At 41.4% G+C, this 57671-nt stretch carries 47 protein-coding genes and 1 other RNA gene (2 of these 48 running past the window's edge); 38 read left to right on the forward strand and 10 right to left on the reverse strand.

The window, feature by feature from the left end; translation table 11 throughout:
- The 12 genes from T359_RS21455 to T359_RS19695 form a co-directional block, all read left to right on the forward strand.
- On the forward strand, positions 1 to 783 hold the 3' portion of the coding sequence (locus T359_RS21455) for a glycosyltransferase family 2 protein (protein WP_051545081.1). The gene continues 225 nt to the left of window position 1, outside the view; 783 of the gene's 1008 nt are visible here — the last part of the coding sequence; its start codon lies off the left edge, out of view; the stop codon is at positions 781 to 783.
- A gap of 22 nt (positions 784 to 805) precedes the next feature.
- On the forward strand, positions 806 to 1768 hold the full coding sequence (locus T359_RS19690; RefSeq protein WP_051545084.1) for a glycosyltransferase family 2 protein: 963 nt from the start codon (positions 806 to 808) through the stop codon (positions 1766 to 1768).
- Positions 1765 to 3006, forward strand: coding sequence for an O-antigen ligase family protein (locus tag T359_RS0107490; protein WP_026516934.1), 1242 nt, complete (start codon positions 1765 to 1767; stop codon positions 3004 to 3006). Before T359_RS19690 ends, T359_RS0107490 begins: the two co-directional genes overlap by 4 nt.
- Positions 3006 to 5153 carry a Coenzyme F420 hydrogenase/dehydrogenase, beta subunit C-terminal domain gene (locus T359_RS0107495; protein WP_026516935.1) on the forward strand — a complete coding sequence of 716 codons (2148 nt, stop codon included), beginning with the start codon at positions 3006 to 3008 and terminating at the stop codon, positions 5151 to 5153. The genes T359_RS0107490 and T359_RS0107495 overlap by 1 nt, the downstream gene beginning before the upstream one ends.
- Positions 5150 to 6568, forward strand: a complete 1419-nt coding sequence (locus tag T359_RS0107500) for a lipopolysaccharide biosynthesis protein (RefSeq protein WP_026516936.1) — start codon at positions 5150 to 5152, stop codon at positions 6566 to 6568. The genes T359_RS0107495 and T359_RS0107500 overlap by 4 nt, the downstream gene beginning before the upstream one ends.
- A 23-nt stretch (positions 6569 to 6591) precedes the next feature.
- Positions 6592 to 6798, forward strand: coding sequence for a 4Fe-4S dicluster-binding protein (locus tag T359_RS22120; RefSeq protein ID WP_081795479.1), 207 nt, complete (start codon positions 6592 to 6594; stop codon positions 6796 to 6798).
- A gap of 94 nt (positions 6799 to 6892) precedes the next feature.
- Complete coding sequence (locus T359_RS0107505) at positions 6893 to 7615, forward strand: acyltransferase (RefSeq protein WP_155840034.1); 723 nt, start codon at positions 6893 to 6895, stop codon at positions 7613 to 7615.
- A gap of 58 nt (positions 7616 to 7673) precedes the next feature.
- Entirely contained in the window at positions 7674 to 8327 is a 654-nt protein-coding gene (locus T359_RS0107510; RefSeq protein WP_026516938.1) for a DUF1919 domain-containing protein, read from the forward strand.
- A 434-nt stretch (positions 8328 to 8761) separates the two neighbouring features.
- The gene (locus T359_RS0107515; RefSeq protein ID WP_026516939.1) at positions 8762 to 11356 is read left to right on the forward strand and encodes a CotH kinase family protein; all 2595 of its coding nucleotides are present in this window, start codon (positions 8762 to 8764) and stop codon (positions 11354 to 11356) included.
- A gap of 43 nt (positions 11357 to 11399) precedes the next feature.
- The gene (locus tag T359_RS0107520; protein WP_026516940.1) at positions 11400 to 12278 is read left to right on the forward strand and encodes a carbohydrate-binding domain-containing protein; all 879 of its coding nucleotides are present in this window, start codon (positions 11400 to 11402) and stop codon (positions 12276 to 12278) included.
- Complete coding sequence (locus tag T359_RS0107525; RefSeq protein WP_051545087.1) at positions 12268 to 13017, forward strand: polyphosphate polymerase domain-containing protein; 750 nt, start codon at positions 12268 to 12270, stop codon at positions 13015 to 13017. Before T359_RS0107520 ends, T359_RS0107525 begins: the two co-directional genes overlap by 11 nt.
- 20 nt (positions 13018 to 13037) lie before the next feature.
- Positions 13038 to 13556: a DUF4956 domain-containing protein gene (locus tag T359_RS19695; RefSeq protein WP_051545090.1), complete on the forward strand. Its 519-nt coding sequence runs from the start codon at positions 13038 to 13040 to the stop codon at positions 13554 to 13556.
- 306 nt (positions 13557 to 13862) lie between these two features.
- On the opposite strand, the gene T359_RS0107535 is transcribed toward T359_RS19695, so the two are convergent.
- On the reverse strand, positions 13863 to 14108 hold the full coding sequence (locus T359_RS0107535) for a hypothetical protein (RefSeq protein WP_026516942.1): 246 nt from the start codon (positions 14106 to 14108) through the stop codon (positions 13863 to 13865).
- A gap of 307 nt (positions 14109 to 14415) precedes the next feature.
- Between T359_RS0107535 and T359_RS19700 the strand changes: the two genes are divergently transcribed.
- Positions 14416 to 15222 carry a hypothetical protein gene (locus T359_RS19700; protein ID WP_051545092.1) on the forward strand — a complete coding sequence of 269 codons (807 nt, stop codon included), beginning with the start codon at positions 14416 to 14418 and terminating at the stop codon, positions 15220 to 15222.
- 358 nt (positions 15223 to 15580) lie between these two features.
- Here T359_RS19700 and T359_RS0107545 read toward each other — a convergent pair whose 3' ends face one another.
- From T359_RS0107545 to T359_RS0107565, 5 genes are all read right to left on the reverse strand, one after another.
- Complete coding sequence (locus tag T359_RS0107545; protein ID WP_026516943.1) at positions 15581 to 15925, reverse strand: hypothetical protein; 345 nt, start codon at positions 15923 to 15925, stop codon at positions 15581 to 15583.
- Entirely contained in the window at positions 15918 to 16715 is a 798-nt protein-coding gene (locus T359_RS0107550) for an ATP-binding protein (RefSeq protein WP_026516944.1), read from the reverse strand. The genes T359_RS0107545 and T359_RS0107550 overlap by 8 nt, the downstream gene beginning before the upstream one ends.
- The gene (locus tag T359_RS22770; RefSeq protein ID WP_051545094.1) at positions 16712 to 17329 is read right to left on the reverse strand and encodes a Mu transposase domain-containing protein; all 618 of its coding nucleotides are present in this window, start codon (positions 17327 to 17329) and stop codon (positions 16712 to 16714) included. The genes T359_RS0107550 and T359_RS22770 overlap by 4 nt, the downstream gene beginning before the upstream one ends.
- Before the next feature lie 161 nt (positions 17330 to 17490).
- Positions 17491 to 18267 (reverse strand): IS21 family transposase, encoded by a 777-nt coding sequence (istA, locus tag T359_RS22775; protein ID WP_051545096.1) that lies wholly within the window; start codon positions 18265 to 18267, stop codon positions 17491 to 17493.
- A 336-nt stretch (positions 18268 to 18603) separates the two neighbouring features.
- Entirely contained in the window at positions 18604 to 23916 is a 5313-nt protein-coding gene (locus tag T359_RS0107565; protein WP_026516945.1) for a leucine-rich repeat protein, read from the reverse strand.
- Positions 23917 to 24146: 230 nt separating this feature from the next.
- On the opposite strand from T359_RS0107565, the gene T359_RS0107570 reads away from it, so the two are divergent.
- Both T359_RS0107570 and T359_RS0107575 read left to right on the forward strand, forming a co-directional pair.
- Positions 24147 to 28067: a leucine-rich repeat protein gene (locus tag T359_RS0107570; protein WP_026516946.1), complete on the forward strand. Its 3921-nt coding sequence runs from the start codon at positions 24147 to 24149 to the stop codon at positions 28065 to 28067.
- Between the two features lie 41 nt (positions 28068 to 28108).
- On the forward strand, positions 28109 to 29341 hold the full coding sequence (locus tag T359_RS0107575) for a nucleotide sugar dehydrogenase (protein WP_026516947.1): 1233 nt from the start codon (positions 28109 to 28111) through the stop codon (positions 29339 to 29341).
- A 75-nt stretch (positions 29342 to 29416) separates the two neighbouring features.
- Here the strand turns inward: T359_RS0107575 and T359_RS0107580 are convergent, their stop codons facing one another.
- Both T359_RS0107580 and T359_RS19710 read right to left on the reverse strand, forming a co-directional pair.
- Positions 29417 to 30298, reverse strand: coding sequence for a YitT family protein (locus tag T359_RS0107580; RefSeq protein WP_026516948.1), 882 nt, complete (start codon positions 30296 to 30298; stop codon positions 29417 to 29419).
- Between the two features lie 53 nt (positions 30299 to 30351).
- Positions 30352 to 31134: a PHP domain-containing protein gene (locus T359_RS19710; protein ID WP_051545099.1), complete on the reverse strand. Its 783-nt coding sequence runs from the start codon at positions 31132 to 31134 to the stop codon at positions 30352 to 30354.
- A 132-nt stretch (positions 31135 to 31266) separates the two neighbouring features.
- Between T359_RS19710 and T359_RS0107590 the strand changes: the two genes are divergently transcribed.
- On the forward strand, positions 31267 to 32394 hold the full coding sequence (locus T359_RS0107590) for an SGNH/GDSL hydrolase family protein (RefSeq protein WP_026516949.1): 1128 nt from the start codon (positions 31267 to 31269) through the stop codon (positions 32392 to 32394).
- 22 nt (positions 32395 to 32416) lie between these two features.
- On the forward strand, positions 32417 to 33781 hold the full coding sequence (locus tag T359_RS0107595) for an MATE family efflux transporter (RefSeq protein ID WP_035783932.1): 1365 nt from the start codon (positions 32417 to 32419) through the stop codon (positions 33779 to 33781).
- On the opposite strand, the gene T359_RS0107600 is transcribed toward T359_RS0107595, so the two are convergent.
- On the reverse strand, positions 33778 to 34572 hold the full coding sequence (locus T359_RS0107600; RefSeq protein ID WP_026516951.1) for a hypothetical protein: 795 nt from the start codon (positions 34570 to 34572) through the stop codon (positions 33778 to 33780). The genes T359_RS0107595 and T359_RS0107600 overlap by 4 nt on opposite strands.
- 186 nt (positions 34573 to 34758) lie before the next feature.
- Between T359_RS0107600 and thrC the strand changes: the two genes are divergently transcribed.
- The 19 genes from thrC to T359_RS0107690 all read left to right on the forward strand — a co-directional run bounded on the left by thrC (position 34759) and on the right by T359_RS0107690 (position 54298).
- On the forward strand, positions 34759 to 36252 hold the full coding sequence (gene thrC, locus T359_RS0107605) for a threonine synthase (RefSeq protein ID WP_026516952.1): 1494 nt from the start codon (positions 34759 to 34761) through the stop codon (positions 36250 to 36252).
- Between the two features lie 93 nt (positions 36253 to 36345).
- Entirely contained in the window at positions 36346 to 36639 is a 294-nt protein-coding gene (locus T359_RS0107610; RefSeq protein ID WP_155840036.1) for a hypothetical protein, read from the forward strand.
- Positions 36640 to 36661: 22 nt separating this feature from the next.
- Positions 36662 to 38038 (forward strand): citrate/2-methylcitrate synthase, encoded by a 1377-nt coding sequence (locus T359_RS0107615; RefSeq protein ID WP_026516954.1) that lies wholly within the window; start codon positions 36662 to 36664, stop codon positions 38036 to 38038.
- A gap of 189 nt (positions 38039 to 38227) precedes the next feature.
- Complete coding sequence (locus T359_RS0107620) at positions 38228 to 38614, forward strand: hypothetical protein (protein ID WP_026516955.1); 387 nt, start codon at positions 38228 to 38230, stop codon at positions 38612 to 38614.
- A gap of 108 nt (positions 38615 to 38722) precedes the next feature.
- Positions 38723 to 40996 (forward strand): DUF3160 domain-containing protein, encoded by a 2274-nt coding sequence (locus tag T359_RS19715; RefSeq protein WP_051545101.1) that lies wholly within the window; start codon positions 38723 to 38725, stop codon positions 40994 to 40996.
- Between the two features lie 461 nt (positions 40997 to 41457).
- A complete protein-coding gene (locus tag T359_RS0107630; protein WP_197027070.1) occupies positions 41458 to 42450 on the forward strand; it encodes a CapA family protein in 993 nt (330 codons plus the stop codon).
- A 120-nt stretch (positions 42451 to 42570) separates the two neighbouring features.
- On the forward strand, positions 42571 to 42849 hold the full coding sequence (locus T359_RS0107635; protein WP_026516957.1) for an HU family DNA-binding protein: 279 nt from the start codon (positions 42571 to 42573) through the stop codon (positions 42847 to 42849).
- A 148-nt stretch (positions 42850 to 42997) separates the two neighbouring features.
- Positions 42998 to 43657: a deoxyribose-phosphate aldolase gene (gene deoC, locus T359_RS0107640; protein ID WP_026516958.1), complete on the forward strand. Its 660-nt coding sequence runs from the start codon at positions 42998 to 43000 to the stop codon at positions 43655 to 43657.
- 15 nt (positions 43658 to 43672) lie between these two features.
- Positions 43673 to 45496 carry an aminopeptidase P family protein gene (locus T359_RS0107645; protein WP_026516959.1) on the forward strand — a complete coding sequence of 608 codons (1824 nt, stop codon included), beginning with the start codon at positions 43673 to 43675 and terminating at the stop codon, positions 45494 to 45496.
- A gap of 101 nt (positions 45497 to 45597) precedes the next feature.
- Positions 45598 to 45806: non-coding RNA, 6S RNA (gene ssrS, locus T359_RS22130), on the forward strand.
- Between the two features lie 43 nt (positions 45807 to 45849).
- Entirely contained in the window at positions 45850 to 46233 is a 384-nt protein-coding gene (locus tag T359_RS0107650) for a YihY/virulence factor BrkB family protein (protein ID WP_081795485.1), read from the forward strand.
- A complete protein-coding gene (locus T359_RS0107655; RefSeq protein ID WP_026516961.1) occupies positions 46230 to 47372 on the forward strand; it encodes an AI-2E family transporter in 1143 nt (380 codons plus the stop codon). Before T359_RS0107650 ends, T359_RS0107655 begins: the two co-directional genes overlap by 4 nt.
- Positions 47373 to 47407: 35 nt before the next feature.
- A complete protein-coding gene (locus T359_RS0107660; RefSeq protein ID WP_026516962.1) occupies positions 47408 to 47617 on the forward strand; it encodes a hypothetical protein in 210 nt (69 codons plus the stop codon).
- Positions 47618 to 47681: 64 nt separating this feature from the next.
- The gene (locus T359_RS19720; protein ID WP_051545106.1) at positions 47682 to 48788 is read left to right on the forward strand and encodes an endonuclease/exonuclease/phosphatase family protein; all 1107 of its coding nucleotides are present in this window, start codon (positions 47682 to 47684) and stop codon (positions 48786 to 48788) included.
- A gap of 70 nt (positions 48789 to 48858) precedes the next feature.
- Positions 48859 to 50118, forward strand: coding sequence for a 6-phosphofructokinase (locus T359_RS0107670; RefSeq protein ID WP_026516963.1), 1260 nt, complete (start codon positions 48859 to 48861; stop codon positions 50116 to 50118).
- Between the two features lie 182 nt (positions 50119 to 50300).
- Positions 50301 to 51689 carry a sensor domain-containing diguanylate cyclase gene (locus tag T359_RS0107675; protein ID WP_026516964.1) on the forward strand — a complete coding sequence of 463 codons (1389 nt, stop codon included), beginning with the start codon at positions 50301 to 50303 and terminating at the stop codon, positions 51687 to 51689.
- Between the two features lie 125 nt (positions 51690 to 51814).
- Positions 51815 to 52093 carry an HU family DNA-binding protein gene (locus T359_RS0107680; RefSeq protein ID WP_022777071.1) on the forward strand — a complete coding sequence of 93 codons (279 nt, stop codon included), beginning with the start codon at positions 51815 to 51817 and terminating at the stop codon, positions 52091 to 52093.
- A gap of 147 nt (positions 52094 to 52240) precedes the next feature.
- On the forward strand, positions 52241 to 53902 hold the full coding sequence (locus tag T359_RS0107685) for a GGDEF domain-containing phosphodiesterase (protein ID WP_026516965.1): 1662 nt from the start codon (positions 52241 to 52243) through the stop codon (positions 53900 to 53902).
- Positions 53903 to 54049: 147 nt separating this feature from the next.
- Entirely contained in the window at positions 54050 to 54298 is a 249-nt protein-coding gene (locus tag T359_RS0107690; protein ID WP_051545109.1) for an HPr family phosphocarrier protein, read from the forward strand.
- A 73-nt stretch (positions 54299 to 54371) separates the two neighbouring features.
- Here the strand turns inward: T359_RS0107690 and T359_RS0107695 are convergent, their stop codons facing one another.
- Positions 54372 to 55259 carry a DegV family protein gene (locus tag T359_RS0107695; RefSeq protein ID WP_026516967.1) on the reverse strand — a complete coding sequence of 296 codons (888 nt, stop codon included), beginning with the start codon at positions 55257 to 55259 and terminating at the stop codon, positions 54372 to 54374.
- 575 nt (positions 55260 to 55834) lie between these two features.
- Between T359_RS0107695 and T359_RS0107700 the strand changes: the two genes are divergently transcribed.
- Positions 55835 to 57580, forward strand: coding sequence for a GGDEF domain-containing protein (locus T359_RS0107700; RefSeq protein WP_026516968.1), 1746 nt, complete (start codon positions 55835 to 55837; stop codon positions 57578 to 57580).
- 62 nt (positions 57581 to 57642) lie between these two features.
- Positions 57643 to 57671, forward strand: partial view of a manganese efflux pump MntP gene (locus T359_RS0107705; RefSeq protein ID WP_026516969.1) — the 5' portion only. Its footprint extends 601 nt past the window's final position; only the first 29 of its 630 coding nucleotides appear in the window; its start codon is at positions 57643 to 57645; its stop codon lies off the right edge, out of view.

Below are 57671 nucleotides of genomic sequence, written 5' to 3' on the forward strand. Positions count from 1 at the left end.
GGACTTGAGGCTGCCAGTGGAAATTATGTATCGTTTGTTGATTCTGATGACTCAGTAGATAGTAATTTAATCGAATTATTGGTGGATGGATTAAAAGATGGTTCAGATGCATGCGTTGGTGGTTACAAACGTATCAATGAAAAAGGGGAGATTATAGGAGTCGAAAAGTATAAATGTCAGACATACACAGATAAAAATGTTTATATGGGGTTATTTGCAAGAATGCTTGGTAGTTCGCCAGACTCACATGATGCCATAAAAATGGCAGTATGGAATTCAATATTTTCATTGGACATTATAAAGAAACATAATATAAAATTTCCTTCTCAAGAGGAATACTTTTCCGAAGATTTATATTTCAATTATGAATATTTTAACTATTCATGTAAGGCAAGCCTTATTGACTCTACGGCATATGGATATAGAGTTACGCCAGAATCTCTGACACAAAAATATAAACCTCATATGTTAGATAGCATTAGTGATTTTTATATCAAGATGGAAAACAAAATTAGTGATAACGGAATGATAATGCGTATGCAAAGGCAGTTTTGTGTAAACATCCGTTGCTGTATGAGACAGGAGCATACCGATATTTCAGGAAAGAGTCCTAAAGAAATAAAAGATGCTATAAGAACTATAGTAAACCATCCTGTTGTAAGCAGAGTATCAAATTCTTATATAAAATGCATAAAACAGTTCAAACAAAAGATGTTTGTTTTTTTGGTAAAAAATAGAAGCGTAAATATATTGTATTTGTTTATCAAGTACAAGTTATTGTAACTTTGATTGGAGATAAATTATTGTGGTTAGTGTAATTGTTCCAGTTTATGGAGTTGAAGAATATTTGGATCGGTGTGTACAAAGTATTTGCAACCAAACATATTCTGATTTGGAAATAATATTAGTTGATGATGGCTCAAAAGATTCTTGCCCTGAGATGTGCGATGAGTGGTCTCGAAAGGACAAGCGTATAAAAGTGATTCACCAGGAAAATGGTGGTTTATCAAATGCTAGGAATACTGGTTTATATGCAAGTAATGGTGAGTTTATTTTATATGTAGACAGTGATGACTATATTAGGGAAGATATGGTAGAGGCATTATTGGATGCAATTAATTCATATAGTGCAGATGTTGCGGTTTCAACTTATTACTCTTTGAATGATGATTATTCTTTGAAGCGTTTGAGTGGAGAAACTGTAGTTGGTACTCCTGAAGAGATTCTGCCTATCGTATATAATAATTCAATATTTCATGCATGGGGGAAGCTGATTAAAAGAGAATATGCTTTGAAATGCCCATTTGTAGATAAACTTATATATGAGGATTATGAAAATACTCCTAGGTTATTTACTAAAGTTAACAAAATTGTAATTCTCATGGATGGCAGATATCAATATACTATACGAAGTAATAGTATTATGCAAAGTAGCATAAACGTTACAAAGGTAGATTTGGCAAGAATAATTGACTCAACTTTAGAATTATATGAAAATCAAAATTTTACTGTATATAGCAAAGCGGAATTATATGCATTATTGATAAAACTTCTTGTACATCATTATCATATAACTATTAGAAGCATTTCAAATGATAACGATGCATTTTTATTAGAATCAAGATCTGTACTAAAGAAGCATAAGAATAAATGGATTAGTTCTGACTTAATATCCAAAGGACGGAAAATTGCATATTTTAGTCTTTGCTTTTTTCCCCCGATATATAGGAAATTATATCTGCTAAGTCATAAGGAGAAGCAAGAGTGAAGTATTCATTTGGATTTAAAAAGTTAGAATGGTATATATATATTTTGACATTGGTTGTGATGCTATTTTCTACACAATATTATTTTGGTACAGATAGTTATTCAAGAGTATACAGACTGAATGCGGTATGTATTATTTTCTTCCTGTTTTTTTCATTACTGGCTAATAATTTTAAATTTAAATATCATCATTCTGAACTATTTGCATATGGTATTGCTCTGGCACCCTATATATATCAAGTAATATGCTCGTTGCTTTTTTTTGGATTATATAAAAAAATAACATTTCGAAATTTACTACATTATAATCTGCAACCTCTTTTAGTTTGTATTATGGCAATTGTCGCGTATATTACATTTTCCAAGAAAGCATTAAAAGGGATTCTTATAGCAGCGGTTCTTAACTATTTAGTTTATATTTTTGTTTGTATAGTGAAATTTGGTCCTTTATCATTACTTGAAGCAGGAACTAATACTAGTGCTTCTAGGTTATTGGAAGTTCATGAACTTACTTTTATTTTTGGACTTTCCATTGTTTACTTGATGGTCTTAGAATATTTTAAAGAGAAGAGTGTAAATCGTATTTGGTTAATATTACTGACCATATTTTGCTTGTTAGGCTTTAAGAGAATATTACTTTTTGCAATGATTATTTCAGCTGTTATATATTGGATCTTCAAAAGGTGTAAGAGACCAACTATTCTCATTTGTCTTTCATTATTTCTTATAGCGATAAGTTTGATTTGGGTATATGTATGTTCTTCATGGGATATCTTAACAGGTTTAAGCATAAAGTATAATGTGGATTTGTCCGGAAGAAACTGGATCTATAGTAATTTTTATCCGTATTATGAGTATTCTTTGTCTTATATTGGTGCAGGAATAGGTTATGTTCAGCAGTTGATTGGGCAGATGTCTACTATGGTATCAGGAGGTCATCAAATAGGTTTACATAATGAATATCTCAGGCTGTATATTGAGCTCGGCTTTTTACCATATATTGGTTACTTTGTGTTGTTGATACCATTAGTAATTTACGTGATTTACAAGAAGGTTGATATGCAAACTGCTGTATTATATTTTTCATTATGGTTAGTCACTTTGATATGTATAGCAACAGATAATTTGCTTGCATACCCTAATTACATGCTTACATCTAATATATTGATAATTACAAGTGTTTGTAATGGAAGAAAAAATAAGTTGTTGAATAATAGATTTGCTAGTGAGGATAATTGATGAAAATAGGTATTATTACCGTATATGATAGTATTACAAATTATGGATCGTTTTTACAGGCATATGCATTAAGCAGGGTCTTGGAACAAAAAGGACATTCTATTTATTTTATAAGAAGAATGAGTGATGATGATATACTGGAAAGATTTAATCAATTAGTTGTTGAACGGTGCACTGTTAAAAGCAATATACCGGTTAAAAGTATACTACTAAAGGCAAAGTACAAGATGATAATGAGGCGTGAGATAGCCAATAATATCAAAAGGTTTGAAACGCTTAAAAACGACTGGAATCATCTTAATATTATTAGCAAAGAGGATATAGAAAAAGTCGGATTAGATCTTATTATTTGTGGAAGTGATGAAATATGGAATATCCATAATAAAGATATAGATATAGATTTCTATGGATGTGGATGGATTAAGAATATTTCCAAGATAGCGTATGCTATTAGTTCAGGTGATACTAAAACAGATGAATTTCTTTCTGTAAAAAGTTGGAAAGAGCAGATAGGAGATTTTGATGTTATTCTTCCTAGAGATACAATGACTCAAAAAATGTCATTAGATTATACTGGGATAGAATCTCCTATAGTATGTGATCCTACTATTTTACGGGGATATGAGAATTATACAATCACAGATTGTGGAAAAGAATTTGGCAAGTACATGCTTGTATATTCTTATCAGCTTAGCAAAATTGAAAAAAAATACATAAAAAAATATGCCAAGGAAAATAATCTAAAAATTATATCACCGTGCGTATATTCAATAATAGCAGATGAAAATATATATACATCCGCTTTAGATTTTCCATCACTTATAGCGAATGCGGAATGCGTTTATACTACTACATTCCATGGCACTATTTTTTCACTTATGTTTGCCAAAAGGATGTGTTCTTCTCCTAGGTTCCCTAAGATATTGAATCTTTTGGAACAGGTTAATGGTGAAAACTATTTATTGCCTAATAATGCTTCCTATGAACAGTTTAAGGCTGTTCTTGATTCTAAAGCTGATAAAAATATAATATTCAGAGCACTAAAAAAAATGCAGGAAAATGGTGCTATGGGGCTTGATAATGCTTTGGAATGTGTAAAAAAAAACAGGCACAATCCGATAGGTGCCAGTTATAAGGATAACGTGAAATATTACTACGGATTTTCAAAAGACGAAGAAACAGTTAGATCAAAAAGTTCTTCAGGAGGCCTTTTTTATGAGCTTAGTAAGGCCATTCTCGATAAAGGTGGGGTGGTATTTGGTGCCAGATACAATAAAGAAAATAATACAGTAGAGCATGCTTCAACTGATGAAGTGCCTATTCATGAACTTATGAAAAGTAAGTATCTGGAATCTAAGATAGGAGATACGTTTCAGAAAATAGGAAAGAACTTGGAAGAAGGAAGATTTGTTCTGTTTTGTGGAACTCCATGCCAGGCTGCAGGTCTGAGTATGCTCAGAGAAAAAAAATATTATAAGCACAAGGATCATTTGTTTATAATAGATTTTTTATGTGAAGGAGTACCTTCATATAAGGTTTTTAATGAATATGTTGCATGTGAAGAAAAGAAAAGTGGAAAAAAGATTGATAATGTAGACTTTAGATCAAAGTTTTATGGATGGAATAACCATTGTATGAAGATTAATTATCTTGATAAATCTTCAAGGGTTAGACCGGCATTTGCTGACTCGTATATGCATACATTTATTATTGATTTGGTATTTAATCGGCCATCATGTTACGATTGTCCTTTTAGGACAGAAAAAAAATCGGATATTACCATTGGTGATTTTTGGAAAGTCGGTAAAGTAAATGATTCAATTAAGGATAACAGGGGTGTTTCTGCAATTTTTGTTAATTCCGATAATGGTGAAGCTTTATTAGATCAGGTTAAAAATCAGCTTGTTATAGAAGAATTGTCTACTGATAACATAAAGAATATGGTTCAACTATTGGATCTTCGAGGAGCAAAAGATAGACGAAATGCTTTTTATGATGAGTTTGCTGCTAATGGTTATGAGGCTGCGATAAAGAAATACAGTACATATTTTAATAACAGTAGTTTCATAAAAAAAGCAAAGTTTTTAAAAAGATGGATAAAAATGGAGAGAAGGAGAAAGTCATCTGAACAGATGTCAGTAAAATGAGTAGTAAGAGTAATGCTAAAGAATTAGCAAAAAATACAGCGATTATTTCAATAGGTAAGATTTGTACGCAACTTGTGAGTTTTCTGTTATTGCCTGTATATACAGGAATACTAAGTACAGAAGAATATGGTGCTGTTGATCTTATCATTACATATACATCTTTGTTATTGCCGATAGTAACACTGCAGTTAGAACAAGCAATATTCAGATTTGTTATTGAAAAGAGAGAGAACAAAAAAGCTATAAGTGATGTTATTTCTTCAATATATATCATTTCTTTTGCTACTATGTTTATATTTTCTATTATATTTTTGGGGGTATCACCATTAATTCATAGTCAATATAAATTCTACTTATTTGCTAACTTGGTAGCCAACTCATTTTCTTCACTTATGTTACAAACTGCTAGAGGACTAGGTAAAAATGGTATTTATGCATTTGGTAGTTTTTTAGGCACTACATTGATGGTAGCATTGAATATTTTATTTGTCGTAGTTTTTCATATGGGTGCAGACGGAATGATGTATGCTCATATAATTGGGGCTACCATTTGTGGAGTATATGTATTTTTCGCTTTACACATTTATGAATATATAATACTTAGGTTGCCAGAAATTGAAAACATTAAAAGGTTTTTGGGTTATTCTTTGCCACTAATACCTAATCAGATTTCGTGGTGGATACTTTCTGCATCAGACAGAAGTGTAATATTATGGAAAATGGGTGTGGCTTATAATGGTGTATATTCAATAGCTGGAAAGTTTTCTAATATGTACGGCATTATGTATAACATTTTTAACTTATCATGGACAGAACTAATATCTGTTCATTTTCATGATGATGATAGAGAAAAAGCATTTTCTGAATTACAAGATATGGTTGTAAGGTTACTTATGTGCATATATTTGGGTATTGTATCGATCATGCCATTTGTATTTCCGGTAATGATTAATGCGAAATACGAAGACGCATATTACCAGATTCCTATTTTAATGTTAGGGATATTTTTTAGCGCTATGATAGGTGTTATGAGTGCGTATTATATAGCAGATAAGAATACAAAAGTGATAGCAAAGACCTCGATGGCGTGCGCAATAATAAATCTTGTATTGGATATTACACTTATGCCATTCATAGGATTATTTGCCGCATCTATTGCTAGTGCAATAGCTTATTTTGTTATGTATATAGTTAGATACATAGATATTAACAAAAGATATGGAGTTAAAAACTCGCCCAAGTTACTTTCGATTTTAGGGGGAGCTACTGTTTTGGTATTTGTGGTTTATTACTATAGAAATATGGTTCTTTGTGGAATTTGCTTTTTATTGGTTTGTGCAATGTCACTAATAATGAATAAAAAAGTTATATTTGGTGCCTTACAGATTGTCAAAAACAAGATCATGAGAAATTAAAGATAATTTATTGGAGTTTATTTATGTCAGAAAGAATAATACCGGTTTTGTATGATAAAAAGGAAGAATGCAGTGGTTGCTCTGCATGCTATACTGGTTGTCCCCAAAATGCCATTTCTATGGTAGAGGATACAGAAGGATTTTCTTATCCGAAAATTGATGAAACTAAATGTATTAGCTGCAATACTTGTATAAGAATATGTCCGATTAAAAATGCTCTTTTTTCCTAAACTATTTCAAATAAAAAATTAGTTCTAATCATTATATTGAGATTAATTGGTTTATGAGAACAAAAACACAATTATTTTTTTGAAAGGAGTTACAGTGAATTTTTTAAAAAGAATAAAAAAGGTTGTGCAATGGTTCGTATATGGGCATAGAGCAACTTCCGAGCGCTATAAGGATTTTTTAATTAAGAGAGGTGCGGAGATAGGTGATAATTTTATTATTTTTTGTCCGAACCTTACAATTATAGACACGCAAAATGCGTATATGCTTAAAATTGGTAATAATGTTTCTCTTACAGGTCCAGTTACTATTCTGACGCATGATTATAGTTGGAAAGTTTATAAGGACATGGATGGTAGGATCCTTGGTAATCAGCAGCCAGTAATTATCGGAAATAATGTTTTTATTGGTTGGGGAGCTACAATACTTGCTGGTACTGTTATTGAAGACAATGTGATTATTGGAGCCGGGAGTGTGGTCTCAGGGCATTGTGAAGCAAATTCTGTTTATGCTGGGGTTCCGGCAAAGAGAATTATGTCTATAGAAGAGTTGATTGAAAGAAGGGAAAAGAGACAGTTAACAGAAGCTAAGCAAATGCAGAGATTTTATCTGGAGAAATATGGAAAGCAACCGGATATTAGGCTTTTTGAATCATATTTTCCGTTGTTTACATCTTCAAAGAATTTCGAGGAAATGATTTCAATATTTGATGATAGATTATCATTAGAAAACAATAAGGACGTTTCTATACATTATTTGAAAGAAAATAATAAAAATATCTTTAACACTTTTGAAGAATTTTTGAATTCCAATCCATGAAGATTAAGAAAAAAGTATAAGAATTGTAATTATGAAGAACAATTAAGGAGACTATATCGTGGCAACTTATGAAGGTTTTAGATTAAAAATCAATAAATTGATGCGGCAAATAAATCATGATAAATGGAAGAGCGAATTATTCAACAATGATTTTACGATTATATCAAATAATTGTTGGGGAGGGATGGTTTATGAAAGTTATGGAATGAAAAAACTATCTCCTACAGTTGGCTTATACTTTATGGCAAGTGATTATGTGAAATTTGTCTATAATATTAAAAATTATATAAATGAGCCTTTAGTCATGATTAGTCCGGAAGAGTCAAAATACAAAGATAATTTCATGGCTCCTGGAAGTAAACGGTGTCCAATAGGATTACTGAATGATATTGAAATTATGTTTTTGCACTATAAAGACAATGATGATGCAATTGATAAATGGAATAGAAGGATTGATAGGATTAATTGGGATAATCTTTTATTTAAATTCAATGATCAAAATGGTTGCACTGAAGATGATTTAAAAAAGTTTTTGGAGTTAGATTCACATAATAAATTATTTTTTACTTGTAAGGAATGGGGGGTTAAAGACAAATCAATTATTAAGGTTAAGCAACCTTTTAATGATGATCATATTATGGCTTCGTATGAACCATTTGCTCATAATAGATACCTCGATGTAACTAAATATTTAAATGAGATGATTAGATAAAACATAAAATTATTAGCAGATGGTGTTACCATTCCAACTGATAGGGCTTCAGCAAATGAAGAAACTGATTATGTTTATATTGTAGCTCCAACAAATTGATCCAACGAAGAACGGTTTTTGATGATGTTTAGGACAGTATATACAAGAGATATCTTTAAGAGAAAATAATTCAGACATATATTTGAAGGCCACTACTGTTTATGCGCAGTGGTGGCCTATATAATGGTTTATTGTTTGTAATGCATAGAAATTTAGCAAAATCTTTTGGTAAAGACAATGCTCAAGCTTGTATTGAAGAAATAATAACAAGCTTTTTGTATTTAGGCTCAACATCAAGGGAATAAAATATCAAAGTAAATCATGTTTCAAGTGAAGAGTATAAAATGATGATTTATAGAAGATATTAGAAATAAAAAGAAAGTATGAAAAGATAAATGAACACAATTATTTTATTGCTGCTACTAGCTCACCTCTTATCCATAATAATTATGGAACTAGTTATTTATAGTTTTCCATTTGAATACCAAAGAGATTGGAAACGTACTATCCTCATTGGCACTCCTATCAATATTTTTTTCAATGTTTTGGTGTACTTTGGAACAGCGAAAGTGTTTTTTTCAAATAGTATTATTTATACTGTCAAAAATCTGCTTATTATGAACTGTTCCTTTCAGGATATTGAAAAACTAGCATCATCATGTCTTGTTTCTATAGTCATTTCATTGGCTGTTTCAGGACTAGTATATAAATATGTCAGAAAGCAATGCTACACAGTCAAAAAATTTCGTTTTGCTTCACCATTACTTATTTTGGTTTTTATAGCTGCTGTTCCTATAATGGTCGGGTATCAAATTGCGAGGACAGGCGATGACCATATTTCAATAAATGAGGTGTGCAGAAAGACTACTACCAATGCTTTTTGTGATGATCCATATGCTGATGACGATGATTTAAGCTTCGTAGTTATTAAAAATGATGGGGAGATTGCATTTGATGCTGATAAATTGTTTCTATCAGATAATGAGGAGGATTTACAGTATTTCAATGTTAATGGAGGCAGAATAAATCCCGGAGAAACATATACATGTTTGATTTCCGGTGACGAAGAGATGAACATCAAAAAAAAGGGTGGCTCTATTGTATATCTCTCAAATGTAGAAGGGAAAATCCTAGACAATGTTGTTGTTCCGGCGTTGGCTCGTAATGAAAGCTATCAGAAGAATGGCGAAGACTGGGAGATTGTGAGCTACGTTGATGGAAATATTGAGATTGATGAAATTGCAGCGCCTGTCTTTTCGTCTGACAGCGGGTTTTATGAAGATGATTTTTTTCTTTCACTCAGCACAGAGGATGATTCAACTATTTACTATACATTGGACTGTTCTGATCCTACGATAGAATCTGAGTGCTATAACAAACCAATTCATGTATATGATAAAAGCGCTGAACCAAATAAGTACCGTTCGGTACAGAATGTTCAGCAAGATTACAAAAGCAAGGAAGTAATTGGTACTGAGCCTGTAGATAAGGCTTTTGTTGTTCGCGCAATGGCTGTAGACCGGGAGGGGCATCAGAGCAAAACCATCACTAAGACATACTGGATAAATTTAGAAAAGTATAGAAATAAAAATGTTATATCATTGGTGACAGATCCCAAGAATCTATTCGATGAACAAACAGGAATATATGTAAATGGCCAGGATTATGAAGAATGGTACCAGGAATTTCTTGAGGATAATAGTACGCTTGAAGAAGGAAATACTAGTTCAAGTGCTCCTACTCCGAACTTTAAACAAAGAGGCGAGGAATGGGAAAGAGAAGCTAACTGTGAAATAATTAGTGGGACTAGAACTATTATTGATCAACCAGTTGGAATAAGAATACAAGGCGCTACTAGCAGAGCTTATGCTTTAAAGCGATTTTCTGTTTATTCCAGGAAGCAGTATAGTGGTAGTAAATGGTTTGAGGCACCTATCATTAACGATAATCGGCTTCATTCATTCGTACTAAGAAGTGGTTTATTGAATGCGTTTATTCCCGCTCTTGTAGAGGATAGGGATATTGGAATACAACATGTAACACCAGTAGATGTTTTCTTGGATGGCGAGTATTGGTATTCCGTTTATTTGCAGGAAAAATACAGTAATTCATATTTTAATGAACATTTTCAGGTAAATACTGATAATATTCAGCTTGTTAAAAATAAGACCGATCAAAATTTGCTTCATATCATTGAAAAAGAGTACTCAAGTGATGAAGAAGCTTATTCTCAGATTAACTCTGTTATGGACATTCAGAGTTATATTGACTTTATATGCGTTAACACATATGTAGACAATGAAGATATGTATGAGGAAAAAAATTGCTTAAGTTGGAAAAGTTACTTGAAGGAAGATAGTGAATTTGGAGATACGCGGTGGCGCTGGCTCTTATACGATATGGATTTGGCGTGGAATTTTGAATTAAGAAATCATGATCCAAAAGAAATACCGTATCAAGTCAATTCGTTTTCGCTTGGTATGGCACCTAAATATTTAAGTAGGTATGATTTTACATTGAGTAACCAACCGCTATATAAAGGCTTGCGAAAAAATTCAATCTTTTGTCGCAATTTTGTTCTCAGCTTTATGGATATAGCTAATACTGATTTTAGGAAAGAGACTGTGCTAAAAAAACTTGAAGAATGGGGGAATACAAATCCTAAGGTTACAGATTTTTTTACTTATCGTGCGGATTATATTATTCCATATATGGCAGAGGAGTTTGAGTTAAAAGGAACTCAGGAAATCGTTACTCTTGCTTCAAACCGTTCTGGCAGTCCTATTACGTTAAACACTATTCAGCCAACTATTCAGGGGGAATGGTCAGGGACATATTTCACTGATTATCCGGTTACAGTATCTGTCTACGATGAAGGATTTGATCATTGGGAGATTACCGCTAATGGAATAACTAAAAAGTACTATGAGACAACGGTAGAAGTACCTGTTGTGAAGGGAGGTATAAAGATTAATGCGATATTCAAGTAGTCCACTTGAACCAATATATTATTATTTTAGGAAGCATCGTATTATGAGACGTATCGCTATATTATTGTTGATGTTTCTCGCTTTGGTTATCTGCTGGAGAATCGGTGCTTCGCATGAATCTCATAAAAACGAATACCAATATGTTTCTGTTCCTTTGAGTGAAACAGATTTACAGAACCAGTTATCATATCTTCAAATTACCGATTTGGATCAGGTAATCGAAGGCACAGATATGAAGTCATTGTGTTTTGACAATAGCTCCGAAATTGTGGAAATTACTGAAGGTGGAGATTATTTGCTTAGTGGGAAGCTCTCCGGAATGATTCACATAGATGCAAAGGAGCAAAATGTCCATCTGTTTTTAAATAATCTTGAGGTGATATCCAAGTCCGGACCGGCAATCTATTGTGAAAATGCCGATAAGCTTGTTATAACTCTGGTTGATGGTACACAAAATACTGTTTCAGATTCCGGAGATTACAGGAAATATGATGACTTGGAAGCATGTATCTATTCCGATTGCGACATGACATTCAATGGAACAGGGACGGTGAAAGTAAACGGGTACTATAAGGATGCGATTCGATCAAAGGACATGGTTAAGATATTGAACGGCACTTATACAATTAAGTGCAAGCGTACAGCTGTTCATGGAAATGACGGTGTTTTTGTGAAGGATGGAGTGTTCATGATTTCATCTGAAAAGAATGGTTTTAAAACAACAAAGAGCGGAGCAGATGGCCGAGGAAGTCTGATTATTAGTGGTGGAGAAATGGATATTGTTGCCGGGCAGTACGCGTTTGTTACTACAAAAGCCAATCTTTATCTCTATGATTGTACAATTCGTAGTCGAAGCATTGTTGATACCTATAGTATAGGTGGGGCAAAAAAAGTCCAAGTGGGGTGTGTAGATGAGCGTTGAAACAATCACCGAGAAAAAAACACAACCCAAAGTTTCTTCTAGCCGCTACGGAAATGTTAAGAGATGGCGCCATGAATATAAGTACATGATAGATGCAAAGCAGGAAAGCATTTTACTTATTAAGGCACAATGCGTTTTAAAAAGAGATCCACATGTCAGGCAGGATGGTACATATTTAATTCGTTCTTTATATTTCGACGACATGAATGATACATGCCTTGCAGAGAACTTATCTGGTTCTGATCCGAGATCGAAATTTCGGATTAGATACTATAATTTTGACACTAACCGTATTGTATTGGAAAAGAAAAGTAAAAGCCACGGAATGTGCTTGAAGGATTCTTGTAATATAACAGAAGATGAGTGCAAGATTTTAATGCGTGGATACTTTCCGATAATTACAGAAGAAATGCCCGATATAAAGAAAAAGCTATTATCTGAGTTGGAAATCAGAGGGCTATTTCCGAAGACAATTGTTACATATGAAAGAGTACCATTTGTTTATAGTGGTGGTAATGTCAGAGTGACATTTGACAGAAAGATCACTTCCTCAGAGGATATCGAGCAATTTTTAACTGGTACCTACAAACAACGTCCGGTTCTTCCATGTGGCCATTGTATTTTGGAAGTGAAATGGGACGAGGTTATGCCACTACATATTAAGAATACCTTAAGAATTGATAGGCTAGAGTGGATAGCTTTCAGCAAGTATTTTATGTGCAGGAAATTTCATCAATAAAATAGAAAGGATTTTAGATTATGAATTTCATGGAAACAATTGAAAAAGCATTTATGGAAGGGTATGCAACAAGTGATCTTAACATTACAACAATGTTCTTATGTGCTGGATTTACAGCGCTGATTTCTTTATATATTTGTCTAATCTATAAGAGGTATAATAAGAATTCTTTTTTTGACAGAAGCTTTCATTTGGCATTATTCGGATTATCAATCATCACAGCAATGGTAATCTTAACAATTCAATCAAACATCGTTGTTTCCCTTGGTATGGTAGGTGCTTTGTCTATCGTACGTTTTAGAACAGCTATAAAGAATCCTATGGATCTGGTGTTCCTGTTCTGGAGTATTTCTGTTGGTATTGTTTGCGGAGCAGGCTATGCTATGATTGCAGTCATTGGATCAATTATTATGACTATAGGAATTGTTGTTTTTTCTATCATGCCAGGCGAGAAAGAAAGCATGATTTTAGTAGTTAATAGTAGCGAATTTAATGAAGAGGCAATAATTAAAATAGTAAAAAATTATTGTAGAAGCTAGAAAGTCAGAGCTAGAAATATTGGAAATAGCAACGTCAATTTAGCAATTGAAGTGAAAACAAATCATCCTCATTCACTGGTTAAGGATATTTCTGCCTTGGAAGCAGTTTCCTCTACTAGCCTTCTTGAGCATGATGGAGATGTAACAGCATAATTTATGTTGATTACTTGGCAGAACTCTCTCAATAAGAGAAATGGGCGAAAATAAAAATGCCTCTCCTGTCTGTAGCAGGAGAGGCGACTCTGTATAGAGGCTAAATTCCAAATCCGAAAGCATCCACTTTTTAGTGGGGGCTTTTTCTATGCATTATACCTTAATTCCATTTTCTTCCAATAATTTTCGGAGACGTGTGATTTCATCAGAAAGATTGGCATTCTCGGTAGTAAGATTAGCATTCTCAGCGGTGAGATTTGCAATCTGCTCTCTCTGATATTTTTCATGAGCGAGCTGTTCTTCACGTCTGAGACAAGCTTCGATGACATATTCGTCTGCATTGGATTTGTATATTGATTCGGCTGCGGAATTCAGTGATGGATTTTCTTTTGTAATCATCTTGATTTCCTCCCATGTGGTGGCCTTGAAAAGCTTGGCCCATTTATCTATACCGTAAAGTTTATCCTCGTTTGTTGCGATTTCTGTGTGTTTTTATTCTATCACAAAATTTGTAAACCGCTCGCTATTTCGTTAAATCCTTAAGACGACCTTAAGAATTTCGACACACAATGTTCATTTGCTATAGCAAATATGCGGTGATATACTCTTTTATGCGATCAGTAATTCTAACTGATCATTTTTTCAGGATTCACAGGCTATTCTGCCAACCGATTCCACAAGAAAAATAACAGCATGGAGGAGTAAATTGAATAAGAAAAAGAACAAGATTGACAACAAGAACTACAAGGATACTGTATTTAGGCTGATTTTCAAGGACAGGCAGAGACTCCTGGAATTGTATAATGCCATGAACGGTACAAACTACACAAATGCAGAGGACCTGACTATCACAACCATTGAGGGGGAGACATACCTTAAGATGAAAAATGATGTGTCATTTGTATTTTATTATGATCTGAGCCTTTTTGAGCATCAGTCAAGTCCCTGTCCGAATATACCACTCAGGGATCTTTTCTATGTGGCTGAGATATTTAGAGAGATAGTTGATATTTCGTTGACATATAAGGCTCAATTATTGAAAATTCCTACACCAAGATTTGTAGTATTTTATAATGGAACTATTCCGATGGAAGACGAGAAGGTTCACAGGCTTTCAGATATGTATGAAAATAAGACCGAAAATCCGGAACTGGAACTTGTGGTTAAGGTTTTGAACATTAATGAGGGACATAATAAAGCGCTTCTGGATGCGTGCAAATCTTTGAGAGACTATTCCATTTTCGTGGGTAAAGTGCGAAAATATATAAGTGAAGAGATATTTAACTCGGACAATGATAAGCGCAAGGAAATCATTAGATTGTCAGTTGCACAGGCTATCGATGAATGTATCAATGAAAATGTACTTAAGAATTTCTTTTTGCAATACCGTAAGGAGGTCGTTGAAGTGAGTGTATTGGAATATAGTGCAGAACGACATATTCAGGTAATTGGGGATGAGCGGTATGAAGAAGGCCGGGATGACACTTTAATTGCTCTTGTATATTCTGTCTGAATAGACCACTTTGCACGGCCGATTAGATCACCCATCACGGAGGTTTAGATCAATTGTCACGGAGTGCTGATCAGTGTCCCCCGGACGCCAACCTTGACAGCTAACATATGAGCGATGTCGCGTACACGGCGACGGGAACTCAGGGATATCAGATCATTCATCATCTTCCCGTCGAACTGCCGATTGTTTCGCACATATGTTAGCTGTCAAGGCCAAGCCACTAAAGTGGGGGCTGGTTTTCTCCCACTCTTAGTGATAATAGCTTGGGAGAATCTTGGGATATCAGTTGCGGCTGCGCCGCCTGGGCAGGTCATAAACCTTACCCAGACAATGCAGCTTATTCACTTGTTATCATAAATCAATGCCAGCAGGGCCAATTACCCTTGCGGGCTTCCTGTACTTTGACAAGATAATCGCGGAACTCCATTGGATCTCCGCCACTGTACATGAGAGTTTTATACAGCTCATAGGCTGAATCTCCAGAGTATCTGGGGGCAAGATGGGACAAGATATCCATGCGTAGCAGTTCACCTTCTTCATTCATGTACTGACTAAGAAGATGCCTTGTGCTTATGCACTCAAGTTCAAGGAACTGAACATCTGTTACGAGCTTGTCTACCAACTCACACAGTGCAATAACAGCCTCACATCTGTCGGCACAGTCTACTTCATCCAAAAGATCAACGAAAGTGTTATCAGCCATTTGCACTCACCTCACTTTTCTCTGATCCTGCAAAGGCATGACGTTTTCGCATGGAGATGCGCCCCTTGACATCTATGGAATACTTGTTGTTTATGATCCTATCAAGGATGGCTTCAGCAACTGCACTGTCATCACCATCTGCGCGGTCACTATCGATGCGGTAGTACCATTCATCTGTATCGTACTGTGTGCAGAGAATCAAAGCGCCCTTACTTGCACAGACCTCAATGATCTCCAAAAGGTTGTAGGACTCTTCTTCAGAAAGAGGCCGCAGGAGCCATTCATCAATGATAAGAAGGTCGAACTTCGCATACGCCATCTTGACTTTGCCTTGCGTATTCAATGCTTTTGCAACAGCAAACTCATTTAGAAGATCTGGGAGTCTTACATAACGGACTTTATAGAGCTTGCGGCATGCTGCAATTCCAAGCGCGTTTGCAATATATGACTTTCCAGCTCCGGTAGCACCTTTGAGTACGACGTGATGGTTTTCCTGAATATAGGAACAGGTTGCAAGCTTTGTGATCAGACCCTTGTTAAGCTCACGATCTTCGTGGTACTCAATTGCTTCTATGCTTGCGGTAGATTCGCTAAGCTTTGCGGCTCGTATACGCCTGTTGATAGTATTCTGATGCCGTGATGAACTTTCTGCATCTACAAGGAGGGCAAGACGGTCTTCAAAGGACAATGCCTTGTAGCGCTGAGGTTCTTCAAGCTGGGACTCTAATTCTCTGGCCATTCCAGGTAAGCGGAGAGCACGCAGTGTTTTTACTGTTTCAAGATTTATCACTGCTCATCACCTCCCCTCCGGAACTGATCCGCACCACGCGTAATACCACGGCTGCGGCGGACAGGCTGGGAAGCTGATGTAGAACTGTCAAGCCTCTGCTTTGAAACTGGATTTTTAAGCAGGATACCTATTCCCCGTATTGATGGTTCTCCGCTGAACAGGAGTATCTGACGGCAGGCCTCTTCAATGCATTCGTTATTGTAACGCTCTGAATATTTTCTGAGGCTGACACATGATTTAAAACCCTGTTCAGGAGCTCTTCCGGACTCCAGAAAGAACTGTACTACCTTTTCTGTATTGGGGCCAATAGTATTAGCCCAGGACTTGAAGTCATCTGGTGTATATGTAAGGTACTGCCGATGGTTTTCCGGCATGTGAGATAGAATCGTAATCGGATCACGTAAGCGCTTGTGATCTCTGATGTGTGCCGCAACACGATTTCCATGGAAGAAGACCTCCACGCTGTCCCTGGTTATGCGGACGCTGACCATTTCGCCAATCAGATCATACGGGACGGAGTATTTGTTTAATCCGTCAGTAACTGTATAATCAAGAAGGACTGTCTGTTCTGACCAGATAGACGGTTCATATGCATTGGCGGGAAGGGGTTGCATGAATTCTTTCTCTTCCAGGAGATAGGCCTCACGACGGTTTCCTTCCCGCTTTTTGAAAGGATAGCCGTTCAGCAGTTCCAGTTTCTCCGCTACAGCAGTTTTTGCATCAGCGAGGGAAAAGAAAGTATCATTTCGCAGTGCCGCCAGAATCCAGGTGGATGCTATGATACGGTGCCTTCAGCATGGCTCTTGTCTTTCGGGGCTTTCACTCTGGTAGGAACAATCGCAGTGCCATAGTGGTCAGCCAACTCGGTATAGCTTCTGTTTATGATGGTATCAAATCTGGTATTCTTTGTAACACCAGTCTTAAGGTTATCCGGGATCAGGAGCCTTGGAACACCATCAAAGTATTCGTAGGCACGTACGTGGCATAAAAGCCAGTTCTCAGATTGCATATCTCCGCAAAGCTCTGCATAAGCATAGCAACTGCAGGGAAGTACTGCGACAAACAGATATGCAGGCGTGGTTTCACCGGTAACAGGATCTGTGATTGGAAGCGTTCCACCAGCCCAGTCGACCTCCATGGCGTCTCCGGGTTTGTGGTGAATACGCATAGTTGCTTTGGACTTTTGAGCCCAACTGCGATAAATATCACAGAATTGTGAGTACTGATAGGGCACGCGTCCCGCACAAGCACACTTGGCCTTGTATTCCGTGTGGAGAAGCGTAAGGTTTACGCCTTTTTGAGCTAACTCCTTATGGATGTAGGCGCAGTCAGGTTCCATGAATACATTTGCTTTTTCCAGCCTTTCAGGATATAGCAGAGCATAGAGCCTTTGGTTTGTAAATTCCTCGTCAAGCGGCCAACTGATACCTTTTTCCTTGGCCAGCTTTTCGACTTCCCGGATTGTGTTCCTTGAGCTGTGTATAGCTTTTGCAATCTGGGTTTGGTTGTGGTTGAGGCTGCTAAGCCTCAGGATTTCGCGATAATTAACCATGATTATCGTCCTCCTTAATAGTAGTCACACTTATGTGTGCCTCCACTATTATATAGAGAACGATTGGTTGTTTATCCCTCCGTGATCACTGATCTATTCATCCGTGAAGGGTGATCAATTTGAGCGTGAAGGGTGGTCTAATCGTCCGTGAAGGGTGATCTTTTCGGATGGAATATATAGCTCTAGTCAGGGATGGGCTTCTTGATGTGAGGGAAGCTGCCAAGCGTGCCGGCAAGACTGTTAAGGCCTTTGAACAGGCAATGAAGGAAAGTGAATCAAAAGCATAAGTATATTAAAAGGGCCTCTCCTGTTTGAAGCGGGAGAGGCCTTTCTAATTTATTTAAGGGTCATATTCTTTGAAATAATTTTAAAGGATATCATTTTTGTACCGCTATATTCGCGTATTCCTTCAATCAGAATGTAGGCTGTTCCTGTATTCTGATTGTTGTAGTATTTTACGATACGGTAGTCTTTATTAACAATAAGCGGACTTGCTTGTTTCTTATAAGTAATAGTAAGTTCAGGCTTAATTACAGCTCCTGTATACTCGCAATTGGATACCTTTACTTTGGTATCTTTGAGATTCTTAAGCGGACTGTTTACTACCTGATAGGATATATCCAGTGGATTTTTGTCTGCTGAATAGCCACCGATTCCGATAACCTTTAAAGTAATATTGGCAGGTGAATCAAGTACTGCATTAGCATCCATCCTATATCCAGCCTCATTGTAATAGCCTAAAACTAAATAGTCCTTACCTTTTGCAAGCTTTTTCCCATCAAGATCATAGATTTCAGGAAGTAACATGTAATAGCTTGTTCTTTTGTTTTGAACAAATTGCTTGTTTGTAACAAACCCATTTAGATTGGACACACTTTGAGCTGTTACTGTAAATGGTATTACAACGCTGCCGCTATAGTTACCGATTCCGTTAATGGTCATGGTAGCCTTGTTGTTTTGTCCAATGAGCTTAACATTGGCATTATTCTTGTATTTAACAGTGTAATCAACACCTTCGCGAAGCTTCCATGTAATATCTGCGTGGCTGAAGGATACAAGTGCATTAAGTTTTGCACCACCTTTTGCATATGAGGCTGTTGAATCTGCACAGATATTTGCTGCAACTAAACCGGCAGGAACAATCTTAAAGTTCTTTTTGGCTGCTCCGGAATAACCGTTTCTTTCGATTCCGATTATTGTTACAGAAGCTGTACCGGCTTGAACATTGTTTTCATAAGTGCATTTGTAATGAATGCCTTCTAAAAGAGTGTTTCCTCCATCTGTGACGATAACTTCCGGATACTGCGCTGATCCGGTAAATACGAGCTCTTTTTGAACAGATAAGTTTACTTTCTTTATGGGCTTTAGGGTTATTGACTCTGAATATATGGTTCGTTCGCCATAGAAGTTCTTGTCTTTTCCTACCAAAGTTGCGCTACCGTCTGCGTTATAGCCAACAGTGTATTCTTTTGGTGATACCTTTATTCCGTTCCAATAAACATTTACAGCCTTTTTATTCTTGGCAGTTGTGAGGATGGCAGCTAAATCAATGTTTGTTTCTGCGAGGTTTATTTTATTTATGGTAAAAGTCTTGGAACGCTTTCCTGCATATGTACCTTTACCGTTGACGATGATGGTTGCCTTACCGGCTTTGGTGTTGTTCTTATAGGTTACTGTATAGTCTTTTTTATATCTTAAAAGAGTCGTTCCATTATATACGCGAACTTCAGGCTTTATAGCATTTCCACTGTAATCGTATGATGCTTTAAGGCCTGCAATCCATAGACCTTCAGGAGTAGTGGTTCCAAGGGTTTCCTTGGCTTCTTCTAGATCTTCACTGTTATTATCAAGATCAGAATAATCCGGTTCAACTACCGGATCATCGGGCCCATCAGGAATTTCGGGATTATCCGGAGTATCAGGTTTATCGGGATCCTCCGGAGTGTCAGGATTATCTGGGGTATCAGGCTCATCAGGGGCGTCCGGTGCCTGTTCAACAAATGTCATACCCTGTTCATTTGCATAGGTTTCTGCGTAGCTTCCCTTTATTCCATATACAGTCACTTTGCCCGGGTATGAGAATGCATCAGAGCTGATTGAAGTAGTAGCCTCAGGGATATGTATTTCAGTCAATGAATAATCATTTTCAAAGGCAGTAGCGCCGATCTTCTTAACATTTTTGGGAATAGTAACTTTTTTTAGCTCATCGCAATTTGCAAAAGCACATTTCGGAATTTCAGTTAAGCCTGTTCCAAGCTGCAGATCTGTAAGGGAAGAACAACCGGAAAATGCGTATTGCCCAAGAGTTACAACAGAAGAAGGAATTACAGCCTTTTTTAGTGAGGAACAGCCATAAAAAGCATCGTCTTCTATTGTTGTACAGTTATCATTCACAATAATCTCGGTCAAAGCTTTACAATCATAAAATGCGCCACTGCGAATATATGTCGTGGTTTCAGGCAGGCGGATGGACTTAAGACTTGTACAGCCTCTGAACATGCCACGGGTGATATTTTTTCTTACATTTGGCAATGTGATATCTGTTAATGCAGTACAGAAAACAAATGAGTATTCTCCCATGCTGGTAACTGTGTTAGGAATGGTCAGGCTGGTTATTGCAGAGCAGTTTCCAAACAGAAAATCGCCAAGGTCTGTAACCCCTTCAGGGATAGTAAGTGACTTAAGGGCAGTAAGATTTGCAAAAGCGGCATCATCAATAGTATTCAGATTCTTTCCTAAAGTAAGAGAACTAAGGTTGACGCATTGGTCGAAACTCTGAATACCGATTGACTTAACGGTATCCGGTACTGTTATTGTTTCCAATCCTCCGCAATGGGAGAATAAGTAATTGGGAATAGCAGTGATGCCATTTTCAAAATTAACAGTTTTAAGCGCATTACAGCCTGCAAATGGGCCTGCGTCATTAAGTGGACCTTCTGCAGTGACATAAGGACCTACCTGAACGCTGTATCCACCTACATAAGATTTACCAACCTTTGTAAGTGTCTTTGGAATATTGATGGAGGTAATGCTAGTGCAATCTGTAAATGCTGATGCTCCCAAGGATGATAATCTTGAAGGAAGGACAACATTTGAGAGTTTGCCGCAGCCTCTGAATGCATCATCACCAATTGTTGAAACATACTGTGGAATAGCAGCTGACTCAAGGTTTCCGCAAGACATAAATGCCCTTTTTTCAATAGTGGTTACCGAATCAGGAATAGTAACAGTTTTTAGTCCGGAGCAGGATCTGAACAGCTCTGCGCAAACTGCTTTAGCACCTTCGGAAATCACTGCTTTTTCCAGGCTGCTGCAATTCGAGAATGGACCATCATAATCAAAGGCATACTGATTTCCGGTGACTTTTTCCAGAGTCTTAGGAATATCTATAGCCGCAAGTTCATAACATTTATCAAATGCTCTATAACCAATTGTTTTAAGATTTGAAGGCAGCTTAACTGATTTAAGATTAATGCATTTGCAGAAAGCGGTAATTCCTATTTCTGTTACAGAGTCCGGTATGCTGATATAAACAATTTCACTTCTTTCAGCAAAGGCATTTTTTGCGATACCAACTATTTTATATCCGTCAAGCTCCTGAGGAATAATAACCATTGAAGCATTTCCGCGATAGTTTGATATTGTGGCTTCTTTTGCGCCTTCATTTTTGGTCAACTCATATAGTGTATACGGTTCTCCGTCAGAGCCGATGCCGGTGGAGCGACCGTTAGAGCCATACCTTGAATTGATAGGGGTATAGAATTTGCCATTACGGACGTTGGGGTTGACACTGTATTTCTTTTTATCTGCGTCTGTAGCATATGAGCAAGTTTCTACTGCTACTCCGTTTTCGAAATGCCAGGAGATAGGTGGGCTGTTTTTATCTGTTAAAATGTAAAAACGATCGCCCCAGTTTTTATGCCATGCTCCAAAGTCAATTTTGACATAGCCGCCAACCTCAAGATATTTGTAAAGATTTACATCTGTACATCTATGGCCGTCGCGTGTTATTGAGTCAGCACGGCCTTTGATTCCCATTTCAAAAAATACAGAACCCTTAAGTGCAAAAATGCCAATAGAGTATTCTGCTTTTATACCTAAAGTGACATTTATTGTACTGCATGCAAAAAAGTCCTTTTTAGAGTGAGATATGATTAATCTTGGAGCTTTAAATATTTCACTGGAGAAACCAAGTTTAAAATGCTCCTGATAGTGAACGTGAGCATTTCCTGTAATGGATACTACGGGTGAAATGTTAAGGCCACCTACAAGTGGTACACCGATATTAAAGGACAACAGCTTTTTGACAGCATCCCATGAAGGTGAAGCGCTGGAATTATCCTGAAAATTGGCATTAAAGATGAAATCCATATCTCCGCTGATAGTAGCAAGAGTATGGGTTAAGCTTCCGGAATATTCATATTCAAGTTTGCTGAATGTAATCGTAAAATCAGCAGTGTGTCCTCCGCCGAGATGTACTACCTCAGGGCCAATCTTTTTATCCTTTAATTTGCCTGTGGCCTTAACTGCTGAGATTTCCCGGCCATAGGTTTCCTCAAGAGAGGAGTACTCAATTCCGTCTACAATATAGGAAAGAGCATAGTCTACATTATCATTTTGAATGCTTACTTTTGAAAGATCTATTTCATTAACTGTTTCTATGTCAAGCTCTTCAAAAGCTTCCGACGGAGAAACACTTTCATATGCAACAATTGTGTTATTGCCTGCATATGCTATGGATGATGCCTTGAATGCAAAAGGATTATTATCGTTGAAAATAACGAAAATATCTCCGGAGGAAAGATTGGTTACCTTTTTATCAAATATGGTAAGTTCATCTTCTCCGGTAATATCTGCTGTAACTTCACCGAGGTTAACTACGCCGGCTTTCAGCTTATATGAATTTTTATGGTTATCAGACAGCTGGATGCTGTTGTAAGCAGTTGTTGCTATTGAACTTAAGTTGGTAAATTCAGTATTGCTGACAGCTTGAGCAGGGGCGAACTTTTTGCCGTTTAGGCTAAACCAGCCATTGTCGATAGCAACCTGAATGTCATCAGGATAGGTGACTTCCCCGGATTCAGAGAAGGTGTAACCTTCAGCCTGGTTGACATAGCCGATGCAAAGATTCAGTGTATGTGCGGCAAGTTCTCTGGTGATAGGATCATTTGCCAGAACGTTTTCACCGGGAGCTACATCTATGAGGCCGTATTCTGCGGCTACCATGATTTCCCTATAATAATCAAAAGAAGAGTTTATATCTGCGAAATAATTATCGGGGTAATTGTTTTCTTCTACAGTTAAGTTGAAAGCACTGATGAGCATACGCCACCAGGCAAGTCTTGTTACTTCAGAACCTGCCAGAACCTCTGGAATGGGATTCTCCGGTATGACTGAGTGTTCGTCTTCAAGTGTTGTTTCAGTGGTAGAGATTTCATCATCAAGACTGACAATATCTTCCTCTGATTGGGAGATACCATCGGTATCGGATTCTTCCTCTAAAAGAATGGAATCCTTTTCTGAAACTTCGAGTAATGACGTATCCGGATAAGATTCGTCAGATGCTGCATAAGCGATATTAATATTGGATAGCATTAATGCCGTTAGCAGAAGAAGAGAGATAAGGCTTTTAAAGATTTTCTTTTTCATGTCTTTGTTCCTCTGTGAATATAGTATTTTGGTGTGTTTGCGAGATTATTATACCAACATGGGAAGCGAAGAATATCGGAAAATATTGTCAGGAAAATGTTTGAAGATGTAATGTTTTACATGCTTTTATAATAATCAAGATTTCCCTACAAAAATATAGAAGATTATGATAGAATATCCCGGGCTGACTTAAGGTCAGTCTAGGATATTTTTATTGGGAGAAAATGAGTATGAAAAAAGTAGTAAAAAGCATGGCTATGTGCTTACTTGGCGCCATGCTGGTATTTAACGCTTCTGTTTCTTCATTGGCATATTCGGAGGAATATGTAAATGAAGTGTCTGATGAAGCATCTGTGCTTTTGTCTGAAGAAGACATGAGTTCTGAAGAAAGTTCTGAAGAAATCTCAGAAGAAATTCTGGAAGACAGTGAAGAAGATATTTCAGAAGAAATTATAATTGAAAGCTCTGAAGAATTATCAATTGAAGATATTGATGAAGAAATTGAGGATCCTTCTACAGCTGCAGAAGATGAAGAGGAATTCACTGCAACTGCCGGTGGAAGCTGCGGAGAAAATGCCACCTGGAGTTTTAACGGCAGCACTCTGACTATTTCCGGAAGCGGCGCAATGACTGATTATACCCTGAGCACCGGCCGTTATACTATTTATCCTGAGTATGATGCTCCGTGGTTTGAATACAGGGATAAGGTTAAAAAGATTGTTATTTCTGACAAGATTACCCATATCGGTGCTGCAAGCTTTTGCGGAATGATATTAACATCCGAGGTAAAGCTCCCCTCTAAACTGGAATCTTTGGGAGAGTATGCTTTTTTTCGCGTTAGGTTGAAATGCTCAAAAGCAAACCTTGTAATTCCCGGAACCGTAAAATTCATCGAAGCAAATGCCTTTAGCAGAATGAGCCTTCCCAGAAGCTCAGGATCCACATTGAAATTGTCAGAGGGCATCACTGAGATCGGAGAATATGCCTTTGAAGGCTTTACCTGCGATAAGATAACCTGGCCAAGCACACTGGAGAGAATTGATGATCATGCCTTTGACTTCAGCTCATACATCCATGATTTTACAATTCCTGCTGTTAAATATATAGGAAAGTGCGCATTTTATCAGTTACAGGGCACTAAGACAATTACCTTTTTGGGTGAGCTTCCCGAGATTGACGATGATGCATTTATAAAGACCAGAGTAATAGCGTACTATGACCCTAAGTATAAATCCTTTACCAAAGAAGCAATGGATAAGGTTTCAGAAGAGTTTACAGCAGTTGAATGGCTTCCTGTAGGAACCAAACCCTCCAATAAAGCCGGTGATAACATTACCTGGAGCTTTAATTCTTCAAATGAAACCCTTACCTTTAAGGGCAGCGGTGATATGTATGACTATGACAGGACGAACCTTCCGGATTGGTACATTCATGCAGGCAATATAACCTATGTCAAGATGGATAGCAAGATTACATCTATCGGTGATTACGCTTTTTATAATATGGGAACTTTACAAAGCACGAATCCGGATACCAATCCCCTTGTGCTTCCGACAAATGTCAAGAAGATCGGAGCTCATGCATTTGAAGAAACCTTTGTTTGCAATATTACCATGCCTAAGACCTGTGAAAGAGTTGAAGAATATGCATTTTACAGGAGTGATATTAAAGGTAAGAATAATCAGATGCCTTCAGGGGTAAAATATATTGGCGATTATGCTTATGCCAGCCTTGCCTATACCAAAGACATGAAGGTTAATCTGTCTGAGGTAGAAGAGATAGGTGATTATGCTTTTTATGCCAGTTCTATTGCGTGGGATAATGCTTTTTCCTTCCCCAGTACCATTAAAAGAATTGGCGATAATGCATTCGATTCTTGCTCCAAACTCACCGGAGAATTATCCGTTCCGGAGGGCTGCAAGATTGGCAATAAGGCGTTTTACTATTGTAAAGGCCTTTCCGGTACTTTTAAATTTACCGCTGAGAATGCGAATTATTACGACACAATTTATGCTACATCCATCAGCAAGATTATTTATGATAAAAGTGTTACAAAGCTAAGCGGCAATACCTACAGGTCGCTGAATTCTCTTACAGATGTTGTATTTGAAGGAGATTGCCCTGAAGTAAAAAATGACTTCTTTTATTTCGGTTCGGAACATGTAACAATTTCATATCCTTATGATACGGAATCCTGGCACAGCAGAATTCCCAATTTCAGCTACAATAAGGACAAAGTCACATTTAAGCCTGTTGGTGAATCAGCAACAGTTACCTTTTATGATCCCTATGGCAATAAGATCACTTCTACCAAAGTGAAGATGGGAGAAAAGGCAGTTGCTCCAAAGGTAACTCTGAAAAACGGAGATAAATTGGGATTCTGGTACACTGAAAAGGATCCTGACAGACAATTCGATAAAAATGTTTGGGATTTTTCCAACGAAGTGCCGGGCAGAATGAATCTTTATGCCGGACTTAAGTATGATGGCTGCAAGATCATTTTTAACACAAATGGCGGCGAGCCGGTTAAACCCGTAGTTGTGGAAAAGGGCAGCAAAATCGGTGAACATTTACCTACCGATGTAAAGAAAACCGGATATATATTGTATGATTGGTATTATGACAGCAAATGTACAAATAAGGTCTATCGCAATGATACCATTGAGGCGGACACTGAGCTCTTTGCCAAATGGTATGAAGCTTATCTGACATATGTTTTTAATGACCATTACAATGGACATGATGACCTGCCTTACACTTATTACAGGGTGGGCCAGTACAGAAAAGTCTTCACTCCGGATGATAAAGAAATAACCGAAAGAATAGCTGAGTATGAAGCAACCGGACATTACAAATTCCTGGGATGGTATCTGGACGAGCAATGCACCAAAAAGGTTCCCGATGATTACACCATAATTGATCAGACCTATATTTATGCTAAATGGAACCGCCTTACCAAATGCACGATCAGTATTGATTATGACGGCGGAAAATATAACGGTAAATCCAAGAGAACTATTACAGCAGACTATGATGCTTATGTACCGGAGATTACTGAAAAGCCCACCAGAGACGGTTACCGCTTTAAAACCTGGCAGGTAAACTATGATGGAATGGAATATGAAGATTATTTTCCCGGCCAAAGGTATATCTATGGAGACGTAAGTATGAAGGCGCTTTGGACAGAAACTAAACCTGCGCCAACGCCAACTCCTGAGCCTGAACCGGATCCAACTCCTGAGCCTGAGCCAACCCCGGACCCTGAGCCAACCCCGGATCCTTCGGATGATCCACAGACTGATGGCCCTGTTATTACAGTGGATGGCAAGAACATTTCCAACAGTGAGATCACAAGAACTTACACCGGAAAAGCTATTAAGCTGGACAGTCTTAAGATTGTATGTGATGGTACTGAACTTGTTTTAGGCAAAGACTATAAGGTAACTTATTCCAATAACAAAAATGCCTCAACTGATAAAAAGAAGGCTAAGGCAAAAATTAAATTTAAGGGCAGCTACAAAGGAACAAAAACTATCAGCTACACTATTTTGCCTTTGAGCATTGAAAATTTGGACCTTAACTGTTTCGATAATACCGGTACTACCTGGACCATAAAAGTTAACGGCAAGGTTCAAAAGCCTAAGGTTGTTTTCCGCCACGTCATTGACGGCAAGAAAAAGAAGCTTGTAAAGAACAAAGATTATAAACTGCTGTATAATGACACAACTCCCGGAGCATATAAAGAAGCCGGTGTGTATTACTATGTTATGAGCGGCATAGGAAATTATACAGGTTCTATACGCTTCAATGTAATGTACACCGAAGCTAAGCCTATTAAGAAGCTGAAGGTCTCCGGACTGAAAAAGAGTTATGCCTTTAATGATCAGCCTGTTTGTCCTTCCTTTAAGCTGATGGACGGAAAAAAGACAGTGGCAGAATTTGACGGAAGTAAGGCAAGACTTGAACAAAATTACTATACAGTTGAGGACAGCACCGGAAATTATGAGTGCTATTATCTGGACTGTGATAAACCCGGACAGGCTACAATTTACATAATAGCTGATTCTTTAGAGGGTTATAAGGCAAAAGAAGATACTGGAAAACTTTACTCCGGAGAAAAAGTGGTGCATTTTAAAATTAAAGTGCGATAATATCATAATAGAGGTTAAATTAGTTGAAGGAGTTATGAAAAATGAAAATCGCAGTAGCAGGAACAGGATACGTAGGATTGTCTTTAGCAGTCCTTCTCTCACAGCACAATGAAGTAACAGCTGTGGATATTGTAGAAGAAAAAGTTGAGAAGCTGAACAATTGGATCTCACCTATTCAGGATGACTATATTGAGAAGTTTCTCGCAGAGCATGAGGAGAGAAAATTAAACCTCAGGGCAACAACTGACGGAGCATCAGCTTATGCGGATGCGGATTTTGTAATCATCGCAGCGCCTACCAACTATGATCCCAAGCAGAACTTTTTTGACTGTTCAGCTGTAGAGGCAGTTATCGACCTGGTGCTTAAGTCCAGCAAGACTGCTACCATGATCATTAAGTCCACTATTCCCGTAGGCTATACCAAGAAGGTGAGAGAGAAGTTCGGAACCGACAGAATTCTGTTTTCTCCTGAGTTCCTTCGTGAGTCCAAGGCTCTTTACGACAATCTTTATCCCAGCAGAATCATTGTTGGATGTGACGATGCCAGCAGAGAGAAGGCGGAAGTATTTGCTAACCTTCTGGTAGAAGGCGCAGAAAAAGAGAATATCGATACCCTGTTCATGGGATTTACAGAGGCTGAGGCGGTTAAGCTTTTTGCCAATACATACCTTGCCCTTCGTGTAAGCTATTTCAACGAGCTTGACACCTATGCAGAGCTCAAGGGCCTTGACACCAAGAAGATTATCGAGGGTGTCTGCCTTGATCCCAGAATCGGAACCCACTACAATAATCCTTCCTTCGGATACGGCGGATATTGCTTGCCTAAGGATACCAAGCAGCTCCTTGCTAACTTCCAGGATGTTCCGGAGGATCTTATCAGAGCTATCGTTGATTCTAACCGTACCCGCAAGGACCATATCGCCAACAGAGTTCTTGAGAAGGCTGGCTACTACACAGAGTCTTCCATGTGGAATGCTGAGAAGGAGAGGCCTATAACTGTTGGTGTTTACAGACTGACCATGAAGTCCAACTCCGATAACTTCAGACAGAGCAGTATTCAGGGCGTTATGAAGAGACTTAAGGCCAAGGGCGCCACAGTAATTATTTACGAGCCCACACTTCCCGACGGAACCACATTCTTCGGTTCACTGGTTGTGAATGACCTTGAGAAGTTCAAGAACGGTTCAGACAGCATCATCGCCAACAGATTTGATCCTGTTCTCGATGATGTTGAGGACAAGGTTTATACAAGAGATTTGTTCAGAAGAGATTGATAGAGAAAATTAAAAATCACATTTTTTGTCGGTTAAATTGCATTGATTTGCCGACAAAAATGTGATTTTTTGATTTTAATCTCTTGGCTTCATATAGAAGTTACCCATGATCTCTTCGGTTTTAACGGAATTGATGAAGGCATTCTTATCGATTTCCTTGATCTTGGGAATAAGCTTTCTTGTATCGGACGCGCTTACGATGGAGTAAACGATCTTCTTGTTCTTGTGGGCAAAAGAGCCCTCGCCGTCGATAAGGGTGGCACCGTGTCCGCAGGTCGAGTAGATCAGGGAGCAGACTCTGTCGGGCATGTCTGTGATGATAAACAGGGTCCTCTGCTGGTAGGTCTTGTACAGCACGTGCAGGGCCTGAGTGGATACATACTGGAATATCATGGAGTAGAGAGCCTTGTCCCAACCAAAGAAGATACCTGCAACCGCCAGGATCACGATGTTGGCTCCCAGGATATAGGGGAAGGCGTCAACTCCCTTTTTCTGGGATAAAAAGATTGAGATGAAATCAGTTCCTCCGGTGGTGGCATCCACCTTGAGACACATGGTAATTCCCACGGCATTGACGATTCCGCCGAATACCGCCACCAGAAGTGGATCGCTGGTAACCTGGAATGAAGGAAGGATATCGACGAACACACCGTTGAAGAAAACCATGATCATGGAAAAAAGGGTGAATTTCTTGCCGATATATCTGTATCCGATGTAGACAGGGATCGCGTTCAGTACCACGTTGATAGGCGTGTACAGAAGATTGATCCCAAAATACTTGCTGAAAATACGCTGGGTGATAATGGTAATACCCTGAGCACCGCCGGGATAGAGACCTCCGGCGTTGATGAAGGTATTGATATTAAATGCCATCAAAAGAGCAGACAGAAGGACCACAACAAGTCGCTCAAAGTCCTTTCTTACTGTTGCTCTTAAATCTTTTTCTGAAAAACCCATAAGTTCCCTCGATAATTAAGTATTGATATAACTAAGTATACAATAAAAACTGCTTAATCACAAAGCAGGTCGTGGTTTATTACCTGCAAAAAGGGCTGTTTGGTCACAGTGGTAAGAGAAGGTGTATCCACAACAGGCACGAACTGCGCGGCATTGGCCGCATCCTTTTTCTGCACGGGCACGCCGTCTCCGGCCTTGAAGGCTGCCACGAACTCCTCTATGGAATTGATCTTATAAGGAAAACTCATGCCTCCCATATCCTTCTGGGTAAAGGCGTGGATATCGGAGCCTCCGGTCATCAAAAAGCCGTGTTCCAAGCCGTATTCATAGCCCAAAGCATTCTGATAATCCGGATTGGCGGCATTGTAGCACTCGATGCCGTCGCAGACAGAGGGCATAAGGTGGATGGTGGACAGGTAGTCCCTCTCCCTGAAGGGGTGGGCCTGTATCATAACGCCTCCGGCTTCGTGAACCAGGTCCCTGACCGCAGGTCTGTCCTTGGACATGATATCAGGATTGTCCAGAAGCCATTTCTTGTCCACTCCGTAAAGGAGATATTCATCCCCCTGGAAATTGTATTCTATGCCGAACATAACGTTGAAATCCCCGCCCTTGGCGGCTGCGAGAGCATTTTCATAACCTCTGCAGTATCTCTCGATCCGTTCAGTCCAGGGAAGGTCCCTGGGAACACAGCTGTTTCCGTTAAAAAAGTGATCCGTTACAATGATCCCGCTGTAGCCAAGGCCTGACATGTAGTCAATGTAATCCTCTGCGTTGGTCTTTGAGCAGGCACTTCCTTCTATTGTATGTAAATGAGTTTCGTATACGTAATTCATAGTTACCTTTTTACCTTGTGAATTATTTGCCAAAAGGAATTATAACATAAGAAAAAGGTTGAATATGCTATTTTATTTAAGAAAAAAATCCTTATAATATAAAAGAATATGTAAGAAGGAAAGGGGAGTACCATGGGAGAGCTTAGATATATCGCAGTAAACGAGATAGAAGACAAGAAGATCAATATATTCGGACGCCTGGGAAAGGTGAGACAGCCACTGCCTCTTTTGTTCAACGGCAGCGCTGTGGAGGTAAGGATAAACGGTTCGGAGCTTTGGATAGATGTGGAGACCGATTCCGATTTCCATGAGCCCTGGGTGGCCTATGAGCTCAACGGAGCCATGATGGGACGTCAGATGCTGCTTCCCGGAAGGCACAGGATCTGTCTTTTCAGAAATATGGATCCCGGCACCTGCAAGACTGTAAGGTTCTTTAGGGAGCTTCAGGCCATGAGCGAGGATGACAGATGTAAGGTTCTGGTCCACGGCTTTGAGCTTAACGGGGATTTCCAGGAAGTAACCAAGCTTTCAAGAAGAATAGAATTCATCGGCGACAGCATCACCTCCGGAGAGGGCAGCTACGGCGCCGTTACCGATACGGACTGGCTTGCAATGTACATGAGCGCCTCCGTTAACTACGCTACCATGACAGCAAAAGAGCTTCAGGCGGATTATCACATTTTATCCCAGGGAGGCTGGGGCGTGTACTGCGGCTGGGACAATGACCCAAGACACAATATTCCCAAGGTATATGAGAAGGTCTGCGGCCTTGTTACAGGGCCTTTGGCAACGGAGCTTGGCATGGATGAGCCCTATGACTTTTCATCCTGGCAGCCGGATGCTATAGTAGTTAATCTCGGCACCAATGACATCACTGCTTTTTCACAGCCACCCATCGTGAATCCCGAGGACGGCCTTACCTACAAGCAGAGAGTAAATGCCGACGGCTCCCTTAACAGAGAGGATGAGCTCAAGGTGGAAAATGCCATTGTTGCATTCCTTAAGATGCTCAGAAAGAACAGCCCCAAGGCACATATTGCCTGGTGCTACGGCATGCTGGGAAGCTACCTCAACCTTACCATAACAGAGGCTATTGCAGAGTACAGAAAAGAAACAGGGGATAACAACGTATCCTTTTTCCAGCTGCCAAATACCACCATGGAGACCTTCGGAGCCCATATGCATCCCGGAAAGAAATCCCATGAAAATTGCACGGCGGCGCTGGTTCATTATCTCAGGGAGAAGATGAACTGGTTTTAAGATTTACAGAGGTTTTTGTTAAATGGCACAGACAAGTACTAAGAAATACTCCAAGGACATGACAGTGGGAGTTCCCTACAAATTGATCCTGTCCTTCATGCTTCCCATGATGATGGGAAACATTTTTCAGCAGTTTTACAATATCGTGGACACCATCATCGCCGGCCGTTTTATCGACGCCAAGGCCCTGGCGGCTGTAGGTTCCACCGGGTCGATCACCAATCTGTTTTTCGCCCTTGGCAACGGCCTTGCCACGGGAATAGGAATCCTCGTATCCCACAGCTTTGGAAGGGGGGATATGAAGAACGTCAGGAAGATCATAACCAATGCTTTTGTGATGGTCAGCGTTACGGCGCTGTTCGTGGGAGGCCTGGGCTTTGTCTGTTCGGGCTTTGTCCTCAGGAACTTCCTGCACACTCCTGCAGATATTGTAGATGATGCCACGGCTTATATGGCTATCACCTGCATAGGCTTTATAGGAACGGCTCTTTACAACACCATTTCTTATATCATGAGAGGTGTGGGAGATTCCAGAACGCCACTGTATTTCCTGATGATCTCAAGCTTCATCAATGTGGCCATGGATCTTTTGTTTGTAATTGTCTTCGGCATGGGAGTTGTGGGCCTTGCGGTGGCTACCATCACAGCTCAGGCCCTGTCTGCGGCAGGCTCCATTACATATGCTTTCCTCAAAAATCCTGTGTTCAAGATAGGAAAGTGCGACTGGGGACTGGATTTTGATGTGATAAAAAAGTGTTACACTCTGGGAGGCTCCATGGCTCTTCAGAGTGGACTTATCGCTTTGTCCTTCGTAATACTTCAGAGAGTCATTAACTCCTTTGATTACATCGTGGTTGCGGCCTTCACCACCACCAGCAAGATCGAGAATCTGGTTAATATGCAGTTCAAGGCTCTTCAGGATTCTCTTTCCACCTACACCGGCCAGAACATCGGCGCCAAAAAGGGTGAAAGGGTTAAGCAGGGCTTTAGAAGCGGCATGATCATGATGGTCATCTATGCTGCGGTTATGATCGTAGTCATGATGCTCTTTAGCGATGTATTTGTTAAGATATTCATCGACAGCTCTGAGACTGAGATAGTGAGATTCGGCTCCACAGCCATGAAGATCCTGTCGGCTTTTTATCTGCCTCTTGGGGCTATCTATGTGGGCCGCGGCATTCTTAACGGCGCGGGAGATGCCAAGTTCCCGCTTATTTCCGGCATTGCAGAGATGACCGGAAGAGTAGTATTCCCTGCATTTCTTTGCTCATTGCCATTTCTGGGAGCCTGGGGACTGTGGGTTGCTACGGGAGTTACATGGACAATAGTGGGAGTTACCGCTATCGTCAGATTTAATATGAAAGATTGGAGAAAAGGATTGTTTTAATGAACTTCATATAATTTTTTGGATATTTTCAATCCGGTATAAATATCGGCATATTGGGATGGAGTAAGATCTTCCACATAGTTTTGTGAGAAGTTTTTCTCTATCCCATTTTTCTTGAGGATGTCCGCCGCCTTGTTGTAGGCGATGGCGGCTTCTGCTTCTGTATTGTATTTCCCCACAACATAATTGCTTTTAATATGGATGATGGTCTTATATCTCACAAAGCCCTTGTGAACGAACTGGCGAACCCCTCTGTATCTGTTGAGGATGATGATGTTTTCGTAGCGAAGGTCCGTGGGATCGTCGTTGGCAAAATGGTAGTCACGTCCCTCCACGGCGTAGCTCTTGATGCCATAGCGGGCAAGGACGGAGAGCTGGCTTCCGTAGTCTGCCACGAAGAGATGATTTCCTCTTTTCATTATCTTATGGGAGGAATAATAAAAAAGGTCATCGATGTCAAACTTATAGATAAGAGTAGGAGACAGGTAGTACAGGAAGTATTTCTTTTCCAGATAAATGGGATTGGCGATGTACATGCCCTTGTCCCGGTAGTTGATGAGGCAGACGCATTTTTCAAAGGGCAGGTACATGGAACTGTTATAGGAAGAAATGGAAAAATCATTGTCTGACAGGATGTGGCGGGCTTCCTTGTAGACCACCGCGGCGGTGTTTGCATCAGAAAAAGACCCAAGGGATATGTGTCTGCCCCGGTGGGTTATGGATGCTCTATAGGACGGAGTGCCATTTTTCAGCCTGGTCTCATAGACTCCGATGCTCCTTATTTTGCCCATTGATTCTCCCATCTTTACAATCTGAGTATTTAGTGCTTTAATAGTTCAAAGTATTAAAATGAATGGTAGATATTTTCAAGGGTATTATGGTATACTGAATACTCAAAGGGTAAATTCTTACCTGTAAAAATCAGCAATTATCGTTATTTCAATTATTATTTTACCAATAAATGAGGAGTGAAAGCAATGGCAAAGGAAGTTTTGTACAGTAGTACCAGAGGAGCACAGGGACAGATCAAGGCGTCAGAGGCGATTTTACGCGGATTGGCACCGGACGGAGGATTGTATGTACCGGATCATATCCCTCATCTTGAGAAGACACTGCGAGAGATCGCGGAGCTTGATTATCAGGGAACAGCTTATGAGGTAATGAGACTTCTTTTGACGGACTATACAGAGGAAGAGCTGAAATACTGCATCTCTCATGCCTATGATTCCAAGTTTGATACAGAGGAGATTGCACCTTTGGCAGAGGCCGGCGGCGCATACTACTTAGAGCTATATCACGGCGCAACCATCGCCTTCAAGGATATGGCACTTTCTATTCTTCCATATCTTATGACCACAGCAGCCAAGAAGAACAATGCCAAGAACGAGATCGTTATCCTTACCGCAACTTCAGGAGACACAGGTAAGGCAGCTCTTGCAGGCTTTGCAGATGTTCCCGGCACAAGGATTATCGTTTTTTATCCCAAGCATGGCGTAAGCCCTATCCAGGAGCAGCAGATGGTTACCCAGAAGGGTGACAACACCTGCGTTATCGGTATCGAAGGCAACTTTGATGATGCCCAGACAGGAGTTAAGAAGCTCTTTACAGATCCTGCACTGGCCAAGGAGATGGATGCCAAGGGATTCCAGTTCTCATCAGCCAACTCCATCAATATCGGAAGACTTGTTCCTCAGATCGTTTACTATGTTTACTCATATGCCAAACTCCTTAAGGAGGGCAGAATAGCAGACGGAGAGGCCATCAACGTGGTAGTTCCCACCGGTAACTTCGGAAATATTCTGGCAGCATATTATGCAAAAAATATGGGTGTGCCCATTGCAAAGCTTATCTGCGCATCCAATTCCAATAAGGTTCTCTTTGACTTCTTCATGTCAGGAGAATATGACAGAAACCGTGACTTTGTGCTCACATCATCACCTTCAATGGATATCCTCATCTCATCCAATCTTGAGAGACTTATCTATCACATCGCAGGGGATGATTCAGTGGCAGATGCAGCATACATGAAGGATCTTTCCGAGAACGGCAAGTACGTTATCACCGACGAGATGAGAGCCAAGCTCACAGACTTCTACGGCAACTTCGCAACAGAGGAGGAGACCTGGAGCACCATCGGCAAGCTCTTTAATGAGTCCAGCTACCTCATCGATACTCACACAGCCGTTGCGGCAGCAGTGTATGATAAGTATGTAAAGGATACAGGGGACAAGGCTGTGACAGTCATTGCTTCCACCGCAAGCCCTTACAAGTTCACAAGAAGCGTTATGAACGCCCTTGGAAAAGGGGATGAGAGCAAGGACGATTTCGCTCTGGCGGATGAGCTTTCAGCTCTTTCAGGAATCGAGATCCCTGAGGCTGTACAGTCCATCAGAACCGCAGAAGTAAGACACAAGACTGTTGTCGACAAGACTGAGATGGAGAGCGCTGTTAAGAGCTTCCTTGGACTTTGATAGGGGATATATTTTTAAATGGATACTTATAGCAATATTTTTGACATAATTATTGTCGTGTTCGGCTTTTATATGATTTATGCCGTCTTTCAGATGAAGTTTAATGATATAATAAGAGTAGGTGTCATCCTGCCGCCTTCGGTTAACGAAAAGATGCTGTTAGACAGGGAGGGCTTCAAAAAATACGCATTTCCGAGACACCTGGCTGAGGGAGTCATAATGGTATTTCTGGGAATGGCAGGGATTCTCCTTGATCTTAACGGTCTTGGCCTTTATCACGCTTTTGTTTATCTGGTGGTTCTGGCGGTATGGCTGATATTTTATCTTTCGGTGGAAAGGGGCAAAAAGAAGTTTTACAAGCAGTTTGACAATAAAAAGAAGAAATGATCATTTCTGACAGGAGGTGCGTATGGATTTAGGTAAAGGTTATTACTCGGAAAACACACCGGAAATTGTTGAATTATCGAATCTTTCTAAGGAAGCGAATTTAATAGAGAACGAGCTTTTTTACAAATATGATGTAAAAAGAGGCCTTCGTGACCTCAACGGTAAGGGCGTACTTACAGGCCTTACCCGTATTTCTGAGATTGTTGCCAAAAAGGTTGTTGACGGCGTGGAGGTTCCTGCCGACGGTGAGATATATTTCAGAGGCTATGATGTTCACCAGCTTATTGATACTGCTGTTGCGGAGAACAGATTTGCCTTTGAGGAGTGTGCGTATCTCCTTTTGTTCGACAAGCTCCCCACGGGAAAAGAGCTCTTTGAGTTCGAGAAGCTCCTTGGTATCTACAAGGGCCTTCCCCCCAGCTTTGTTCGTGATGTTATCATGAAGGCTCCCAGCCGTGACATGATGAATTCGCTGGCTAGGAGCGTACTTACTCTGTATTCCTATGACGATTATGCAGATGATGTATCCCTGCCCAATGTTCTCAGGCAGTCACTGCAGCTTATTAGCATGTTCCCGCTTCTTGCGATTTACGGCTATCATGCCTATAACCATTACCACGAGGGCAATTCGCTGATCATCCATCCACCTATGGAGGAGCTTGGAACAGCGGAGACTATTCTGTACCTCCTTAGACCTGATAGTAAGTATACTGAGCTTGAGGCCAAGCTTCTTGATATCTGCCTGGTGCTTCATATGGAGCATGGCGGCGGTAACAATTCATCCTTCACAACCCACGTTGTGAGCTCCAGTATGACGGATACATATTCCGTTATCGCTGCGGCCATCGGATCCCTGAAGGGACCTCGCCACGGCGGAGCCAACATCAAGGTGGTTCACATGTTTGATGACATTGAGGCCAATGTCAAGAACTGGAAGGATGAGGACGAGGTAGCGGCTTACCTGGACAAGATCCTTAACAAAGAGGCCTTTGACAAGGCAGGCCTTATCTACGGTATCGGCCATGCTATTTACTCCAAGTCTGACCCCAGAGCTGTTATTCTCAAGAGCTTTGTGGAGAAGCTTGCTGTGGAGAAGGGCAGAGAGGATGAGCTGGCACTTTATGAGATGGTGGAGCGCCTTGCACCCAAGATCATCAGCGGCGAGCGCACCATGTATAAGGGCGTCAGCGCCAACGTGGACTTCTACTCAGGCTTTGTTTACAGGATGCTGGATCTTCCGGAGGAGCTTTATCCTACAATCTTTGCCATGGCAAGAATCGTAGGCTGGAGTGCTCACCGTATGGAAGAGCTTGCCAATAACGGCAAGATCATTCGTCCTGCTTACATGGCAATTGAGCCCCGCAAGGAGTACAAACCCATGAAAGACAGGGGAAAGTGATCGTTTGAGATGATATTTATAGCGCACAGACTGTCCGACATTACTCGGAACGGTCTGTGCGTTTTTTTGTATTGCCCTAAGCCCTCGGAGAGCCTTTAGGTAGCACAGGCTATAATGGTAATGAGAAAACTATGGCTATATGCTACAATGAAGATACGAGTATTCATGGGGAATATATAGGGAGGCAAAATGGAAGAATATTTAAGCTTAGCGATTTATCTTGTTTTTCTATTTGGAGTTATCAAGTTCTTGAGGAAGAATGTATGGAAGACCTCCGGTACCAAGCCAGGCGGAAGTACTCCCGGGAATGGAAGTGTTCCGGCAAGGAATGTTCAGAACCAGGGCACATTCCAAATGACGAGACCTTCCCAGAGTTCTGCCATGCCACACCAGCACAAGCCTGCGGGAAAGTATGAGAGCTACAGTAAGAAGACTCACAACAGGCAGTCCGGAGCTATGCCTCATAAGCACGAGAAGGACCACTACACTTCCATGCCTGATGTTTCCACGCTCCCTCCCGGATATATCCTTCTTAACGGCGAGCCTGTGAGGGTTGCTGACCTTGAAGACAAGTGATTCTATAGTAAACGCCGGATAAATCTGCCGGTTACCATAGAGTCTCCTGCGGATAATTTGTAAAGCTTCATCGACATTTGATCAGACACAGAAAAAGGAGAAGAAATTATGAAAAAAAGAATTGTATCTGTTTTGCTTCTTACAGCAATTGTAACAGCGGGCTGCGCCAAGAATGATGTGAAGCCCCTTACACCTACGGATGAGCCCACCCAGGAGGCTTCTGTGGGAAATGATAATGCTTCGAAGGAGGCCACCACTGCTTCAGAAACAGCAGCTATGAATCCCGGCAGGAACGCAACACTTATCAATGCTTCCTTCTTGGGAGATGCCGAGGATGTCTATTATGACAAGAACCTGGTTCCTTCAGTGGCACCCTACAGCGTAGCGGCTGACTTTTCAAATGTGGTTTATGACAAGGAATTTGCATATCTGTTTGACCTTACTCAGCAGTCAGAATATAACAATGTCAAAGCCAGAAGAGATGCCCTTATAAAGAACAGCTTTTTCCTGGAGGGCACCAAGATGTCAGAGTTTTTTGATGTTTATGAAGACAACAGCTATGTCATGTTCCCGAATTTTGTAACAGTGGATTCTCTGATGCACACCTATCATCTATACTTTGCGCATCTTATGAAGACCACGGAAAAAGAGTATCTGGCAGCAGATCTGCAGAGCCTTACAGAGACCATGCTCTCTGCCGCAGAAGCTCAGTCCAAGGTTTTTGAGGGAACAGAGTGGGAGACCTCAGCCCGCAGGAATCTGGCTTTTTTTGCAGTGGCACAGATGCTTGATAAGGACAGCTCCGATATCACCCTTGAGGACAGCGAGGTTCTCGATGCTGCGAAGCAGGAGTATGACAAGATCATGGCCGCCCAGGGAATCGATGACTGTATTCTTACGGGGCTTATGGAGGATTATTCCCAGTACAAGCCCAGGGGCTATTATGATGAGAGTGATGACCTGAAGAGATATTTCAGGACCATGATGTGGTATGGCAGGATTCCCTTTGCCCTTGATAACGCTGAGGGTGTAAGAAGCGCTGTGCTTATGTGCGCAGCTTTGTCCGAGGATCCTTCCAAGTACGGCAACATCTACTCCGTTACCGCATTTTTTGCAGGAAATTCAGATGATCCGGGATATAACGAGCTTATTCCCATAATTGACAAGGCCTACGGCAAGATCCCTTCAGATCAGGAGCTGGCTGACAATGAGGATGCTTTTGATGTTGTGCTGGAGGAGGTAAAGAACCTTCCACTGCCTCAGATCAATTCCATTCCAGTCATGGAGGGGGATGATCCGGTGATTCCTTCCTTCAGATTCATGGGCCAGAGATTTACCATTGATGCGGCTATTATGCAGCGCCTTATTTATGAGGCTGTAAAAGAAAATCCCCAGGGCGAAAGAAGGATGCTTCCTGATCCCCTGGATGTAGCGGCAGCTCTTGGCTCCGAAGCAGCTTACAAGATCCTGGAGGAGAAGGGCGCCTGCGAATTTGAGAACTATACAGGTAACCTTATTCTGGCAAAAGAGCATTTTGACAACGATGATCCTGAGCTTTGGAATGCAAGCCTCTATTCAGGCTGGATGAACATTCTGAGACCTCTTTTTGAGGAAAAGGGTGAAGGCTATCCTTCCTACATGCAGTCTGAGGAGTGGACCAAGAAGAATCTTGAGACCTACTGCGGATCCTATGCCGAGCTTAAGCATGACACCATTCTTTACGCCAAGCAGAACATGGCTGAGATGGGCGGAGGCGATATGGAGATCCTGGATGACAGAGGCTATGTGGATCCCCAGCCCGTTATCTACAGCAGATTCGTATCTCTTGCCAACAAGACAAGAGACGGCCTGAGCAGCATGGGACTTCTGGGAGATAAGCAGAAGGAAGATCTGGACAAGCTTTCAGAGATCGGCATGATGCTTCTTAAGATTTCCGAGAAGGAGCTTAAAAATGAGACCTGCTCCGAGGAAGAATATGAGTTTATCAGATGTTACGGCGGTTATATCGAGCACTTCTGGCAGGAAGCCAATTTGGATAAGTTTCAGAATGGTGATGATGCTAATCTTGTAAGCAGTTATCAGTTCCCCTGCCCTGTAGTTGCGGATATCGCCACAGACCCCAACGGAACAGTGCTGGAGATCGGTTCCGGTGAAGCTGACACTGTTTATGTGGTATTTCCTATTGACGGTGAGCTCCATGTGGCAAGAGGAAGTGCCTACAGCTTCTACCAGTTTGAGGTTCCTATTTCCGAGAGAATGACAGATGAGGAGTTCCAGGAGAAGCTGGACGGCGGACATTTCGATGAAAACTGGAACTGGGTAGTGGATGAGGATATACCTCAGAGGGCTGATTGGACAGACAGTTATCGGTTAAACAACTAAAAATGCATAAAAATAAATTTCTAAAAAATAAATATTTTTGGCTACTGCTGTTTTTCGGAACGGCAGTAGTTTTATATTGCCTTTTATTTATACATTCGCGGAATAAAATTCCGAAATGGGTCCGCTGGGAAAGCAGGACAGAAACCTGTGAAGCGGGACTGACAGCGGATCTTACGGGAAAAAGACTCACTGTATATTCGGATAAAAACGAAAAAATCTGGGAATCGGAAAAAGGCCACAGGGTCCAGGATTTTCTTTTTGCTGACTTTGATGAAAACGGCCGCACTGATTTAGCCGTTCTTTTGTGGAAACGCGGTATATACGGGAAGAGAAGGCCCTTCTGGGTTACGGATAATGAGGAAGACAGGTATTCCCAGCATCTTTTCATCTATGAAATGACAGATTCCGGTGAAATAAGGCAAAAATGGTGCACCTCTTACCTGGGAGAGGAGATCACCCGAATGAAACTCATGGAGCAGAATAGGAGTTTCCTTCTTACAGAGCGGATTTCCGGGGCCTGCTCCCTATGGAGATGGGAATCCTTCGGCCTTAAGAACATGCGAAACGAGGTCAAGCTGGTGGCCTTCGGGGATAATATCATCCATGATGAGATCCTTGAAAGCGCCTACGGACGCCATAATGGCTGCTTCGATTTTCTCTACGAGGAATTTATTGAGGAAATAGAAAGCGCTGACCTTTCCTCCCTGCAGGTGGAAACTATGCTGACAGATAAGCCGGAGGCGGTGTCCGGATACCCTAACTTCGGATCTCCCCTTGCAGTGGGAGAAGCCATAGCCGGTGCGGGTTTTGATATTGCAGTCTGCGGCGGGAATCATGCCCTGGACAGGGGGATAAGCGGAATTGATGTCACTGCTTCCTTTTTCGAAAATAAGGGAATGACCTGCCTTGGTGTTCAAAAGAGCAGTGATACAGCAGAAAAGCCCTATGAGATAAGATCTGCAAACGGTATGAAATTAGCGCTTTTTTCCTATACCTACGGAACCAACGGGAAAGATATCAGGGACAGATATCCCTATGGGGTACATTATCTTCCGGACAGTCCCGATGAGGAAAAAAAGCTTATTACTGACCTTGAAAAAGCCCAAAAAGAGGCTGATTTCTTGATTATTTTTGTCCATTGGGGACAGGAGTATGAGACGGAGGTCACAGAGGAACAGGAGCGTATGGCCCAGCTCTTTGCCAGAGCAGGTGCCGACCTTGTTATCGGAACCCACCCTCATGTACATCAGAAAATTGAAGAGATTGACAGACCCGATGGTAAAAAAATGTTGATTTTTTATAGTCTTGGGAACTTCAGAGCCTGCCAGGGCATGAATGATAATACAAAAACGGGGTTGGAAGCTGTAATTTACCTTGAACACTGCTTCGAGGGAGTGAGGGTCCGAGAGTACACAGCACGGACACTGACGGCATTTGTTAAAGCTTCGGAATAGTGTGAATAAAAATGCGTTTGACAAGGTACACTTTCTGTACTACGCTAGTAGAGTAGTTTGTAGCTTACAGGTGTCTGTAAGCCCACATGCAATCACAAGTATGAGAAGGGAGATATTAAAATGAACAAGACAGAATTAGTAGAAGCTATCGCAAAGGACACTGGCCTTACAAAGGCTGCATCAGAGAAGGCTGTTAAGGCTTTCGTTGACGTTGTTACCAAGGAGCTTAAGAAGAAGGGCAAAGTTCAGCTCGTAGGCTTCGGTACATTCGAGACCGCTAAGAGAGCAGCTAGAACAGGTAAGAACCCTCAGACTGGCGCAGCTATCAAGATTCCTGCAGCTACAGTTCCTAAGTTCAAGGCTGGTAAGGCTCTTAAGGATGCTGTTAATAAAAAGTAATTCATACCGACTTTCAAGGCCGTAGCCCTGTGCTACGGTCTTTTTTCGTTATACGGAGGAAACTGCCCAGGTTGCATGGGTTCTCCTAATGGCATATAATGTGTATGCGAAAAAATAACTTTTCATTTGTTTAGAAAGGAAAAACATTATGGAAGAAAAAGAAATCTTAAAGCTTATCGATCACACCCAGCTTCAGGCTGATGCTAAATGGGAGGACATCGTTAGTCTTTGCGATGAGGCTGTTAAGTATGGTACAGCAACAGTCTGCATCCCTCCTACATATCTTAAGAGAGTACATGATAAATACGGCGACAACCTTGTCCTTTGCACAGTAATCGGATTCCCTCTGGGCTACAGCTGCACAGCATCCAAGGTAGTTGAGGCCAAAGAGGCCATCAAGGACGGCGCTTCCGAGATCGACACTGTTGTTAACATTAGTGACGTAAAGAACGGCAGATTCGACGAGGTTAAGAAGGAGCTCCAGGCTATCAGAGAGGCCTGCGGCGACAAGCTTCTCAAGGTTATCATCGAGACCTGCTACCTCACAGAGGAAGAGAAGATCGAGCTTTGCAAGATCGTAACAGAGGTTAAGGCTGATTATATCAAGACTTCAACAGGCTTTGGCAGCGCAGGTGCAACCCTTGCTGACATCGAGCTCTTCAAGAAGCACATCGGCCCTGACGTTAAGATCAAGGCTGCCGGCGGCATCAGAACCATCGAGGATGCTCACGAATATGCACATGCAGGCTGCAGCAGAATCGGCTCCTCCAAGGTAGCTCCCCTTATCGCAGCAAAATACAATCTTTGATAGGAACTGATATAAATGGCTTACGAAAATACAGTTATTTTAAACAGACTTAAAAGTCTTAGAGAAAAAATGGCGAAGGAGGGCATCGACTATTACATGATGCCCACCTCCGATTTCCACAACTCAGAGTACTCCGCAGACTTTTTCAAGGTAAGAGAGTACTTCTGCGGCTTTGACGGATCCAACGGAACACTGGTTGTTTCCAAGGATTTCGCAGGAATGTGGACCGACGGAAGATATTTTATCCAGGCTGAGAATCAGATGAAGGGCACCTCCGTGGAGCTCTTTAAGATGATGAATCCCGGGGTTCCCACCATCGAGGAGTTCCTGGATAAGAACATGAAGGAAGGAGAGACCCTTGGTTTTGACGGAAGAGTCATCTCCACCAGCATCGGTGAGAAGCTTGAAAAGAAGCTCTCCAAAAAGAATGTGACTCTGAAGATCGAGAAGGATCTGGCAGAAGAGGTCTGGACCGACAGACCCGCACTTCCCTGCCATGACATGTATGTCCTTTCCGATGAGCTCTGCGGCAAGTCTTTTGCTGAGAAGCTCGCTGATGTAAGAGCCAAGATGAAGGAGAACGGCACCGTCGCCCATCTTTTGTCCAAGCTCGATGACATCATGTGGCTCACCAACCTCCGCGGCAATGATGTGGAGTGCAATCCTGTGGCTCTGTCCTATGCCTATGTGACAGACACCGACTTCGTCCTTTTTGTTCAGGAAAAAGAGGTTACGGATGAGGTCAGGGAATACTGCAAAAAAGTAAACATCACCCTGAAGGACTACCATGAGCTTACAGCCTTCCTTTCAGAGGTCAAGTTCACAGGAGATGTTCTCTACGATAAGAGAAATACCAATTTCCTCACCTACAAGACTCTGCAGGCAAGGGCAAAAGAGTCCGGAGCAGAGCTTAAGAATGTGAAGAACCCCACTGAGCTTATGAAGGCCATCAAGAACGAGACCGAGCTTAAGAACATCAGAGAGGTGTACCTTAAGGACAGCGCCAAGCTCACAGAGTTCATCTACTGGGTTAAGAAAAATGTGGGCAAGATCCCTATGACCGAGTACTCGGCCGCCATGAAGCTTGACGGCATGAGAGCAGAGCTTCCCGGATTTATAGAGCTTTCTTTCCCTACTATCAGCGCATACAAAGCCAACGCAGCCATGGCTCACTATGAGGCCACAGAGGACAACTGCGCAGAGGTTAAGCCTGAGGGCATGCTCTTAGTGGATTCAGGAGCAACCTACACAGGCGGAACCACCGATGTTACCAGAACCATCGTTGTGGGCGAGATCTCCGATGAGATCAAGAAGCACTATACAGCAACAGTAGCCGGAATGCTTCAGCTGGCAAATGCCAAGTTCATGGATGGCTGCACCGGAAGAAACGTTGACATCTTTGCCCGTCAGCCCCTTTGGGATATCGATATCGATTACAACCACGGCACAGGCCACGGCATAGGCTATATGCTCAATGTACACGAGGGACCTCAGAACATCAGATGGAGATTTGCTCCCGGAATGGAAGAGGCCACATTGCAGCCCGGCATGATCGTTTCCGACGAGCCCGGTGTTTACATCGAGGGAAGCCACGGAATCCGTATCGAGAACATTGTTGAGGTAGTTAAGAGAAACGAGAATGAGTACGGCAAGTTTTACGGTTTTGACCATCTGACCTACGTGCCCATCGACCTTGAGGCTATCGACAAGCGCTTTATGAAGCCCGAGAATGTGCAGGCTCTCAACGATTACCATGCCCGTGTTTACGAAAGACTCCTTCCTCTTATTGAGGACCAGGATGTAAAAGCGTGGTTAAAAGAGGCTACAAGAGCTATTTAAGCCATTATTAACTACTGATTAAATAACTCTTAAATTGCTTATAGACCCTTGAAAAATCAGCGTTTATGACTATAATAATAATTAAGAACTACGTAGTAGTTGATCTCCTGGGATGTCCGACAACTCCTGTGTAATTTGAACCTACAGTTACTTTAAACGGGACTCCTACATTACCAATATAAATGTCACGCCTTCGGCCCTGCGCATGCGCAGACCAGCTACGGGAGAGGAAGACAGGCATACTGGTTGCGGTAACCCACCTGGCGTTAGCTAGGAGTCAAATAACAGGAACCGGCATTTTGGGATTAAAACGGAATTAAAAGCAGTCATCTTTGGTGGCTGCTTTTTCCTTTATGTGTGGGGGGCTTATGAAGACGCTGGCCTTTTGCTTTATCTATACCTATGTGCCCAGTGCCAAAATGGTCTTTATCTATCAGCTGCCGGGAGCGGTCTTTTCTTCGGTGGTCTGGTATGTTTTTTCCTGGATCTTTTCGGTATACGTCAACAGAACAGACAGCTATTCCATATACGGAAGCCTGGCGACACCGGTGATCATGATGTTCTGGCTGTATACCTGCATTTATATTTTTCTTATAGGGGCTTTTATCAACAGGTTTTTTCATCCGGGGGTTAAGGCTATCTATGACGACCATCATAGAAAGACAGTCAGGAGAAATGCTAAAAGAAAGAGCACCAAAAAGGGCAGAAAACATAAAGGAGGAGTCAAGCTGACATGAAATTTAACAACAAGTGGTTCAAGAAGAGATGGGTGGCCAATACCATTGCCCTGTGTTCGGCGGTGGCATTTTACATGATCCTTAAGAATCTCTTCAATATTTTTACCGGGGTGGGATCCTTTTTCAGCTTCTTAAAGCCCATCATTGTGGCTGCGGTAATTGCCTATATCTTTAATCCTGTGGCGAAGCTGTTCGAGACTAAAGTGCTTAAGAAGATGAAAAACAGAAAGACGGCTTGGAAGCTTTCCGTGGCTCTGGCACTGATAGTTATCATCCTTGCGGTGACCCTTTTGTTCGTGGCACTGATTCCTCAGCTGGCGGATTCTATAATGACACTGGCCAGCAACATGGGCGGCTATATTGATTCTGCGGAAGAACTTCTTGGTGAGTTCCAGACGGGACAGCAGGGATTCTTTGGGCTTGATCTGGCTGCGCTGGCTACCTTTACAGAGAAGGCTTTGACCACTATAACAGGTTATATTTCCAGCAGTGTGCCCAGCCTTGTTTCTACCTCCGCCAATATCGGAAAGAGCGTTTTTGATCTGGTGATTTCATTCATCCTGGCTGTTTATCTGCTGCTTGATAAGGAAAGGCTCATCAACGGTTTCTCAAGGCTTTTTGCCCTTCTTATGAAGGATGAGACCTATCATAGCGCAGGCTCCTTTATTGAGAAATGCAATGCCATTCTTATCAGATATATCAGCTTTGATATAGTGGATGGAATAGTTGTAGGTGTGGTCAATCTGATATTTATGCTTATTGCCGGAATGCCTTATTCCGTTGTTATTTCCTTCATCGTGGGAATCACCAATCTGGCACCTACCTTCGGACCTATTGTGGGAGCTGCCATCGGAGCCTTCATCCTTGTTCTTGTGAAGCCCTGGTATGCACTGGCATTTTTGATCTTTACCATCATTCTGCAGACTGTGGACGGATATATCCTCAAGCCCAGACTCTTCGGAGAGAGTCTGGGAGTATCCCCCCTCATGATATTGATTTCCATCATTTTGGGCGGAAGACTTTTCGGAGTAGTGGGAATCCTACTGGCTATCCCGTTTGCAGCTATAATTGATTTCGTCTGGCACGATTATGTGATAAAAAAACTTGAGTTACGACGTGCAAAGAAGTACAATATATAGTATAAGTTGTAGCATATTTACGGGGGTAATTTACTATGACAGATTTCATTGGAACAGCGATTGATTTCGCTAAAGAAAAAATCGATACAGTAATGGATATCTGGGAGGGCTTCGACGAAGACAAGAAGAAGCTTCTCATCGGATGCGTTGTTGCTGCGGCCTGCGTTATTGTGGTGGCTGCCGTTGCATACAGCATCGGCAAAAAATCAGGGAGACGCATCGCCTTCGAGGAAGAGGATTTTTGATATAGGATAACTATGGGCATCTGCAATATGGCGGATGCCCTTTTCAAATTTATTGAGGGGCTCTATGAACAAGGTAATAAAAAAGGTACTGCAGGCGGTTCTTCTCACTCTGCTTCTTTTGGTATTGCTGGCCGGAACACTTGGCGCATATCTTACGGTGGATGAGTACAAGCCTGAAGAGGTTGAGAAATTAACTCCTTCCGGAGAAAAGGGAGATAAGGTGGTCCTTGGAAAGGAATACACCATAGAAACCTGGAACGTGGGCTACGGAGCCCTGGGAGATAATGCCGACTTTTTCATGGACGGCGGCAAGATGGTAAATACCGCCACAAAGGAGAGAGTATATTACAACCTTGACGGCATGATCGCTCAGATCAATGCAGATGATCCTGATTTTTTGTTCTTGCAGGAACTGGACAGAAGCTCCACCAGAGCGCATTTTGTGGATGAGCTTCAGTATTTTGATGATAATGGCAGCGCAGGAATGTTCTCGGGACAGAACCTGTATGCGAGCAACTTCAGAGTGGCATTTTTGCCATATCCGATTCCACCCATCGGTAAGGTTGAGTGCGGCCTCGGAACCTTTTCATCCTGTCTTGTGGGCGATGCGGAGAGAGTGAGTCTTCCATGTCCCTACAGCTGGCCTGTCAGCACCATGAACCTCAAGAGATGCCTTATGATCGCCAGATGTCCCATAGAGGGCACCGATGACGAACTGGTACTTATCAATCTTCACCTTGAGGCCTATGATGACGGCTCGGGCAAGATTGCGCAGACCAGGATGCTTAAAGAGCTGATGTTAAACGAGATTAACACCGGCGATTATGTAATAGCAGGAGGAGATTTTAATCAGATTTTTAACCATTTGGACTACTCCGAATATCCACAGCTGGAAGGAATGTGGAAACCGGGAGTTATTAACATTGATGACTTTGGGGATAAGATAGATTTTTACACCGGAGATAACGCGCCGAGCTGCAGATCACTTGACAGAGTTCTGGAAACAGCAGCAAGCAGAGATCCAAAAGATTTTCAGTATTATCTGATCGATGGATTTCTGGTGTCTTCAAATATCAGCGTGAATGAAATTGCGACAAGGGATATAGGGTTTGAATATTCAGACCACAACCCGATTGTCATGAAGTTTACACTGACAGAAGGAAACAATTGATTAGTGACAAGGCACGTTTTTTCGAATATAATCAAAAGGTATGAAAATTTCGAAAGGGGAACAGGAGTCAATGGTACAGAAAAAGAAACGTAATGTAATTGTTGGACAGTCAGGAGGCCCTACAGCAGCGATCAACTCTTCACTTGCCGGAGTTTACAGAACTGCTATAGACCGTGGATACCAGAAAGTATACGGAATGATCCATGGTGTACAGGGACTTATGGAAGGCAGATATGTTGACCTTTCTGATCACATTCAGTCAGGACTCGATATCGAGCTTCTTAAGAGAACTCCATCTGCATATTTGGGTTCATGCAGATTCAAGCTTCCGGAGATTTTTGAGAGCAAGGATATCTACGAGAAGATATTTCAGATTCTTGATAAGCTGGAGATCGATTGCTTTATCTATATCGGTGGTAATGATTCCATGGATACCATCAAGAAGCTTTCTGATTACGCTATAATTTCAGGCTCTCAGATAAGATTCGTTGGTTGCCCTAAGACCATCGACAACGATCTGGCACTTACTGATCACACACCGGGCTATGGCTCAGCAGCCAAGTACATCGGAACATCAGTTAAGGAGATCATCAGAGACAGCTGGTCACTTGAGACAAGCAATGGACAGGTTATCATCGTAGAAGTTATGGGACGTAATGCCGGATGGCTTACAGGCGCTACAGCTCTTGCCAAGGGCGAGGATTGTGACGGACCTGATGCTATCTATCTTCCGGAGCTTCCTTTTGACATGGATTCCTTCATCAAGAAGATCAAAGGTCTTCTTAAGAACAAGGCATCAATCGTTGTTGCCGTTTCCGAAGGTATCAGAACCAAGGACGGCAAGTATGTAAGTGAGCTTGGCAACAGCATTGATTATGTAGATGCTTTCGGACACAAGCAGCTTACAGGTACAGCCAGATATCTTTGTGAAGTTGTTTCCAAGGAGTGCGGCTGCAAGACTCGTCCTATCGAGCTTTCAACACTTCAGAGAGCTGCCAGCCACTGCGCATCCCGTGTGGACATTCTCGAGGCCTATGAGGTTGGTGGTGCTGCCATGAAGGCTGCTGACGAAGGCGACAGCGGCAAGATGGTTGTTATCGAGAGACTTTCAGATGATCCTTATCAGGCAGGAACAGAGGTTAAGGATGTACACAAGATCGCTAACGACGAGCGTACCGTTCCGAGAGAGTGGATCAACAAGGAAGGAACCTATGTAACCAATGAGTTCATCACCTATGTAAGACCTCTTATTCAGGGCGATGTAGGACCTATCATGGTTGATGGTATTCCGAGACATCTTTACAGACCCGGATTCCAGGATATCCTTTGATTTTTAACAATATATGAAATAACGACAAGGGCTGTTGCTTCATTACTGGGGCAGCAGCCTTTTTATGACTGTTGATTAACTAAATTACGTTATACTTTTTTAATTTGACAGACATTTTTAACAATTTTATTATATTATCAGATATTGTCGGTAACTAGGTTTACTGGGGCTGGAGAAAAATAATGATTACATACAATACCGGACAGGTGGTAATTGACGCTGAGCTTAATCTTATAAGCACAAGTGCCGGTTACTGCGATTATGTCTGCGAAGGACAGGAAAATGAATTTTTGTCGAATGTCTTTTCTGAGGATCAGCATCTTCTGTATGAGATGGTGGAACATCTTCAGGATAAGGCCATTGATATTGTGTGCTTCCGCATGTGCAAAAAGAACGGGCAGTACAGCTGGGTCACAGGCAGAGCGACAAAGGATGACAGTACAGAGGATATGAAGATCATCCTGGATTTCCAGGATATAAGCGCAGCTTCCGGACAGGCCTTCAAGGCGCCTTTGGATGAGGCTACAGGACTTCTTACCAAGAAGGCCATAACCGATTATGCCAAGCAGAAATGTGCCAATCCTGAGGGCAAGGTTATCTGTCTCGGAATCATTGATGTGGATAATTTCAAGCATATTAATGACACCATGGGACATGCCTATGGTGACAAGGTTCTGGCGGCGGTCAGCAGAGTTATCCGGGATGCCATAGGAGACTGCGGCAAGGCCGGAAGGATCGGCGGCGACGAGATACTTCTTATAATAGAGCTTGATAACGGCAAGGACGAGCTAAGGCCCATCCTTCGCACCATAAGGGAAAAGGTTGAGAAGCTGTACAAGGATGAGAAGGGCTATCCTCTTATCACTGTTTCCATCGGCGCAGCTGATTTTCCTACCTACGTTGATAATTACATGGATCTGTTCAATTTGGCGGACAGAATGTTATACAGAGCAAAGAACAGGGGCAAAAACAGATACGTTATGTACACCCCTGAGATACACGGCATGATCGTGAACGGTGTTCTGGAGGAAGAGGACAACAAGGCTGTTAACAGCACCTCCCTTCTTGATAAGACCAAGCTGGTTCTTGAGACCATTGATGGTTTCTTTGGAACCATGGGAGAGGCCATTTCCGAGGAATTGGTCAAGATCGCCGCAGCCTATGAGCTGGATGAGGTATATGTTTTCTACAAGAACCTTGACAGAAGTGTTTACGGCTACAGGCGCCTGGAAGAGACTGAGCACCACGGCAAGAAGATCAGTAAGATCATAGAGTCCTACTCCGATCTTAAATACGTTCTGGAGAGCGGCTTTGAAAATCGTTTTAACTCCAACGGCGTATATGTGGTGGATACCCCTCAGGTTCAGCTTAGAGATACACAGATCCCCAGGGCATTCTTTGAAAAACACGGCATCAAGCATGCCTTCCTTTACAAGATGCAGGATGCAGCCTGTGATGGCTATATAGCCCTTTACAATACCCGCGAATTATCCAGGAAATACCCGCAGCCGGACATCACAGACTTCACATATCTGGCTAAAATGATAGAAATTGCATTGAAAACCCGATAAATCCAAGACTTTTTTAAAGAAATATTTGATTTTTTGCGTATTTTAGCCATTTTTGGGTTGTTTAGTGTTGAAAATGGTGGTAGAATGGGCAATGTAGTAAAATATTTCTTTTTGGAGGGAAAAAAATGAACAAGACAGAACTTATCGATGCAATTGCTAAGGAAGCTGGTCTCACAAAGAAGGATGCTGCTGCAGCACTCAACGCTTTCACTGAGACAGTAACTAAGGAGCTTAAGAAGAAAGGTAAGGTTCAGCTTGTTGGCTTTGGTACATTCGAGACAACAAAGAGAGCTGCTAGAACAGGTAAGAATCCTCAGACTGGCGCTGCCATCAAGATTCCTGCATCTGTAGCACCTAAGTTCAAGGCTGGTAAGGCTCTCAAGGATCTTGTAAACAAGAAATAATTTATTTACGAATTTCCGGAAGCTGCGCTTTTTAGCGCAGCTTTTTTCAATGTACGAAATATTTAATAACAATCATTGAAATATTAATCAATTTTTTATAATATAAAGGTGTACATGTACGATAACCAACACAAAGGATAATATACTATGACATTCGAGAGAAGTTTTCAGAACTTTGTGCAGATCTTATCGGAAGAAGAGGTTACTCCTGAGATTTCCCCCAGTGCGCTGGCGGATCTTTCCAAGGAGTTTTTCCTTCGCTCTATTGTAGCGGTGGTTTCCGATGCCAAGGACTCTGACAGAGCGGGAGAGCCCGATACAATTATTTCACTTTTCGGTCCTACTCCTGAGAATGAGGCTCCTGCATATCTGTTCAAGCACAGGATCGCAGACAAAAAGGTGATCGTTTACAACATCTACCTTTTGCCCGATAAGAACTGGAATGAGGAGGAATACAAGAGCTTTGCCATTGTTCTTGATATTCTTTCATTTCATATGGAAAAATTTCTTCTCACGAATATTGTCAGAAGCAGTGCGCTTACGCAATATCTTACCGGCCTTCCCAATTCGGGAGGCTTCATTGTATTTGCCACCAAGCTCCTGGAGTCCAGGGCTATCATGGGCTATGATTCCTTTTATTTCAATCTGAAAAGTTACGGCCTCATAAGCAGAAGATACGGTCTTGCCGAGGGCGACGAGATTATGAAACGATATGCGGTCAAACTACGCGAGTTCTGCGACCGTGACGAGATCATCGCTCATTTCGGAGGCGACAATTTTACTGCTCTTATCAAAAAAGAGAAGACCAAGCAGTTCATTAAGTTCCTGTCAGGAGTTATGGTTTACGGTGTTAAGAACGGTAAGGAAGAAGAGATCAAGATCGAGGCCGTTGCCGGAATCTATGCTGTGGACGATTCACTGAAGGAGGCGGGGCAGCTGATCTCCAGAGCCATGATGGCCTGCAACTACGCCAAGAATGTGGCCAATAAGCCTTATGTATTTGTGAATAAGGCCATGAGTACCAGAATATACAGACAGAAACAGATCGAGGACAGATACGAGGAAGCTCTTCAGAATGATGAGTTCAGGATCTACCTTCAGCCCAAGGTCAACAGCAGAACGGGAGAACTTGTTGGTGCGGAGTCCCTTGCAAGATGGTTCTGCAACGGAGTGGTGCTTTATCCCACAGAGTTTGTGCCCATCCTTGAGCAGGAAGGTATGGTTGCTTCCCTTGACCTGTATGTTCTCAAGAAGACCTGTGAATTTATAAAGAACTGGGAGAAAAACGGAATAGCACCTGTCCCGGTATCCATCAACTTTTCCAGAAGGGACCTTAATTACAAAAATCTCGCCGGAGAGATCGTCAGGATAATCGATGATGCCGGTGTGGACAGAAAAAATATACAGATAGAGGTTACAGAAACTGCCAGTGAGGATGAAAGAATCCTTATGACAAACTTTCTTAAGAAGCTTAAGGACATGTCTATTGAAACCGCTATCGATGATTTTGGAACCGGTTACTCATCCCTGTCGAATCTGAGGGACTTTCCTGTTACTGAGATCAAAATTGATCGGTCTTTCATCAATAATGATGAGCTTAACCGCAATGATGAGATAGTCCTGAAGAACATCATCGCAATGGCTAAAGAGCTTGGAATTAACGTAATTGCCGAGGGTGTAGAGAGACCTGATCAGACGAAACTTCTGGATCAGGTGGGCTGTTATCTCGTCCAGGGATTCCTCTATGATAACCCCATGCCGGAACCGGATTTTCAGAAACGATTAATCAAGAGGAAATATACAGAATAGAGTATTCATCTATGTTTTTTAAGAAACCGCTTACATTTTATTTTATACTTTTTTAATTTTTAAACTGTTCACTTTTGCCTTCTGACGTGTTAGTATAAACACTGTTCGCAGATGCAAGCCTGCTAACTTATGAGAAGGGGAAAGTATATGAAAAAAGAGGTAAAGGTTTCATTGGGCGGAAAGGCCCAGATCAGGCAGTTCATCAACATGAACTCCAAGTCATCCTGTGAGATCGATGTTCAGGATGGTCACAGTTTTATTGACGGTAAGTCAATTGTTGGTCTGTTATCACTTAATCTGTTCAGACCGCTTCAGGTAACTGTCATCGGTGATGATAAGAAGATCACAAAACTGATCGACGATTACAATTCACATCAGCTTCTTCTGGCTAAGTAATTCAAAAGAGGCATAACATCAAAAAAAGACTCGTAAAGAGTCTTTTTTTATTGTTCATATATGGAGTTGTTGATCAGTCAATACGCTTGCTGCCCCAGAAGAAGAGAGCAACTGTGCCCGGGCCTGTATGGCTTCCGATGGTGGTTCCGATGCTGTAGATCTTGACCTTTCCCATAAGATGAGGGAACTGTTCTTCAATCATATCTGCAACCTTGCGGGCATCCTCGTAGCAATCTGAATTGGAAATAAAGCAGTCTCCGTCATATTCTGTGCCGTTCTCGGCAAGTTCTACCATTTTCTGGACCTGAGCCTTCATTACTGCACTCTTGCCTCTTATCTTGGCTCTTACAATGAGCTTGCCCTGATAGTCTACATTCATGAGAGGGCAGATGTTAAGGACATTGCCGATGGCGCCTGCAACCTTGGAAACACGACCGCCTCTTACCAGGTACTTGAGGTCTGATACGAAGAACCAGTGCTGGCAATCAAGTCTGTGCTCGATGGTCCATTCATAAAGATCTTCTATGCTAAGTCCCTGATCACGAAGATCAGCCAGTTTGTTCATAAGTAATCCGAAGCCTGCTGAAGCAGCCAGGGAATCCACAACAAAGATCTTTCTGTCAGGATATTTTTCCTGAAGCTGATCTCTTGCAATAATAGCTGAATTAAGTGTGCCGGATATGCCGGAAGAAAGGGTGAGGTGAAGGATGTCCTTGCCTTCCTGAAGCATATGCTCAAAATATTCGACATATTCACCGATGGTGACCTGGGAAGTTTTGGTCATGCTTCCTTCGGCCATTCTTCTATAGAAATCCTTGAAGGGAATGGACTTGCCAAGGTCATCGGGATAATCTTCTCCGTCAATCTGGAAATGGAAGCAGATGTACTTGATATCGCGACTTGCGAAATGCTCGTTATCAAGATCTGCGGTTGAGCAGCAACTCAGTATATAGTTATTCATTGTTTTCCCCTTTACAATGTTTTTAGTCATTTACCATGATACATTAAAATCGAATTTGTATCAAATTAAATGATAATGCAAATTGCACAAGCATAAAACCTGGAGTTGATTGAATAGTCTGAAATTTTGCACAATTTCAAAAACATGGTTGACAACTTTTTGTGCAAATGGTATATTATATATACAATCACATAGCAAATAAAACCCAAGCAGTTGAGATGGCATAAGCTTCATCGTAGACGAGCAAAAGGTTTTCGGAGCGACTGGTATCCACAGCAAAGGCGGCGACGCTTCACCGGAGCCAAGGGATCCCAACAAGTCGCGAAAGGTGTGATTTAATCATATAGTTGTTATAAACAAGCAACTAGGAAAGACGAGGATAAGACCCTTGGAAATTTCAATTTAAGGGCGGGTGTTCATTAGAATAATGGATGCCCGCCTTTTACTGTATCTTAATATAATATATATAACATATATAAATAAAATTTCTATTGTGTTCTTGTAAGAGTCACTATTTTTCTATAATATTAATTTGTAAGCATATGTGCGTATCGTTAGGTGAATCGAGGTAGCTCATGCAGGGAATAGATTCTCACGAGATTGTGATCGATAAAAAAACGCATACACTGATTTCCGGAGACCCTGAGGCGGAGAGAATCGTTAAGGGCAGGGACCTGGGACCCTTTGAGGACAATGTCTCGGAGGAATACAGGGAGCTTTTTAATCAGAATGTGGAAAAGTGCGACGGCACCTGGTTCCCTTCCAGGCTTCGTTATGGTGAAAATAATGCGTATTTTTACATAAGGGCCACGGAAGGTGAGACTGATGATACCATCGTTCTTAAGGTGGTAGGCATAGATTCTCTTTATGAAAACTACAATATGCTGGATAATATGCTTACAGCCTGCAAAGCCCAGCTTAATCTTTATGAGGATGTCTATTTCGGCTATGATCCTGTGGAGGAAATGGTGGATGTATTCCATACACAGGAAGCCAATTTTGATGGCGGCAGATATACTCTGGACGAATTTGAGCAGCTTCTTACCGGGAAGGCTTCAGAGAAGCAAAAGAGCGAAGTAAAAGGCTTTATTAATCAGATAAGATCCAAGACCGGAAGATTCAGCGTCAGAGTGGACGGCAATCTTCTTAATGATGACAGTAACAGCAATATTACCAAACTTGAGGGTGCTTTTGTATATTTTGAAAAAGAAAAAGAGGGCGTCGTAGGCCATATCCATCTTGGCAGTACAAGAGGCAAGTTTGTGGCCGCCAGTATCAAGCACGACTCCCTTACGGGACTTGTTGATAAGGCTGATATCAGCAGGATAGCCATGGAAAGAATCGATGAGAGACAGCTTGCGGGCACAACCCTGGTTGTGGTGGACATCGATTATTTCAAGAATATTAATGACACTTTCGGACACCAGTATGGTGACACCGTTATCAAAAAAATCGCGGATATCATTGCCTCTGTGGTTGGAAGCGACGGAATCGTAGGAAGATTCGGAGGAGATGAGTTCCTTATTGTTTTATATAAAATAACCGATGAGGAAACTCTCAGAAAGTATCTTCGCGGTATGAAGGACAGAATCAAAGAGGCATTCCCGGACAAGGGTATTGATGATAACATGCCCCTTTCCATTTCCTTGGGGGCCGCATCCTATCCCAAGGATGCCGATTCCTATGAGGATGTGTTCATGATAGCGGACTATTGTCTGTACATTGCCAAGGACAAGGGGCGAAACCGCTATATTATCTATGATAAGTGCAAACACGGCGACATTGAAGCTATCAGGATGACGCTGAATTCCACCAGGAAGCACAATGAGAGAGATGTTTCCCTGGGGGATGTCATAGTCAGGATGTATGACCATGTCTTCCACGGCGAGGGGATCGTTCCTGAGAGGATCATGGATGAGTTTACCCTGGCCTTTGAACTCCAGAGGGTGACTCTTTTTGTGGGAGAACCCTTCAGATTCAGATATTCCTCCGGAACCGAGGCTATCAAAAATCCTTCGGATGCACAGTTTTTGCTTGGCTTCCTTAACAGTGAGTTCAAGAGTAAGTATGTGGCAGACCAAAAATTTATTGTGGTAAACAGGCTTGATTCCCTTCCGGTTCAGGCCGGAGCCATCAAGATGTTTCTAAAGGAAGCGGGAGTTCTGTCCTATGTTATGGTGAGATTTTTTGACAAAGAAGGAAGAGAGTGTATACTTATGATTTCAAGCATTGGTAAGCAGACCCAGTGGAATCAGATGCACTATAAATACTACAGAGCCTTGGGAGATCTGCTTTCTCTGTTTGCCCTCAACAATTTCTGAATTAAATAATTAAAAGAGCTGATGCTGTTTTGAGGGATAGCATCAGTTTTTTTGGAGGTTTCATGGCAGTTTTGGCAAAATTTTTATTCAA

Source organism: Butyrivibrio sp. MC2021, from assembly GCF_000621605.1.
In the GTDB taxonomy this organism is placed as follows: Bacteria; Bacillota; Clostridia; order Lachnospirales; family Lachnospiraceae; genus Butyrivibrio.

What these genes read in the sequence shown, in the direction of transcription:
- thrC (WP_026516952.1), top strand. Translation starts at nt 34,759, where the DNA reads ATGGCAAAGGAAGTTTTGTACAGTAGTACCAGAGGAGCACAGGGACAG.
- T359_RS0107655 (WP_026516961.1), top strand. Translation starts at nt 46,230, where the DNA reads ATGAAATTTAACAACAAGTGGTTCAAGAAGAGATGGGTGGCCAATACC.
- T359_RS0107615 (WP_026516954.1), top strand. Translation starts at nt 36,662, where the DNA reads ATGGATTTAGGTAAAGGTTATTACTCGGAAAACACACCGGAAATTGTT.
- T359_RS0107600 (WP_026516951.1), bottom strand. Translation starts at nt 34,572, where the DNA reads ATGGGCAAAATAAGGAGCATCGGAGTCTATGAGACCAGGCTGAAAAAT.
- T359_RS0107575 (WP_026516947.1), top strand. Translation starts at nt 28,109, where the DNA reads ATGAAAATCGCAGTAGCAGGAACAGGATACGTAGGATTGTCTTTAGCA.
- T359_RS0107645 (WP_026516959.1), top strand. Translation starts at nt 43,673, where the DNA reads ATGGCTTACGAAAATACAGTTATTTTAAACAGACTTAAAAGTCTTAGA.
- T359_RS0107700 (WP_026516968.1), top strand. Translation starts at nt 55,835, where the DNA reads ATGCAGGGAATAGATTCTCACGAGATTGTGATCGATAAAAAAACGCAT.
- T359_RS0107495 (WP_026516935.1), top strand. Translation starts at nt 3,006, where the DNA reads ATGAAAATAGGTATTATTACCGTATATGATAGTATTACAAATTATGGA.
- deoC (WP_026516958.1), top strand. Translation starts at nt 42,998, where the DNA reads ATGGAAGAAAAAGAAATCTTAAAGCTTATCGATCACACCCAGCTTCAG.
- T359_RS0107580 (WP_026516948.1), bottom strand. Translation starts at nt 30,298, where the DNA reads ATGGGTTTTTCAGAAAAAGATTTAAGAGCAACAGTAAGAAAGGACTTT.
- T359_RS0107695 (WP_026516967.1), bottom strand. Translation starts at nt 55,259, where the DNA reads ATGAATAACTATATACTGAGTTGCTGCTCAACCGCAGATCTTGATAAC.
- T359_RS0107685 (WP_026516965.1), top strand. Translation starts at nt 52,241, where the DNA reads ATGACATTCGAGAGAAGTTTTCAGAACTTTGTGCAGATCTTATCGGAA.
- T359_RS0107595 (WP_035783932.1), top strand. Translation starts at nt 32,417, where the DNA reads ATGGCACAGACAAGTACTAAGAAATACTCCAAGGACATGACAGTGGGA.
- T359_RS0107565 (WP_026516945.1), bottom strand. Translation starts at nt 23,916, where the DNA reads ATGAAAAAGAAAATCTTTAAAAGCCTTATCTCTCTTCTTCTGCTAACG.
- T359_RS0107570 (WP_026516946.1), top strand. Translation starts at nt 24,147, where the DNA reads ATGAAAAAAGTAGTAAAAAGCATGGCTATGTGCTTACTTGGCGCCATG.
- T359_RS0107675 (WP_026516964.1), top strand. Translation starts at nt 50,301, where the DNA reads ATGATTACATACAATACCGGACAGGTGGTAATTGACGCTGAGCTTAAT.
- T359_RS19720 (WP_051545106.1), top strand. Translation starts at nt 47,682, where the DNA reads ATGAACAAGGTAATAAAAAAGGTACTGCAGGCGGTTCTTCTCACTCTG.
- T359_RS0107620 (WP_026516955.1), top strand. Translation starts at nt 38,228, where the DNA reads ATGGAAGAATATTTAAGCTTAGCGATTTATCTTGTTTTTCTATTTGGA.
- T359_RS22120 (WP_081795479.1), top strand. Translation starts at nt 6,592, where the DNA reads ATGTCAGAAAGAATAATACCGGTTTTGTATGATAAAAAGGAAGAATGC.
- T359_RS0107525 (WP_051545087.1), top strand. Translation starts at nt 12,268, where the DNA reads ATGAGCGTTGAAACAATCACCGAGAAAAAAACACAACCCAAAGTTTCT.
- T359_RS0107690 (WP_051545109.1), top strand. Translation starts at nt 54,050, where the DNA reads ATGAAAAAAGAGGTAAAGGTTTCATTGGGCGGAAAGGCCCAGATCAGG.
- T359_RS0107610 (WP_155840036.1), top strand. Translation starts at nt 36,346, where the DNA reads ATGAAGTTTAATGATATAATAAGAGTAGGTGTCATCCTGCCGCCTTCG.
- T359_RS0107635 (WP_026516957.1), top strand. Translation starts at nt 42,571, where the DNA reads ATGAACAAGACAGAATTAGTAGAAGCTATCGCAAAGGACACTGGCCTT.
- T359_RS0107590 (WP_026516949.1), top strand. Translation starts at nt 31,267, where the DNA reads ATGGGAGAGCTTAGATATATCGCAGTAAACGAGATAGAAGACAAGAAG.
- T359_RS19715 (WP_051545101.1), top strand. Translation starts at nt 38,723, where the DNA reads ATGAAAAAAAGAATTGTATCTGTTTTGCTTCTTACAGCAATTGTAACA.
- T359_RS0107630 (WP_197027070.1), top strand. Translation starts at nt 41,458, where the DNA reads ATGAAACTCATGGAGCAGAATAGGAGTTTCCTTCTTACAGAGCGGATT.
- T359_RS19710 (WP_051545099.1), bottom strand. Translation starts at nt 31,134, where the DNA reads ATGAATTACGTATACGAAACTCATTTACATACAATAGAAGGAAGTGCC.
- T359_RS0107660 (WP_026516962.1), top strand. Translation starts at nt 47,408, where the DNA reads ATGACAGATTTCATTGGAACAGCGATTGATTTCGCTAAAGAAAAAATC.
- T359_RS0107535 (WP_026516942.1), bottom strand. Translation starts at nt 14,108, where the DNA reads ATGATTACAAAAGAAAATCCATCACTGAATTCCGCAGCCGAATCAATA.
- T359_RS0107670 (WP_026516963.1), top strand. Translation starts at nt 48,859, where the DNA reads ATGGTACAGAAAAAGAAACGTAATGTAATTGTTGGACAGTCAGGAGGC.
- T359_RS0107515 (WP_026516939.1), top strand. Translation starts at nt 8,762, where the DNA reads ATGAACACAATTATTTTATTGCTGCTACTAGCTCACCTCTTATCCATA.
- T359_RS0107500 (WP_026516936.1), top strand. Translation starts at nt 5,150, where the DNA reads ATGAGTAGTAAGAGTAATGCTAAAGAATTAGCAAAAAATACAGCGATT.
- T359_RS0107650 (WP_081795485.1), top strand. Translation starts at nt 45,850, where the DNA reads ATGTGTGGGGGGCTTATGAAGACGCTGGCCTTTTGCTTTATCTATACC.
- T359_RS19695 (WP_051545090.1), top strand. Translation starts at nt 13,038, where the DNA reads ATGAATTTCATGGAAACAATTGAAAAAGCATTTATGGAAGGGTATGCA.
- T359_RS0107545 (WP_026516943.1), bottom strand. Translation starts at nt 15,925, where the DNA reads ATGGCTGATAACACTTTCGTTGATCTTTTGGATGAAGTAGACTGTGCC.
- istA (WP_051545096.1), bottom strand. Translation starts at nt 18,267, where the DNA reads ATGGTTAATTATCGCGAAATCCTGAGGCTTAGCAGCCTCAACCACAAC.
- T359_RS0107680 (WP_022777071.1), top strand. Translation starts at nt 51,815, where the DNA reads ATGAACAAGACAGAACTTATCGATGCAATTGCTAAGGAAGCTGGTCTC.
- T359_RS22770 (WP_051545094.1), bottom strand. Translation starts at nt 17,329, where the DNA reads ATGCAACCCCTTCCCGCCAATGCATATGAACCGTCTATCTGGTCAGAA.
- T359_RS0107520 (WP_026516940.1), top strand. Translation starts at nt 11,400, where the DNA reads ATGAGACGTATCGCTATATTATTGTTGATGTTTCTCGCTTTGGTTATC.